This window comes from Kosakonia sp. N21, from assembly GCF_050587465.1.
GTDB lineage: Bacteria > Pseudomonadota > Gammaproteobacteria > Enterobacterales > Enterobacteriaceae.
In genome coordinates this window covers 1-57,671 of record NZ_JBOBHR010000008.1, presented here as the reverse complement: position 1 = coordinate 57,671, position 57,671 = coordinate 1, and the positions used below count along the sequence as shown (strand labels likewise).

Here is a 57,671-nt window from a genome sequence, read left to right as displayed (position 1 = left end):
GAATTGCCCGAATGGACAACCCGGGAAATGCCGGAAAAAGTCAGCCTTCGCGGGCTTTACTGCAACGTCATACCCTTAGCCATCGACCATGCTGAAGACTTGTTTCCTGAGTGGCACAGCATCGAAGATGAACGGGACTGGACCTACCTTGAAGGAGACAGACCAAAAGATAAAGCCGCCTGTTATGCCTGGTTAAGAGAGTTAATTGCACATAAAGAAAGATATTATTTTTCGGTACAGGATAAAATTGACGATCAAGTAAAAGGTATTTTTTATATCGGGAAAGTGGATCCGGACAACGGCTCTTTCGATATATCCGAAATTAACTGGACACCGTTAATGAAACGCACGCGTTTCAGCACCGAATCGCTTTATCTTATCCTTGCTTACTTTTTCGATAAACTGAAGTACCGCAGATGCGAATGGCGCACCAGTATCTATAACACTGAGGGTACCCGCTCGGCGGAAAGGATCGGCTTTGTCAAAGAAGGCGTATTGCGGGATAAAAAAGTCCGCAAAGGGCATTCGACAGATATCGTCGTTTTTTCCATCACCCGGAAAGAGTGGCCGGGGATCTCTTCAATGATCACCGCCTGGTTGCGGGAAGAGAACTTTGACGGTCTCGGCCACCAGTTGCAGAAATTAAGCTCCTTACGTCGCTATTAATCGTCATCGCCGCCATGCGTTGAGTCAGGTCCACCATCAACGCATGGCATATTATGGCTATTGCGGTCGTTGCTGCGTGCGGAAATCGTCCATAAATTGCGTCAGTGTCTCTACCGCTTCCAGCGTTAACCCGTTGTAAATTGACGCGCGGACCCCGCCCAGTGCGCGATGCCCACCGAGACCAGAAAAACCGGCCTCAGCGGCCTGATCAAGGAACGCCGTTTCCAACGCTTTGGTCGGCAACGTGAAAGCCACGTTCATGTCTGAACGGAAAGCCGTATCGCCCCAGTTGCGATAAAAATCGTCGCTGCCATCAATCATGCGGTAAAGCAGTTGTGATTTTTGCCGGTTAATCTGCGCCATATTCTCCAGTCCTCCGATATCGCGCAGCAGCCAGCGCGTGACCAGCAGTACCACGTAGATAGCAAAAACCGGCGGCGTATTGAGATTAGAGTGCGTCTCAACCTGGCGACGATAATCCAGAAATGCTGGCAGGTTGCGCGGCGCGTTCTGCACCACTTCATCGCGGATAAGCACAATAGTGACCCCGGCGGGGCCGATATTCTTCTGGGCGTGGGCGTAGATCAACGAGAATTTCCCGGCATCGCAAGGTCTGGATAAAAAATCCGACGACATATCGCACACGCGCGGTACGTCATCGCGCCCCGGAATACGATCAAACTGCAAACCTTCCACCGTCTCATTCGAAACATAGTGGATGTAGGGCGCATGCGGTGAAAAGTCTAACTCCTCGTCGGTCGGCAGGCGGCGGTAACCCGCTTTCTCACCACTCCAGATCACGCGCACCGGCCCTTCACGCATCGCTTCGGTGATGACTTTACGGCTCCAGTAACCGGTATCAAAATACTCTGCCGGGTGTTTTTTCCCGCGCAGCATCGTCATCGGCACCATGGAGAACTGCTGCGTAGCGCCGCCCTGCAAAAACAGAACGTGGTAATCCGCAGGTAAGCCAAGCAAGGTACGGATGTTGTTTTCGGTTTCCCGCACCACGTTCTCAAACCACGCGGAACGATGGCTGATGCCAAGAATGGAGAGTCCCACCTCCGGGACATTGATGATGGCCTGCTGCACCTGGTTTAAAACGACGTCCGGAAGCGCACCCGGCCCGCCCGAAAAATTGAGTGTGTTTTTTGGATTTGTAGACATTTTTTTCCCTGCGTCACTTAGAGTGGTTTTACGCGCTTTTACCCGCACGCTGTAACAACATTTCCCGCATCGCCTGCTTCACTTTGTGCATGTGAACCTGCTTATTGGGGAACATGATTTCATCGTCCATCGCATGAACGACCATTGCCGGGTCGATTTCAAAAACCAGCAACCTGCCATCCCGGGTTTCGGCGCAATCGATGCCGATATATTCAAGGCCCGTACGCCGGGAAATCGCAGCCAGCGCGTCATGATGCCGTGCGGCGAACTCAGGGAACGTATTGAGGAAATGCGCTTCCTGCGCACGTTTGCCGGCGTCTTCGTACATACCGGCATTGACATAGTGGATCATCCAGTGTGCGGAGACGCCCATATGGCAGGCAAAGGGTTTGCCGTCGATCAGTACCAGCCGCATTTTGCGAAACAAACCGTCTTCGCCGCGATAATCCACAAAGCGCGAGAGGAAGAATTCCGACGCTGTGCTTTGCGTCAGGTAAACCGCCAGATCCGCTGTGCTATCCATTTTTTGCAGCCCGTGGCCACCGTGACTGCCCACCGGGCGCACAATCACCGGAAAGTCGCGTTCGTCGCAAATATCCGCCAGCGTTTTCTGCCCGCTGGCCACCGCCTGTAACGCGTCGCGCGGGGCATGCAGTGCAGGGCAAATCACCAGACCTGGCACGTTTTGTAACAGCAGACTGGCGTTATGGCGCTCGGAAGTCGGAACATGTTTAGGGGGATTGAGCACCGGTTTTGGCCAGCCGCGCAGCGCATATTCCAGACGCAGCAGCACGCTCTCCTGCTCATCACTGGCACCAATCGCCACCATCACCACATCATGTGCAGGAACAGGCTCGGTTAACGGGTTGTCGTGTTCGGGATCGACATAGTAGTAAATAAGCTCGATGTCGCTCTCTTCCAGCAGGCAATCGAGGGGGATATTGGCAGACAGATTCCCCGGCACCATCAACATCAACAACCGCAGCGTTGGCGGCTGCCGGGAAGGCCAGTGATAAACGCGTTGCATCGCCAGCGCCTGCTGCTGAATTTGCAGCCCCAAGGCTTCGTGCTTCAGGCTCATCATGGCGGTGGCGAGGTTCATCCACAGAACGGCGTCATGGGGAGCATTTTCCGCCTGCACGATCATGCCCTGCGTCTCTGCGGAGAAATCAATGCCGGCGATACTCATGCGCAAAAAAGGCGCCATCCCAAGAAATGACGCAGACGAAACATCTGCTTCGTGCGTGATTAACATAGTTATTCTTCCTGTTTGTGCTGTGCATATGACTTATGATGCGACAAACAACTAACAGGCAATGAGGGGAATAACGGCATTAATTATCAGGATAACTAAACGTAACTTACTGAAATTAATAGAGCTGTTAACGAAGATGCGTCAACAGGCAGCTCACGCGCACAAGGAGTATGAGCGCAAAATATAGAGAAATTATGGAGGAAAATTCCGCAGCGAAAAAAACGGGGAATAGCCATGTCTATGAAAGTCACGCTACGCTCTGAGAACGTCATACGCGGGACAGTTAGCGGATAAAGGGTCAATAGAGATGAAAGTGGTGCTTGTACGACACGCAGAAACAGAATGGAACCAACGCGGCATTATTCAGGGGCACAGGGATAGTCCACTGACGGCGCGCGGCGCGCTGGAAACATCGGCACTACTGGCAGCGTTAACTGATTATCCCATCGCGTGTGTCTATGCATCCCCCCTGGGCCGTGCATGGCAGATGGGACAAGCACTGGCGGGACATTTTCACTGTCCACTGGTGGCGAACACTGCGTTGAAAGAGCAGGCATTCGGTCGTTACGAAGGGATGCCATCAGCGCAATTGCGCGACCAACATCCCTATGAGGCAGCGGCGTTATTTGCACAAGACGCCGCGTTTTGCCCGCCCGGCGGCGAGTCTCTGGCGCAGGCTTCTCAACGAATTATCGATTTTTTACAGCAGCAACAAAAGACGGCAGCGCACCAGACACTCTGTATTGTCACGCACGGGCAGGTCAGCCAGGGCGTTCTTGCTCTGCTTAAGGAAGGGAAAATCGATAATTTTTCCCGCTATGCTCAGCCAAACGCGAGCTATTCCGTGCTCGACATGATGGAAGGTAAATGTATTACGCTCCGCTGGGGGATCGCCACGCATTTACGTCATCTTGCGTCCATAAATAAGTAAATGTATTTCCTCGCAAACCATCCCGCAGAAAACACTTTGAGATTTTCCTGATGAGGGCCAAACCCGTTACAAAGCGTAAAATATGTAACGGGGTATGAACTGATGTATCAGATCGCTTTTTTATCAACAGCATTCTTACAATTTCATGCTGAGGATTGTCCGAATAGAGAACACCGTCCCGGACGTAAGCGATATATCCACAGAGACCGTTACTCACCTGAAATGTTTGCCGCTAAGCGATTCAAACATGCCTTTTCAGGAACGTTATATCTGCCAGAACGATGCCAATAAATACGCCGTCGCGGTCATGGCGCGACGTCATTATTTGCTGAGAAGACCCTATTAATGGGCAACCAGAACGGCAGTGATGCGCAGATCCCCCTTACATAAGGGGGATGTATTTCTTTTATGGCCACACTTCGCAGGCTTTCGAGCCTGTTATCCAGAGAAAACATACATTAACAGCCTCTATTCGCGCGGCATATCTGCCTGAATACGGGGAAATAAAACAATAAAAACGCAGGCGTGATGAGGTACTCCATCACGTCATTTGGAATGGTGTAATACAACATGAGGTGCCCTTGATGAAAGGCGGAACCATTGAACAACATGTGAGAGATCATCTCAAATCACTGAAACGAACAATGACCAACCTGCATAAGAAATGGAAATATCGAAATAGTTTTAGTTCGGAAGTAAGTTGGATCTCATTGGGTGAAAATTGTCTTCCTGACGATATTCTCCGGCGACATAACAGAAAATCATTCAGCTCTGTTTTTTCCTCCGGACGTTCAAATATAGAATATATTATTCAGATGGAAAAAGATAATTACCGGAATCTGCTGAAGAAAGAATGTCTTCAACATTTTCCGGATGGTCAGCATTCTGTTGTGCGCTCGACGTTTTACAAAAATTGTGCAGACCAATACAGCGAAAGGCATATGTTGGGTTTTGAATTCACGCATCATGACCCGCTCAGAATTAAAGAAGATAACCGCGCTTTCCAACGACGAATCAGCCGTCAGTTACAATACCGGGGAAATAAAAACTTTGTTTTTCTTTATCATCACCGAATAACAGAGAACTCAGATCTTGCCCTTTTACGGGCGCATTTAAATGAATTCCTTACCTTCTACAATACGCCAGGCCGCGACTGTAAAATGGTGCTTTTTTATCAACATATCATCGCGGAGAACGAGACCAGGCGTATCGATTTCACGCCGCACGACACGGGGTTACTTGAATTTACCTGTCATACCCATGAGATATGGGGAGGGGATGATCTGGAAACGTTCTGGGCGAAAAAAGATGATGGCCTGTTCGCAGAAATGTTCGACACAGTTGATAAATACAATCTGAGTGCGGATAAACCTTACCCTGGCAGGCCCCTGGTCCCGGCAGGCACAGTATAAGTCACCTGCGCTGTCGCCTGGCTCTTCTCTGAGAGTTTCTAACACGCTCAGAGAAGAGCATGCTTTTTTATCCTTCCACAGCCGCCAGTGCCTGTGCGCATGCGGCGGCGCTGGACCACGCCCACTGGAAGTTATAGCCTCCCAGCCAGCCGGTGACGTCCATCACTTCGCCAATAAAATAGAGACCCGGTACATTGCGGGCTTCCATGGTGCGTGACGACAATTCGTTGGTGTCCACCCCGCCGAGCGTCACTTCCGCCGTGCGGTAACCTTCGGTGCCGTTTGGCTGTACGTGCCAGCCGGTAAGCGTATCAACCAGCGTTGTCTGCTCACGGGCATTGAGCTGCTTTAACGTCACATCCGGGATCTGCCCAAGCTGTTGCAGGCACTCCACCAACCGTTTCGGCAACTGCATGGCAAGGGTATTTTTCAGGCTTTGATTCGGGTGCGCATCACGTTGCTGATCGAGGAAGCTTGCCAGATCGCACTCCGGCAGCAGATTAATGCTGACGAACTCACCCGGCTGCCAGTAGCTGGAAATTTGCAGGATCGCCGGGCCCGACAGACCGCGATGCGTAAACAGCAGGTTTTCGCGAAAAACCGTCCCGTCTTCGGCGGTGATCACCGATGGCACCGATACGCCGGAGAGCGTCTGCATCTGCTCAAGGAGCGGTTTGTGCAGGGTAAACGGCACCAGACCCGCACGGGTGGGTAACACCGTTAAACCGAACTGTTCGGCGATTTTATAACCAAACGGTGACGCACCCAGTCCCGGCATCGACAAACCACCGGACGCGATCACCAGTTTCGCCGCCTGCACGCTTGCGCCATTCAGTTGCAGCGTATAGCCATTATCGTTGCGCTCCACGCTTAGCACTTCGCTGCGCAGGCGCTGCGTGACGTTGCCTTTCTCACACTCGGCCACCAGCATATCGACGATCTGCTGCGCAGAGTCGTCGCAGAACAGCTGCCCGAGCGTCTTCTCATGCCAGGCAATACCGTGTTTGCCCACCAGGTCGATAAAATCCCACTGGGTATAGCGCGCCAGCGCAGATTTGCAAAAATGCGGGTTCTGGCTCAAATAGGCTGCGGGTTCCACATAAAGGTTGGTAAAGTTGCAGCGCCCGCCGCCGGACATCAGGATTTTACGGCCCGGTTTTTTGCCGTTATCCAGTAGCAACACGCGGCAGCCCGCCTGCCCTGCCAGAGCCGCACAGAACATTCCCGCCGCACCGGCGCCGATAACAATGGCATCAAACCTTTCCACACCCGTTTCCTCATTTAAAGATCGTGGCGGATTGTAAAGAGATCGTGCTGGTCGCACCAGCGCGAATACGCACAGCAAGATGATGACATTGAAAAATATAAGATATTTTAAAGATTTAAGGGCTTTGTAAGAAATAATGTCAAAAAAAATACATATTTCACTTTGCCCGCACTGGCAATGTCCCTGATAATGCGCCGCGTTCATGTCCTCAAAATGGCGTAACGGCTTATGTTACATTTGTTTGCCGGCCTGGATCTTCATACCGGGCTGTTACTCTTGCTTGCTCTGGTTTTTGTTCTGTTTTACGAAGCAATTAACGGCTTCCACGACACAGCAAACGCCGTGGCAACAGTGATTTATACACGCGCTATGCGCTCTCAGCTGGCGGTGGTGATGGCAGCGGTGTTTAACTTCTTCGGCGTTTTGCTGGGCGGGTTAAGCGTCGCGTATGCAATTGTGCATATGCTGCCAACCGATCTGCTGCTGAATGTCAGCTCTGCGCACGGCCTGGCGATGGTCTTCTCCATGCTGCTGGCCGCGATTATCTGGAACCTGGGCACCTGGTATTTCGGTCTGCCTGCTTCCAGCTCCCACACCCTGATTGGCGCGATTATCGGTATTGGGTTAACCAATGCATTGATGACCGGCACGTCAGTCGTTGATGCATTAAACATCCCGAAAGTGCTGAATATCTTCGCGTCGCTGATCGTTTCCCCGATCGTCGGCCTGGTGTTCGCCGGTGGGCTGGTATATATACTGCGTCGCTACTGGAGCAGCACCAAAAAACGTGCGCGCATCCATATGACCCCGGCTGAACGTGAGAAAATCGACGGCAAAAGAAAGCCGCCGTTCTGGACGCGTATTGCGCTGATCCTCTCCGCCATTGGCGTGAGTTTCTCCCACGGCGCTAACGACGGTCAGAAAGGCATTGGCCTGATTATGCTGGTGCTGATTGGCGTCGCCCCTGCGGGTTTTGTGGTGAACATGAACGCATCCGGTTATGACATCACCCGTACCCGTGATGCGGTCAACAACGTGGAAACATACTTCCAGCAACACCCGGCGCTGCTGCAAAAAGCGACAGGTGTGGATCCGTTGCTCCCAACGCCGGAAGAGGTGACCACGCAGCCAGGCGAGTTCCATTGCCATCCTGGTCGCGCCATTATCGCGCTGGATCGTGCGAAGTCGATGCTGACGAATGTTGAAAGCTACGACAAACTGCCGGTTGAACAGCGCAGCCAACTGCGTCGCATTATGCTCTGCCTCTCCGATATTACGGATAAAGTGGCGAAGCAGCCGGAAGTCAACGTTGACGACCAGCGCCTGCTGAAGAAACTGAAGAACGACATGCTGAGCACCATTGAATACGCGCCAATCTGGATCATTATGGCGGTAGCGCTGGCGCTGGGTCTGGGCACCATGATTGGCTGGCGTCGTGTGGCAACGACGATCGGTGAAAAAATCGGTAAAAAAGGCATGACCTACGCCCAGGGGATGTCCGCGCAGATGACGGCAGCGGTCTCCATCGGTCTGGCGAGTTATACCGGGATGCCGGTCTCCACCACGCATGTGCTGTCATCGTCCGTCGCCGGGACAATGATTGTCGACGGCGGCGGTCTGCAACGCAAAACCGTCACCAGTATTCTGATGGCCTGGGTCTTTACCCTCCCGGCATCGATTATTCTGTCCGGCGGGTTGTACTGGCTTGCGCTGCATCTGATTTAACAGATTACGCGCAGGACAAAACGGGTCAGGAAACTGACCCGTTTTTTTATGGCTCAATAATGGCAATGCCACGGTCGCTTATCGGGCTTCTGCAACCCGGATAAGGCATAGCCGCCAGCCAGCACGGCCTTCAGTGCCAAATCATCAGCGCAATCAAACTCACCACCACCAGCCCGCATAACGAACTGGTCAGGATGAACTGACGGCGCACGCGTTCGCAGCGGCGAATAAACTCTTCGTCATGATGATCGCGGTAACGCTGAGCGTAGATGTACCACACCAACCGCATCTGCTTGCCCGGCTGACCGTGCGAAGTGAAAAAGCCTCCGCCGTCCACATATTGATAGAGTAAGGGGTCACAACCTCGAAGTACCACTAACAGTGCGCGCAACGATGAGTAATAACGCACCATGTTAACCACACACACGACACACAAGGCCCAAAACAGCGCAACAGTGCTGATCACCATATCCCCTCCCCGGCGATTCGCCCACGAAGACCCGCTTCGCAACGACCGCTCCTGGATACTCAACCAAGTCAGACAATGAAGAGTGTTACCAACGCCGAACGGGGCGACAGCACAGGCGGTGTCCCGCAATTGACCGCGCATCCATGCCGGGACAACTGTGGGACACCGTCTGTTTTCCGTACGGTTTATTAATAGTGTAGGAGAAAGGATTCTTTTTTTGCCACAAGGTTATCATCATCAATGCATATGGTTGTAAATATGGCTTAAGTGAATCGTGATCCAGGTTAATTGACGGTGCAGTAAGAGAGTTATAAGGTAGAAATATCTTCTACAATGAGATCCTTAAGGCCGGGCGCTACCCGCTTATGTGATACGCAGGACGCGGGTGCAGTGCACACACATCAGGGCTTTGTCCCGATGGTCATCGACAACTTATGGAAGGAGTAACACTATGGCTTACAAACACATCCTCATCGCAGTTGATCTCTCCCCTGAAAGCAAATTGCTGGTTGAGAAAGCAGTGTCCATGGCACGTCCTTACAACGCGAAGGTTTCCCTGATTCATGTCGATGTAAATTACTCCGATCTGTACACAGGCCTGATCGACGTTAACCTCGGCGATATGCAAAAACGCATCTCCGACGAAACGCACCAGGCGCTGACCGATCTCTCCACCAATGCAGGCTATCCGATTACCGAAACCCTGAGCGGCAGCGGTGATCTCGGGCAGGTGCTGGTAGACGCGATCAAAAAATACGATATGGACCTGGTGGTCTGTGGTCATCATCAGGACTTCTGGAGCAAGCTGATGTCTTCCGCGCGTCAGTTGATCAACACCGTTCACGTGGATATGCTGATTGTCCCGCTGCGGGACGAAGAAGAGGATTAATGCCTCGCTAACGTACTGTCGTTAGAGCGAATACCGCCCGGCCCGCGCAATGCGGCCGGGCTTTTTTATTCCCCGGAACCGGGGTAGATGTCAAAGCGATGACTTTTGGTCACCACCGCCGATTGCGTCGCGATACCCGCCAGCGGCGGCGCGTAATCCGGGCGTTTCACCACCACCCGCTTAACGGCAAGCTGACGCGCGGGCTCCAGCAAACCGTCGGCATCCAGATCCGGGCCAACCAGTGACTGAAACACGCGCATCTCTTTCTTCACCAGCGCGCTTTTTTGCTTATGCGGGAACATCGGATCGAGATAGACCACCTGCGGGCGCGGAGTGATGTCTGCAAGCCCAGTCAGGCTGGAAGCGTGGATCAACTGCAAACGCTCGCGCAGCCATGGGCCAATTTCCGCATCCGCATAGCCGCGATTGAGGCCATCTTCCAGTAATGCCGCCACCACCGGATTTCGCTCCAGCATGCGCACACGACAGCCGACAGACGCCAGGACAAAGGCATCCCGGCCCAGCCCGGCGGTGGCATCCACCACGTCCGGCAAATAACTGCCTTTGATACCCACGGCTTTGGCAACCGCTTCACCGCGACCGCCGCCGAACTTACGCCGGTGCGCCATACCGCCGCCAACAAAATCGACAAAAATACCGCCAAGCTTAGGCTCATCGCGCTTACGCAGTTCCAGATGCTCAGGCGTCAGCACCAGCGCCATCAGGTTGTCATCGTCCTGTTCCAGCCCAAAGCGGGCCGCAAGAACAGATAAGGCGCCGTCTCCGGCGCCTGTTTCATCCAGCAAACAGATTTTCAATGCATTAGCCTTCGATACCGTAATGCTCAAGCATCGCGTCGATCTGCGGCTCACGACCGCGGAAGCGTTTGAACAGATCCATCGGCTCTTCCGAACCGCCACGGGTAAGGATGTTATCCAGGAAGGATTGCCCGGTCTCGCGGTTGAAAATCCCCTCTTCTTCGAAGCGGGAATACGCGTCCGCCGCCAGCACATCGGCCCACAGGTAGCTGTAGTAACCCGCCGCGTAACCCCCGGCGAAAATGTGGCTGAAGGCATGCGGGAAACGGCCCCACGACGGCCCCGGCACCACAGCGACCTGGCGTTTGATTTCCGCCAGCGTTTCAAGGATTTTCGCCCCTTGTTCCGGGCTGAACTCCGCATGCAGGCGGAAGTCGAACAGACCAAACTCAAGCTGACGCAGAATAAACATCGCCGCCTGGTAGTTTTTCGCCGCCAGCATTTTATCCAGCAATTCCTGCGGTAACGGTTCACCGGTTTCATAATGACCGGAGATAAACGCCAGCGCTTCCGGCTCCCAGCACCAGTTTTCCATAAACTGGCTCGGTAATTCGACCGCATCCCACGGCACGCCGCTGATGCCCGCCACACCGGCGGTTTCAATGCGCGTCAGCATATGGTGCAAACCGTGCCCAAACTCATGGAACAACGTGATCACTTCATCATGGGTGAACAGTGCAGGTTTGCCGTTAACCGGGCGGTTAAAGTTACAGGTGAGATAGGCCACCGGCTTTTGCAGTGAGCCGTCGGCTCTGCGTAACTGACCCACACAGTCATCCATCCACGCGCCGCCGCGTTTGTGTTCACGGGCGTACAGATCGAGATAGAAGCTGCCGCGCAGTTCATTGCTTTCGTCATACAGCTCGAAGAAACGCACATCCGGATGCCAGACATCGATATCTTTGCGCTCTTTGGCGGTGATGCCGTAAATGCGTTTCACCACTTCAAACAGACCATTAACCGCGCGTTCTTCCGGGAAGTACGGACGCAGTTGCTCATCGCTGATGCTGTAGAGGTGTTGTTTCTGTTTTTCGCTGTAGTAGCCAATGTCCCACGGTTGCAGTTCATCGACGCCGAATTCCGCTTTGGCGAACGCGCGCAGTTGCGCCAGCTCTTTTTCCCCCTGCGGACGGGCGCGTTTGGCGAGATCGGTTAAGAACTCCAGCACCTGCGCCGGGTTTTCCGCCATTTTGGTGGCCAGCGATTTAAAGGCATAACTTTCAAAGCCCAGCAGTTGCGCCAGCTCATGACGCAGCGCGAGGATCTCCGCCATGACCGGGCTGTTATCCCACTTACCGGCGTTCGGCCCCTGGTCAGAAGCGCGGGTGCTGTAAGCGCGGTACATCTCTTCACGCAGCGCGCTGTTGTCGCAGTAAGTCATCACCGGCAAATAGCTCGGGATATCCAGCGTCAGCAACCAGCCCTGCTGCTCTTTGGCTTCCGCCTGCGCTTTCGCCGCCGCTAATGCGCTTTCCGGCATGCCCGCCAGTTCGGTTTCGTCCGTAACCAGTTTGCTCCAGCCCATGGTGGCGTCCAGCACGTTGTTGCTGTAGATGTTGCCCAGTTCAGACAAGCGCGCTGCGATTTCGCCATAGCGCTGCTGTTTCTCTTTCGGCAGACCGATGCCCGATAAGGTAAAGTCGCGCAGCGCGTTATCCACGGCCTTTTTCTCTGCGGTGCTCAGGCCGGCGTAATTCTCGCCATCGCGCAGATCGCGATACGCGTTATACAACCCTTCGTGCTGCCCGACCCAGGTGCTGTATTCAGACAGCAGCGGCAGCGTCTGCTCATAGGCTTCACGCAGCTCCGGGCTGTTTTTCACCGAATTCAGATGGCTGACCGGCGAGAAAAGACGCCCCAAGTGGTCGTCCACTTCCGCCAGCGGCTGGCAGAGGTTATCCCAGTTGTAGGGCGCGCCCTGCGCGACAACGCTTTCTACCGCAGCCCGGCACTCTTCCAGCGCCTTCGTGACGGCGGGAACAACATGTTCAGGGAGGATTTGGGAAAAGGGCGGTAATACGAAAGGCGTCAATAATGGATTGGTCATATGCGCAGTCCTTGGAATGAGGTAGTTGTTTAGCATGGGGTTAAGTGTAGGAGATTTCAATGCCAGGCGGTGCGCTTAACGGGGTATTGCTGCAATAAGCAGCAACCATCAAAACGCCCGGCGGCATTGCGCTCACCGGGCGGAATACAACATCACCCTTAACGGGTTTTATGCGCCGTGTCGTAAGCTGCCGACAAATTCAGACGCTGCCAGAAGTTCTGTTCATCGGTCGCGCCGGAAAGCGGGTAACCCGCCGGAAGCGCGGTTTTCACCATCAACGCGCGGCGCTGACTGGCGGAGAGTTTTGGCAAGGCCGCCTCCAGCAACACGTCAGCCCCCTCCGGTACGCTCACTGCCTTCGCCGCCCCTTTCTGCTGCGGCAGGTTGTAGGTCATGGTGAAGCGGTAAACGTCACGCATCGCCGGGTCGCGATAAGGATCGTCTTTGCCTGCGGTCTGCGCGCATTGCGCCAGCGTCGTGCCGCACTCTTTTTCCAGCGCAGCGCGGAGCTGATCGCGCGCTTCGTTGAACATTGCGCGGTACTGCGCATCGTTGAGGTAATGAGCAACATTACGCTCGGCCACCATCCGCGAGCCGATAACATCCAGCGGATAGTGCACGCCCAGTACCACACGGGAATAACCGTAACGCGCACCGCGCGCCAGCAGCGCGTCAAAACGTTCCGGGATCATCTCCGCCATCAGCAAGGCATCGGTATAGCCGGTGTTGGTATGGCCGCTCGGAAAAGAGCCGCCGTCTGCGGTGTAGGGTTTGTTATCTTTGACCACCACGTCGTCCGGCACCAGGTGGATGCTGTTTCCTGGTATCAAAAACGGGCGCTTGTAATCGAAATGTTTTTTCGCCGCGCCAGTACTGACTTCGCTGGCTTTAATCAGCGCCGCAGCTTTGCCTAACTCACCTTTGTCGTAAGCTGCAAGAAAGGCTTTCCCCAGCTTCGGCCCCAGCGCATCGGCCAGAAAATAGAGGTAGCTAATGCCTTCGGCATCCGCCAGCGCCTGACGACGCAGACCTCGCGTGGCATCGCGGTTGATGGCTTCAACGGTTTGCAGGCTGGCATCCAGCACCGGTTTCGGCAGCGCGCTAAACCCCGACAGCAGTTCAATGCCCGCCTGCTGGTTCTCTTTGGTGCGGAAGTCATAACCCCGCGCTTTCAGCCACGCGCTATCGGCTTGTTTTGCCGTTTGGGCAGCGTGCTCAAGCTGTGCACGACTGAGTTGAGACGCATCGCCCTGCAATGACTGGCGCAGCGCTGCCAGCGACTGCGCTTCGAGCGCAACAAAGGGCTGGCTATCCGCTGCCGGTGTCGTGGTGTTGGCGATATCGCGCACCTGCGTCAGCGGAATATCTTTTGCCATCGCCTGATGAGCCAGCAGCAGCGCGGCAGTTAACAGCGTGAGACGGATTTTCATTTTTTATCCTTTTATTCAAACAATTACCTTGCCTGCAGCCGACGCTAGCGCCGCAATTTGACCGTTTTATGACACGGTTATGTTTTGAAACCTTTTCCGACGGCCTGAAACAAGCGCGGCGCGCCTGCGGTAATCCGGGGCAATCTGCGGTAAACTGTGGCAAACCTCGTTTATTTTCCGGAATCCCAGTATCCATGCTCAGTTATCGCCACAGCTTCCACGCTGGCAACCATGCCGACGTCCTTAAACACACCGTTCAGAGCCTGATCATTGAAGCGCTGAAAGAGAAAGAGAAACCGTTTCTCTATCTCGACACGCACGCAGGCGCAGGGCGTTATCTGCTCTCCGGCGAGCATGCGGAACGCACCGGGGAATATCTGGAAGGCATCGCGCGTATCTGGCAGCAGGATGATTTGCCTGCGGAGCTGGAGCCTTACATGAGCGCAGTGCGCCATTTCAACCGTAACGAGCAGTTGCGCTATTACCCGGGTTCGCCGCTGATTGCCCGCCAGTTGCTGCGCGAGCAGGACACTCTGCAACTGACCGAACTGCACCCGAGCGACTTCCCGCTGCTGCGCCAGGAGTTCCAGAAAGACAGCCGCGCCCGTGTTGAACGCGCTGACGGTTACCAGCAACTGAAGGCCAAACTGCCGCCGGTCTCCCGCCGTGGTTTGATCCTTATCGACCCGCCGTATGAGATTAAAACCGATTATCAGGCCGTCGTGAGCGGTATCAGCGAAGGGCACAAACGTTTCGCCACAGGCGTGTTCGCGCTCTGGTATCCGGTGGTGTTGCGCCAGCAGATAAAACGCATGCTGCGCGATCTGGAAGCCACCGGCATCCGCAATATCCTGCAAATCGAGCTGGGCGTACGCCCGGACAGCGACCAGCGCGGGATGACCGCCTCCGGCATGATTGTGATTAACCCGCCGTGGAAACTGGAAGCGCAAATGAACACTGTGCTGCCGTGGCTGCACAGTAAACTGGTGCCAGCGGGCACCGGGCATACGCTGATTCACCAGGTAGTACCGGAGTAATCGCAGCCATTGGTGGAACCTTTCGGGCTGCGCGTTACAATCGCGACACTTTTCGACCTCGTTCAGGATTAAGGAATCAACCATGAGCAAACATTACGACTATATCGCTATTGGCGGCGGCAGCGGCGGTATCGCATCGATTAACCGTGCGGCGATGTACGGTCAGAAATGCGCGCTGATCGAAGCGAAAGCACTTGGCGGCACCTGTGTGAACGTCGGTTGTGTTCCGAAAAAGGTTATGTGGCACGCGGCGCAAATCGCGGAAGCCATTCATCTCTATGGCCCGGATTACGGGTTCGACACCACGGTCAACCACTTCGACTGGGGCAAACTGATCGCCAGCCGTACGGCCTATATCGACCGAATCCACACCTCGTATGACAACGTGCTGGGTAAAAATAATGTCGATGTGATCCGCGGCTTTGCGCGTTTTGTGGATGCAAAAACCCTCGAAGTGAACGGTGAAACCCTCACCGCCGATCATATTCTGATCGCCACCGGCGGCCGTCCGAGCCACCCGAACATTCCGGGAGTGGAGTACGGTATTGATTCCGACGGCTTCTTTGAACTGCCTGCGCTGCCAAAACGCGTGGCGGTGGTGGGTGCGGGTTATATCGCCGTTGAACTGGCGGGAGTGATTAATGGCCTCGGTGCTGAAACGCACCTGTTTGTGCGCAAGCACGCGCCGCTGCGCAATTTTGATCCGCTGATCACCGAAACGCTGGTGGAAGTGATGGCCGCAGAAGGCCCGACGCTGCACACCCATGCAGTGCCGAAAGCGGTGGTGAAAAACGCCGATGGCAGCCTGAACCTGACGCTGGAAGATGGCCGTTCACAGACCGTGGACAGCCTGATTTGGGCGATTGGCCGCGAACCCGCGACCGACAATTTCAACCTTGCAGCCACCGGTGTGAAAACCAACGCCAAAGGCTATATCGAGGTGGATAAATACCAGAACACCAGCGTGCCGGGCATCTATGCGGTGGGCGATAACACCGGTGCGGTGGAACTGACGCCGGTGGCGGTCGCCGCGGGCCGCCGTTTGTCTGAGCGTTTGTTTAACAACAAGCCGGACGAACATCTGGATTACAACAACATCCCGACCGTGGTGTTCAGCCACCCGCCGATCGGCACCGTAGGGTTAACCGAGCCGCAGGCGCGCGAACAGTTCGGCGATGAGTTAGTCAAAGTGTATAAATCGTCGTTTACCGCCATGTATACCGCAGTGACGACCCACCGCCAGCCGTGTCGTATGAAGCTGGTGTGCGTAGGCCCGGAGGAGCGCATTGTCGGTATCCACGGTATCGGTTCCGGTATGGATGAAATGCTGCAAGGTTTTGCCGTCGCGCTGAAAATGGGCGCAACCAAGAAAGACTTCGATAACACCGTGGCCATTCACCCCACCGCGGCGGAAGAGTTTGTGACCATGCGATAACCACGCGCCCGAATCACAACCTCCTGCTGTCCTCCCCTCAAACCGAAGAGAAGCCTGCATTGTGCTTCTCTTCGGTCACTTTCTTTGTCTTAGTTTGCGCCTTGCCGCTTCTTCACTCAGCCGCAAATGCCGTTGTATTCAACGAAGCGACATAACAAACGCCATCACAGGTTATTTTCTGAATTCTTATTCATTATTTTTAATTAATTAACACCTCTATTTATTTAATTTATTTGTCTTAGCTAATTTATTTTTCCGGGTTTTAAAAAATCACCACGAATATTAATTTTAACAAAAATAACAAATAATAAACATTGCAGTGCGTTATCTCGCAATATGCATAAAACGCGACTAATTATTTCTGGGATGATCTGTTTTTATTGATCAGAGTCACACAAAATGGCTTTTTCCTGGATAAAATACCCTCACCTTACATTTACCCAGGAAAGGTGATGAAAATGGAAAATAATAACCGTGCAATGCCACATATAAGGCGAACAACACATATTATGATGTTTGCCAACCGTAATAGCTTCGACTTTCACTTCTTTAATGCCCGATAGTCATTTGACTACGGGCACTCCAGCATACAGGTCTTTCTGACCCTCTGTAATACAGGCTGAACGCCTGTATCTCGCGGTGCTCGCTCCAATAAACCCCTGAATTACTTGTGACCGGACTGGTTAGGGTTTATTGCATCTGAATAAAACCAACTTACTGATTTTTATTTATCAGTGGGAAGCCTTTATTCACTCCGGAGATATCAATTTCCTGTTCAGGAAATTGAGGACCTGCTATTACCTGAAATAAAGAGTTGAAAATGTCTGAATTAAAAATTGCAATCAGTCGTTCTTGCCCTGACTGTTTTTCCACGCATCGCAATCTTGTGAATGTTGATGAAAGTAAATTTATCGACGTCGCTGCTATCGTGTTATCCGTCAATGATATTGAACGAGGCAAACTCGATGAAATCGACGCGACCGGCTACGGAATTCCGGTCTTTGTCGCAACAGAAGAGGAAGAACGCGTTCCGGCTGAACATCTGCCACGCATTTCTGGCGTCTTTGAGTTTAACGAAAACCGCAGCGACTATTATGGTCGCCAGTTGGAAACTGCAGCCCATCACTATGAAACGCAACTGCGTCCACCGTTCTTTCGTGCATTGGTTGACTATGTCGGTCAGGGCAATAGCGCGTTTGACTGCCCCGGGCATCAGGGCGGTGAGTTTTTTCGCCGCCATCCGGCCGGAAATCAGTTTGTTGAATATTTTGGCGAAACGCTCTTTCGTTCCGATTTGTGTAATGCCGATGTCGCCATGGGCGACTTGTTGATTCATGAAGGCGCACCGTGCATTGCGCAGCAACACGCCGCCAAAGTCTTTAACGCCGACAAAACGTACTTTGTGCTCAACGGCACTTCATCGTCCAACAAAGTGGTGCTTAACGCCCTGCTGACGCCGGGAGACCTGGTGCTGTTTGATCGCAACAACCACAAATCAAACCACCACGGTGCGCTCTTGCAGGCTGGCGCGACACCGGTATATCTGGAAACAGCGCGTAACCCGTACGGTTTTATCGGTGGCATCGACGCCCACTGTTTTGAAGAAGCGTACCTGCGCCAGCTTATTGAAGAAGTCGCGCCGCAGCGGGCGAAAGAGACACGCCCCTTCCGCCTGGCGGTGATCCAGTTAGGGACTTACGACGGCACAATCTATAACGCCCGCCAGGTGGTGGATAAGATTGGCCACCTGTGCGACTACATCCTGTTTGACTCCGCCTGGGTGGGTTACGAGCAATTTATTCCGATGATGGCCGATTGCTCGCCCCTGCTGCTGGATCTGAATGAAAACGATCCGGGCATCCTGGTGACACAATCGGTGCACAAACAGCAGGCAGGTTTCTCCCAGACGTCGCAGATCCACAAAAAAGACCGCCATATCAAAGGGCAACCTCGCTATGTACCGCATAAGCGCATGAATAACGCCTTTATGATGCACGCCTCCACCAGCCCCTTCTACCCGCTGTTTGCCGCGCTGGATATCAACGCCAAAATGCATGAAGGTGTGAGCGGCCGCAACATGTGGATGGATTGCGTCGCCAACGGCATTGATGCCCGCAAACTGATCCTCGATAACTGCCGTTATATCCGCCCGTTTGTGCCGGAAACCGTCGATGGTAAGCCATGGCAGTCTTACGACACGGCTGAGATCTCCGGCGATCTGCGCTTTTTCCATTTTGTTCCGGGCGCACAGTGGCATGCGTTCGAAGGCTATGCCGAACACCAGTACTTTGTTGACCCATGCAAACTGCTGCTCACCACACCCGGTATCAATGCCGCGAATGGCGAATATGAAGACTTTGGCGTTCCGGCAACCATCCTCGCCAACTTCCTGCGTGAAAATGGCGTAGTACCGGAAAAATGCGACCTTAACTCGATCCTGTTCCTGCTGACCCCGGCGGAAGATATGGCCAAGCTGCAACAGCTTATCGCCCTGCTGGTGCGTTTCGAAAAACTGCTCGAATCCGACGCGCCACTGGCTGACGTTCTGCCTTCACTCTACCGCCAGCATCAGGCGCGTTACGACGGTTACAGCCTGCGCCAGCTGTGCCAGGAGATGCACGACCTTTACGCCCGCCACAATGTGAAACAGTTGCAGAAAGAGATGTTCCGCAAATCGCACTTCCCACGCGTCAGCCTCTCACCACAAGAAGCCAACTACGCCTACCTGCGCGGTGAGGTGGAACTGGTTCGTCTGCCGAATGCAGAAGGTCGCATTGCGGCGGAAGGCGCGCTGCCTTACCCGCCAGGGGTACTGTGCGTGGTTCCGGGTGAGATTTGGGGCGGCTCGGTACTGCGTTATTTCAGTGCGCTGGAAGAGGGGATCAACCTGCTTCCAGGCTTTGCGCCTGAGTTACAGGGTGTGTACGTCGAAGAACACGACGGTCGCAAACAGGTGTGGTGTTACGTCATCAAACAGCAGGAAAAGCAGCATAGCCTGCTGAAAGGAGAAAAATTATGAGTGCTAAAAAATCCAATAAGATGGGCGTTCTCCAGCTCACCATTCTGACCATGGTCAATATGATGGGCTCCGGGATTATTATGCTGCCCACCAAGCTGGCGGAAGTCGGTACCATCTCGATAATCTCCTGGCTGGTGACCGCCGTAGGTTCGATGGCGCTGGCATGGGCATTCGCCAAGTGCGGTATGTTCAGCCGCAAATCCGGCGGCATGGGCGGCTATGCGGAGTATGCGTTCGGCAAATCCGGCAACTTTATGGCGAACTACACCTATGGCATGTCGCTGCTGATTGCCAACGTGGCCATTGCGATTTCCGCGGTGGGTTACGGTACCGAACTGTTCGGTGCATCGCTGTCGCCGGTACAGATTGGCCTAGCGACGATTGGCGTATTGTGGATTTGCACCGTGGCTAACTTCGGCGGTGCGCGCATTACCGGGCAGATCAGCAGTATCACCGTCTGGGGGGTAATTATTCCGGTGGTAGGCCTGTGCATCATCGGCTGGTTCTGGTTTAGCCCGAGTCTGTATGTCGCCTCATGGAACCCACACAACGTTCCGTTCTTCAGTGCGGTCGGTTCGTCTATCGCCATGACATTGTGGGCATTCCTCGGTCTGGAGTCGGCCTGTGCAAACGCAGAAGTGGTGGAAAACCCGGAACGTAACGTGCCGATTGCAGTACTGGGCGGCACACTGGGCGCAGCGGTGATTTACATCGTCTCCACCAACGTGATTGCCGGGATTGTCCCGAATATGGACCTGGCGAACTCCACCGCGCCGTTTGGGCTGGCTTTCGCGCAAATGTTTACCCCGGAAGTCGGGAAAGTGATCATGGCGCTGATGATCATGTCCTGTTGCGGTTCGCTGCTGGGCTGGCAGTTCACCATTGCACAGGTCTTTAAATCTTCTGCCGACGAAGGTTATTTCCCGAAAATCTTCTCACGCGTGACGAAAGTGGATGCGCCAGTGCAGGGGATGCTGACCATTGTGGTCATCCAGAGTGGATTATCGCTGATGACCATCAGCCCGTCGCTGAACAGCCAGTTTAACGTGCTGGTCAATCTGGCGGTGGTCACTAACATCATCCCGTACATTCTGTCGATGGCTGCGCTGGTTATCATTCAGAAAATGGCCAACGTTAACCCGTCGAAAGCCAAAGTCGCTAACGCTGTCGCCTTTATCGGTGCGCTGTACAGCTTCTACGCGCTTTACTCCTCCGGTGAAGAAGCCATGCTCTACGGCTCGATTGTGACCTTCCTCGGCTGGACGCTGTACGGACTGGTTTCGCCACGCTTTGAACTGACCAACAAACACAGTTGAGTCTGCCCCCCGGAAGCCTGGCTTCCGGGGTTCAAACGCTCTCTGTCAGCACAGTTCGACGCTGTTTGGGCAGGGATAAAACGGGCGTAATTTTTTTCTTATCCGGGCGTGAACTGGCAGCGTGTTTCCCGCCTTTTTCCTGACACAAGGGTGTCACGCTATCCGCACCGTTTTTAACTCATTAATCAGCCACTGGACCGCAGGCTGGTAGTCATACAACCGGTGGGTAAGGAGCAATAAATCGTACGATGGCGCGCCGTCCGGCAGATCCAGAATTCGCAGCGGCAACATTTTCGCCAGCTCCAGCGCGATGCGAAAAGGCACGCACATCAAATAACCAGATGCCACCGCCACACGCCCACCGACGGCATAACTCTGCACCACCGTCGCCAGCGGGCGATAAAGATGCTGCGACAACAGCCAACCGTCAATGTGATCCGCGCCGGAACTGACCGCCGGTAAGTGAATTTGCGGTTCGCTGACCAGGTGTTTCATCGTCAGTTGTTCAGGTAAATCGTGGCGATCGACAGAGGCAATGGCCACAAAATGGTCGGAAATAAGCGGATGTTTATTAAAATAGTGCGGAATATGCTGCACATTATCCACGCCGATAAACGCATCCAGTTGCCCCTTCTCCACCCGTTCAACTTTTATCGTCTCCGAGAGAATATCGACAGACAACCGCACATTGGGCGCGATGGTTTTAAAGCGCGCCGTCAGCACCGGCATAAACATAAATTCGAAGTAATCCACCGCGCCAATATAAAAGGTGTGCGCATCACGCAGCGGATCGAAGTGGCTCGGCCCGCGCGTGGCGGTATCCAGCTTGCTGAGCGCATTCTCAATCACCGGGATCATCATCGCTGCATAGGGCGTGGGCTCCATACCGTTGCGGGTGCGGATAAACATCTCATCGTTTAACTGCTCGCGCAGGCGGTTCAGCGCATGGCTAAACGCTGACTGGGAAAGGTTCGCTTTTTGCGCCGCGCGGGTGACATTTTTCTCTTTCGCCAGAATCGGCACCAGCCGCAGCAAGTTCAGGTCGATAGCCACTATGCATCCTGTTCATGTTTTCATGATAACAATACATTTTATGCATAACGGTTTTCGTTGCTATAGTTTGCAGCAAAATAAGTGCTGATGCTCTGCACTGCCTGAACTGAGAACCACGGGAGATTTTTTATGAGAAATGTCACAGTCGCCGCAACGCAAATGGCCTGTAGCTGGGATCTGGAAAAAAACATTCAGAACGCTGAACGCCTGGTCCGTGAAGCCCACAGCAAAGGCGCGCAGATCATCCTGATTCAGGAGCTGTTCGCGGCGCCCTATTTCTGCATCGACCAAAGCCCGGAACACTACGCGCTGGCGCAGGAAGTCGCCACCAGCCCGCTGATTAAACACTTCTCTGCGCTGGCAAAAGAGCTGGAAGTGGTGCTGCCGCTGAGCCTGTTTGAAAAGAGCAATAACGCCTACTACAACTCGCTGGTGATGATCGACGCCGACGGCAGCGTGCTGGACACCTACCGTAAAACCCATATTCCGAACGGCCCGGCGTACCAGGAAAAACAGTTCTTTATCCCTGGCGATACCGGCTTCAAAGTGTGGAACACCCGCTATGCCAAAGTCGGCGTTGGCATCTGCTGGGATCAGTGGTTCCCGGAAACCGCACGTTGCCTGGCGCTGCAGGGCGCAGAAGTGATCTTCTACCCGACGGCAATCGGCTCGGAACCTGCCTACCCGGACATCGACAGCCAGCCGCACTGGACCCGCGTCCAGCAGGGTCACGCTGCCGCTAACGTCATTCCGGTGATTGCATCTAACCGTATTGGCACCGAAGCCAGCAAATACATTGAAGGCCTGGAAATGACCTTCTACGGCTCCTCTTTCATTGCCGATCAGACCGGTGCACTGGTGGAGCAGGCGAATAAAACCGACGAAGCGGTGCTGGTGCACACTTTCGATCTGGATGCCGTTGCCGCGCAGCGCGCCGCCTGGGGTTTGTTCCGCGATCGTCGCCCGAACATGTATGGCGCCATCGCCACTTCTGATGGCAGCGTAAGGAGCTAACCGATGTCACAGCTGACCACGCCGGTGAAAGATGGGTTCGCCATGCCCGCAGAGTGGGCGCCGCACCAGGCGGTATGGATGATTTGGCCTTACCGCACGGATAACTGGCGCGCAGATGCCGCCCCCGCGCAGCAGGCTTTTGCCGCCGTGGCAAAGGCTATTTCGCGCAGTACCCCGGTTATTATGGGCGTCCCGGCCGTTGAGATGACCAAAGCGCGCGCCACCCTGCCCGCAGAAGTGACGCTGGTGGAGATGGAGAGCGATGACGCCTGGATGCGCGATACCGGACCCACCGTGGTGCTGAATGCGGCGGGCGAACGGCGTGGCATTAGCTGGACGTTTAACGCCTGGGGCGGCTTCAACGGTGGGTTGTACGCGCCGTGGGACCGCGATCAGCAGGTCGCGGCTCAGGTGGCAAACTACCACCAGATGCCTTGTTACCACACAGATTTGATTCTGGAAGGCGGCTCGATCCACGTCGACGGCGAAGGCACATTGCTGACCACGGCCGAATGCCTGCTGAACCCGAACCGCAACCCGGGGTTAAGCAAAGATCAGATTGAGCAGCAGTTGCGCGACTATCTTGGCGTATCGCAGATAATCTGGCTGCCGGACGGTGTGTTTAACGACGAAACCGATGGCCACATCGACAATATGTGCTGCTTCGTGCGTCCTGGCGAAGTGGCGCTGCACTGGACCGACGACCAGAACGATCCGCAGTACGCCCGCTCCGTTGCCGCCCTCAACGTGCTGGAAAACGTGAAGGATGCGCAGGGTCGCACGCTGAAAGTCTGGAAAATGCCCTCTCCGCAACCGCTGTACGCCAGCGCGGAAGAGACCATTGGTGTGGAAAAAGGCACGGCGATTGAGCGCCATGAAGGCAACCGCCTGGCCGGTTCCTACGTCAACTATCTGATCAGCAATCAGCAGATTATTTTCCCGCTGCTGGATGCGGCAACCGATGCCAAAGCGCTGGCGCTGTTTGAAGAGATGTACCCGGGCTTTGTTATTACCGGTGTCCCGGCGCGCGAAATTTTGCTCGGCGGCGGCAACATCCACTGCATTACCCAGCAGATCCCGCGTTAACCCTCCTCCCGGCGGCAGCCATGTCGCCGGGCGTTTTATAACCCGCGTGACATGCGAATGTACTCCACCCCTTTTTTACAGAACGGCGTCCCTTCGGCAATAAAACCAAAGCGGGTATAAAACGATACTGCCGATGTTCTGGCGTCCAGTTGTACCGACGCCATGCCCATTTGCACTAACCGTTCGAGCACCGAGCGCAACAAAAAACCGCCAAACCCACGCTGCTGCTGGTCCTGCACGGTGGCGAATTTGCGGATCTGGCAGTGACGATCGCCGAGCAAAAACACCGATAAACAACTGACGACCTGCTGCTGCACCAGCACGCCATAATGCCAGGCGTGCTCATCGCCTTCCACGCGCGAGGCGTCGCGCTCAAGCTGCGGCCACAGTACCGCATGGCGGATATCGAGACATTGCTCTAACGTAATAGTGGCGAGTTCCAACGGCGCTTCCTCTTTATGACGGGCAATCCCCCTACTCTACCCTGCGTGAATGTGCAGCGGGGGGATTATTCACAAATCGTTGCAAAACGAATGCTCCGAATTTCGCCGCTACGCCAGCCGTTGGGTTACCCGTTTTGTTTATGAATAAACAACAGGTTATGAAAAATCCGCAGACTGTTTCCCGATAAAGAAACGTGATCAAACGCACAGTTTGTCTTTCAGAGACCGAAGCGAATGTCTACGCTTAGTAGAAAACCGGGCAACACCCGTCATCTTTTTTACGACGACATCCGGAGGCCAGAGTCACTATGTTCAACCAGAAACAACAAAGCGCAGAACCTATCGAATTCGTGATTGCCGAAGAAACCGTCTACGAAACCGATCCGTGCGAGTTAAAACTGGATGAAATGATCGAGGCGGAGCCGGAGCCGGAAATGATCGAAGGGCTACCCGCATCCGATGCGCTTACCCCTGCCGATCGTTACCTTGAACTGTTTGAACACGTGCAGTCATCGCGCATCTTCGCCGACAGCAAAACGTTTCCCGATTGTGCGCCGAAAATGGATCCGCTCGATATTCTGATTCGCTATCGTAAAATCAAACGCAAACCGGAATTCGACCTGCGTCAGTTTGTCGCGGCGCATTTCTGGATGCCGGAAAGCTATGCCAAAGAGTATATCTCCGACCCCAGCCGCTCGCTGAAAGAGCATATTGACCACCTGTGGCCGGTACTGACCCGCGAGCCGCAGGATCATATTCCGTGGTCTTCCTTGCTGGCGCTGCCGCAAGCCTATATTGTGCCTGGCGGTCGATTCCGCGAAACCTACTACTGGGACTCCTATTTCACCATGCTTGGGCTGGCGGAAAGCGGCCGTGACGATCTGCTGCGCTGTATGGCGGATAACTTTGCGTGGATGATTGAACGCTACGGCCATATCCCGAACGGCAACCGTACCTACTATCTGAGCCGCTCGCAGCCGCCCGTCTTTGCGCTGATGGTGGAACTGTTCGAAGAGGATGGCGTACGCGGTGCGCGGCGCTACCTTGAACACCTGCTGATGGAGTACGCCTTCTGGATGGATGGCGCAGAGTCGCTGGCGCTCAACCAGGCCTACCGCCACGTGGTGCGCATGCCTGACGGTTCACTGCTTAATCGCTACTGGGATGACCGGGATACGCCACGCGACGAATCCTGGATTGAAGACGTGGAGACGGCGCGTAACTCCGGGCGACCGGCCAACGAAGTCTACCGCGATCTGCGCGCCGGTGCGGCGTCCGGCTGGGATTACTCGTCACGCTGGCTGCGCGACGCCCATCGTCTGGCAAGTATCCGCACCACGCAGTTTATTCCTGTCGATTTGAATGCGTTCCTGTTTAAGCTGGAAAGCGCCATCGCCAACATTTCCGGTCTGAAGGGCGACCGCGAACGGGAAGCACTGTTCCGCCAGAAAGCCAGCGATCGCCGGGCAGCGGTTAACCGTTACATGTGGGATGATGAGCATGGCTGCTATCGCGACTATGACTGGCGTCGTGAAGAGATGGCGCTGTTTTCCGCCGCCAGCATCGTCCCATTATATGTTGGTATGGCGACGCATGAGCAGGCTGACCGGCTGGCGGAAGCTGTCACGGCGCGCCTGCTGACGCCGGGTGGCATTCTGGCAACCGAGTATGAGACCGGTGAACAGTGGGATAAACCCAACGGCTGGGCGCCGCTACAGTGGATGGCCATTCAGGGCTTCAAACTGTATGGCAATGATTCACTGGGCAACGAAATCGCGCACAGTTGGCTACAGACGGTGAATCATTATTACCAGCATCACCATAAGCTGATTGAGAAGTACCACATTGCCAGCAGCACCCCAAGCGAAGGGGGCGGTGGGGAGTACCCGCTACAGGATGGCTTTGGCTGGACAAACGGTGTGGTGCGCAGACTGATTGGTTTATACGGCGAGCCGTAATGACAATGCCCGGCAAGCATCGCGCTACCGGGCAGATTTGATTAATCAATGACATCATAAATGGCGGACTGAATATCCGCCAGTTTGCGGTTCTCGTCGGACGGGTCAGCGTTATAACGCAGTTGCGCCTGTTCCATCTCATAGCGCTGGCGCTCCACCACTGGATCCAGAGTACAGAACGCCCTCAGGTAATTTTTTGCGGTTGAGGTGAGCTTTTTACCCGCCAGCATTTCATGCGATAACGTGGTGATAAACCGCCGACAGGGCCGGTTTTCATCCATTTGCAGCCGGTAGCGGAGCAGCATGTCCAGCACCTCGTGGTAATCCGACTCCATTGCCTGTTCCGTCCATGAGAGCTTCCAGTTCATGCCCGTGCGTAAAAACATCGACACCACTTTGGTGTCATTCCGATCGATCGCCGAACGGAAGTTGTTCTCATCGCGCGGAATACCCATATTGCTCAGTTCTTCCTTCGGCGATGTCCGATGACGATCTTCGGCAATCGGAACGGTAATACCGCTTCCACGGGTATTCGGCACGGAGAGCCCGCTGGTAAACATCCAGAACGCGCCAATCACCATCAACAGCACCATCACGCCCACCGCCCCCCACAACGCGCCGGAGAGCATCACCTCCCGCTCCTCGCGGTTGCGCGCCGCACGTTTTGCGGGCGGTTCGATATTGTCACGTATCGGCATTGCATCACCTCCGGCTGCGCGATCTTTCTTCCGCGCTTGTTCCCAGAAAGCGTCCAACCCCGTTCCCGCTTCTTTCAGTAATGCGGCGGGGTTTGTTTTCGTGCGCCCCTCTTCCCATGCCCGCTGTACCGGCCCGGTGATTTGCGGGTAATAACTCGCCAGCAGACTCAGTTGGTTCGACGTCAGCGGCTGGTTCGCAATCGCCGCCGCACGTATCTGGCGGATATCATCCAGAAACGTCTGTAGCGTTTTACGCGTTTCCAGAAACAGAGTTAATACCGACGAGTCATTGAAGATCCGCGCATAGTGCTGGCTGAACTCCTTCTTATCGATCAGCATCAGCGCCAGTTCGCTAAACCGCATACCGCTTAACACATCGTTACGATCGCCAACGCGTAGCCAGCGCCGCACGCGGTCTGCGCCAAACTGCACTTTCAGATGGTTACGCAGCCGGTCAGGGTCAGACCATGCTTGCGTCACCAGCGAGGTGATCATCATCTCCAGCGCCCGCAACTGCTCCAGGCCGTGCTTCTGCTGCGCATCGCTCACTTTTGTCAACGTGTTGTAGCTCAGCAACGGCTGCTTCGCGCGCAGATTCTCTAACGCCGCCACAAACCGCAACGCAGCAATAAGCTGATTTTCCGTCACGCTTTGCCCGCTCTCATAGTGCGGAACGAGCTGCTGCAAATGGCGAAGTTGTAAAGTGAACTGTGTTAATTCCGCATCGTTGAGTTTAAGTCGTTTAGCCACTGCGCCCCATCCACCCATACTGAGGCGCGCAATATCCAGTTGTTCCAGAAACCAGCGGGGATCTTTTCCCTCATCGAAATGTGCATTGAGCAACAACAGAATTTCGATGGATGCCTCGCGAATAACGGCAATACACTTTTCAAACTGTTCACCCGTACTAGCTGGGGCAGTATGTGTCATTATTTTCCTTTAAGTACAACTGTAGAAATAATTAACTGGCCAACATCAGCGCTTAATTTTTTCTTTATTTATGAGTCATTAAAAGATAGCTCAGATACTGCGTATTATCAGTGACAGCCGTTTGAACCCGTAAAAAAACCGCCGGAGACATTCACGATGTTAATGCTTCGTACCCCAAGACTGGTCTGCTCGCCGATCGTTGAAAGCGACTGGGCATTTTTTCTATCGCTGCAACAGCAACCGGATGTGATGCGCTACGTTGCGGATCCCCGCTCCAGTGAGGAAATCCGCGAGCAATTCGTAGCACGACTGCCGGAATGGTCCCCGGGAAGCCGACACTGGCTCTGCCTGGTCGTCCGCGACAATGCGACGCACATGCCGCTGGGGGTGACGGGATATATTCACCGCGAAGATGACTGTGCCGAAGTGGGCTTCCTGTTCTCCCCCCAGGCGCAGGGCAAAGGCTACGGTCGGGAATCCCTAAAGGCGCTGTGCGATTACGCATTCAACGAGGGCGGTATCCGGCGGTTGGTTGCCACGGTCACGTCAGGGAATCTCGCGTCCCGGCGCTTACTGGAAAAAACCGGTTTTATACTGGAAGGGGAATTGCGTGAAGCCTGGTGGCTGGCGGGGAGCTGGCAAAACGACTGGCTATTTGGTTTATTGCGACATGAATATGGGAATAATGGCTAATTCGCCAGCATACCTTTCCAACCTCTGCCAGGCTTAGGAGTGTGTTCTGGTCCTGTTCAGGAGAAGTGATGAAGAAAATGATGCTGACCGCCTGTCTGGCCGCGCTGTTCTCCATGACAGCATTCGCAGACGATCAACCCGGCCTGAAAGCGGATAAAGCCCCGCCGCCGCCGCATAAAATGGATGACGGCTATCGCGGCATGGAAGATGCCCGCACCATGACAATCCAGCAAGCCAAAGCCCTGCATGACGGCGCATCGGTCTCGCTGCGCGGTAATCTGGTGGAAAGAGAAGGCAAAGATGTCTATCTGTTCCGCGATAAAACCGATCAAATACAGCTTGATATTCCCATGGCGGTTTTTGACGGGAAATCCATCTCGCCCGATGAACTGGTGGGCGTCAGCGGCTCGCTGGATAAAAAGCAACAGCCGGTTCGCGTCAGAGTCACGCACTTTCAGAAGCAATAATCGCCGAACGCCCGGCGGCACTCCACCTGCCGGGCGTCGCGTTTTACAGGAACATGCCCCCGGAAACTTCAATACGTTGCGCATTCATCCAGTGCAACTCATCGCTAAGCAGGGCGGCAATCGCATCGCCAATGTCATCTGGCAGGCCCACACGCCCGAGCGCAGTCTGCGCGGCAATGTGCTGATTAATCTGCTCATTATCACGCACCATGCCGCCGCCGAAGTCGGTCTCGATCGCCCCCGGTGCAATGATATTGACTGAAATGCCGCGTGTACCAAGCTCTTTCGCCTGATAGCGCGTCAGCACTTCCATCGCGCCTTTCATGGCGGCATAAGCGGCGTAACCCGGCTGGCAAAAACGTGCCAGGCCGCTGGAGACATTGAGAATACGCCCGCCGTTTTTCATTAGCGGCAGCAGGCTCTGCGTCAGGAAGAACGGTCCCTTAAAGTGGATGTTCACCAACTGGTCAAACTGCGCTTCCGTGGTGTCGGCAAACGACGCATTAATGCCAATGCCGGCATTGTTCAATAAATAATCAAACGTCTCCCGCTGCCATACCGTTCTCAGTCGTTCCTGCACCTCACGGGTAAAGGCGGGAAAACTCGCGCTATCGCCGACATTCAATTGTAATGCCGTTGCTTTTACGCCTTTTTGCTCAATTTCGCGCACAACCTGTTGCGCATCCTCGGCGTTATTGTTGTAGGTCAGGATAATGCCGATTCCTTTCGCCGCCAGCTTCAGCGCCGCGTTTTTACCTAATCCACGGCTACCGCCAGTCACTACTGCAATATGTTGTGTCATAAGAACCTCGTTTTTGCTGAATCAGGGGAGTGAGAAAAGCTTATTAGCTGACCTGAAAACAATAAAGGTGCTAAATTACGCTTCACTGTTTCACTGAAGATAACAATAGCGTGCCGCGATGGATAAAATTTACGCAATGCAACTGTTCATCCGCGTAGCGGAACTGGAGAGCTTCTCCCGGGCGGCAGACTCAATGGGACTTCCTAAAGGTAGCGTATCGCGGCAGATCCAGGCGCTGGAGACCCACCTCGGTACACAGTTGCTGCACCGCACCACACGACGCGTACAGCTCACGCAAGATGGGATGGTCTATTACGAGCGGGCAAAAGACCTGTTGGCGAACATGGACGAGCTGGATGGTCTTTTTTTGCACGATCCTTCCAGCATCAGCGGTCGTTTACGGGTGGATATGCCCGTTGGCGTCGCGAAAAACCTGGTGATTCCGCGGCTACCTGCGTTTTTGCAACAGTATCCCGGCATTGAACTGGAGCTGAGCAGCAGCGACCGGCTGGTGGACATTATCCGCGAAGGGTTTGACTGCGTGGTGCGCGTGGGAACGCTGAAAGATTCCGGCCTGATTGCCCGCCAACTGGGCCGCCTGTCGATCATCAACTGCGCCAGCCCGGATTACCTGGCGCGTTTTGGCTATCCGGAAACACCTGAGGACTTATCTTCCCATGCGCTGGTGCACTACGCCGTCAATCTCGGCACGCGGCCGCAAGGCTTTGAGCTGTGGCAGGATAATCAGACCCGTTGGGTGAAAACCGGCGGCATTCTGACGGTTAACAGCACCGAAACTTACCAGGCCGCTTGCCTCGCCGGGCTGGGGATTATCCAGGTGCCGCGCATTGGCGTACGCGATGCGTTACGCAGCGGAAAACTGGTGGAGATCCTGCCGCAATACCGCGCAGAGCCGATGCCGGTGTCGCTGATTTACCCCCATCGCCGCAATCTTTCCCGCCGGGTACATCTGTTTATGGAGTGGCTGGCAGGCGCGTTAAGAGATTATGTCGATTAACCCCCCAGGCTATAATTTTCACAATGACCCATTCAGGAGAAGGAAAACGCACCTGATGACGCCGGAAAACCACGAAAAACGCCCGACGCACGATCTCGACTACCACCCCGTCAGGAAGATGGCGGAGCAGTCCCCCGAAAAGAAACGTCCCGCCAGCGGTAAGCTCAACAGTACGCTGAGCACGGTGACCAGCACCGCGAAAAAAATCCAGCGACGCCCGATGATTGCGCACCTGATCCGCGCGACAGAACGCTTTAACGATCGTATGGGAAATCAGTTTGGCGCTGCCATCACCTATTTCTCGTTTCTGTCGATGATCCCGATACTGATGGTCTCTTTCGCCGCCGCCGGTTTTGTTCTCGCCTCGCACCCCACGCTGTTGCAGGATATTTTCGACAAGATCCTGATGAGCGTCAGCGATCCGACAATGGCCATGACCCTGAAGAACACCATCAATATTGCGGTGCAACAACGTACCACCGTCGGCATTGTTGGGCTGGCAATCGCCCTCTATTCCGGCATCAACTGGATGGGCAACCTGCGTGAAGCGATCCGCGCCCAGTCGCGAGATGTCTGGGAGCGCAATGCCCAGGACAAAGAGAAACTCTGGGTGAAATATTTCCGCGATTTCATCTCGCTGATAGGTCTGCTGGTGGCGCTGATTATCACGCTGTCGATCACGTCGATTGCCGGCGCGGCGCAGCAGATGATCATCTCGGCGCTGTACCTTGATTACATTGAGTGGCTGAAACCGGCCTGGCGGCTGATTGGTCTGGCGATATCTATTTTTGCCAACTATCTGCTGTTCTTCTGGATCTTCTGGCGCTTGCCTCGTCATCGCCCGCGCAGAAAAGCGTTGATTCGTGGGACGTTGATTGCCGCCATCGGCTTTGAAGTCATTAAAATCGTCATGACCTGGACACTGCCTTCGCTGGTGAAATCCCCTTCCGGCGCAGCATTTGGCTCCGTGCTCGGGCTGATGGCCTTTTTCTATTTCTTTGCCCGCCTGACCCTGTTCTGCGCCGCCTGGATTGCCACCGCGCACTATAAAGATGACCCGCGCATGCCGGGCAGAACACCCCGCTAAGCGGCTATCGGGCTGAACGTAAACGCAATATATCAGCCCGATCGATGATTTCAGCATGAAAATCCAGACCGTAACTTTTATTTAACCAAAAACCAGTTTTATCCACCAATCTTTAAAAATTGTGAAGCATTTCATAGAAGATAAATCGCGAGCCTGAAAATTATTCGCTTTTTGCTCAATTTTCAGGCTATCCGCGATTTTGTTACAGATTGAAATGTCTCTTTTGCTGTGACTAATATGGCTGTTCGTTCGCCCAAAATAAGAAAATTTTATGCAAGCTACAGCCACAACATTAGACAACGAACAGGAACACGCACCGGTAAACTCCCGTAATAAAGTCGTCATCGCGTCTCTGATCGGCACCGCCATCGAATTCTTCGACTTCTATATTTACGCCACCGCTGCGGTCATTGTTTTTCCACATATCTTCTTCCCGCAGGGTGATCCGACAGCGGCCACGCTGCAATCGCTGGCAACCTTCGCCATTGCCTTTATTGCCCGTCCAATCGGCTCTGCGGTATTTGGTCACTTCGGCGATCGCGTCGGCCGGAAAGTTACGCTCGTCGCCTCGCTGCTGACCATGGGCATTTCCACGGTCGTGATCGGCCTGCTGCCAGGCTACGAAACCATTGGCGTGATGGCGCCCTTGCTGCTGGCGCTGGCGCGTTTTGGTCAGGGTCTGGGCCTGGGCGGTGAATGGGGTGGCGCAGCGCTGCTGGCGACGGAGAACGCACCGCCGCGTAAACGTGCGCTGTATGGCTCCTTCCCGCAGCTTGGCGCGCCGATCGGTTTCTTCTTTGCCAACGGCACCTTCCTGCTGCTCTCCTGGCTGCTGACCGATGAACAGTTTATGAGCTGGGGCTGGCGCGTGCCGTTTATCTTCTCCGCCGTGCTGGTCATTATCGGCCTGTATGTTCGCGTGTCGCTGCATGAAACCCCGGTGTTTGCCAAAGTCGCTGCGGCAAAGAAACAGGTCAAAATCCCGTTGGGAACGCTGCTGACCAAACACGTGCGCGTGACGGTGCTGGGCACGTTTATCATGCTGGCAACCTACACGCTGTTTTACATCATGACGGTCTACTCAATGACCTACAGCACCTCGCCGCAGGGGTTGGGCCTGCCGCGTAACGAAGTGCTGTGGATGCTGATGCTGGCAGTGATCGGTTTTGGCGTGATGGTTCCGGTGGCGGGCTTGCTGGCGGATGCGTTCGGCCGTCGCAAAAGCATGGTGGTGATCACCTCGCTGATTATTCTGTTCGCGCTGTGCATCTTCCCGCCGCTGCTCGGTTCCGGTAACCCGGTGCTGGTGATGGCGTATCTGTTGATTGGTTTGAGCCTGATGGGGCTGACCTTTGGCCCGATGGGCGCGCTGCTGCCGGAGCTGTTCCCGACGGAAGTTCGCTATACCGGCGCGTCGTTCTCCTACAACGTGTCGTCGATTCTGGGCGCATCCGTGGCACCCTATATCGCAACCTGGTTGCAGGCGAACTACGGTCTGTTTTACGTTGGGATTTACCTGGCGGCGATGGCGTCATTGACGTTGATCGCTCTGCTGCTGACGCACGAGACGAAGCACCAGTCACTGTAATATTTACCCTCACCCCGCCCTCTCCCTAAAAGGGAGAGGGAGAACCCCCCTCACCCCTGGGAAGAAAATCCCAACCTTCAGGAACAGGCAGAACATTCACTCGCCGGTGACGGAAGCCAGAAACCCCACTTTCTCCTTTAGCGCTTCATCTGTGACAAAATTGCCTGACACTGATTTTGCTTACCTTCAGAAGGCGAAACCAGCGCCAGTAAGGCCGCCGCTGGCGTGACTAACGTTGCCAGCGCCGCCGCGACCGCACCGCGGGCAATCAATGGCCCGGCTTTGACGCCCGCCTGCGGGTTTTTGAAACTGCCGCGCACGTACAACGGCGAGCGCAGTGTCACAATGCGAATGCCTTTACTTTCCGGATCGATGGTTAAATCTAACTGCTCTGACGCAAAACTGGCGCTGCCCGTGACGTTAATCAACGCGTTCTCCGTATCAAAAGCAAAGATCTGCGGGCGCGCCACGCCATTCACCAGATTGAGATTCGCCGCCGCGCAGTTGACCCGGACTTCATCATCGCCAAAGATCTGCCCGACAAGGTAATTACCGACATTAAGACCGAGGATCTCCATCAGGTTACGGCTTACCAGACCGTCGTTCATCAGCAACTTCAGATCGCCGTTGCTGGTGCCGAGCAGTGCGGCGACGGAATTGCCCACGCCACGAATGTTGGCATCGCCGTTCATCTCCCCGAGCGTCTTCTGCATCAGTTCCACATTGGGCATCAGTTCTTTGAGCTTCAGGCGACGCGCCTGAATATCCGCCTGCCCCTGCATTGGCTTCTTATCGCCTTCGAGGTGGAGCGTTGCCGAAATCGTACCGCCCGCCAGGCCGAACGTCAGCGGTTGCAGATGTAAATCGGCATTATTCAGCAATACGTGGGTCGAGAGGTCGCTGATTGGCAGCGTTGAACCGTGTTCAATCCGGCGACCTTTAAAGCGGACATCGGCATCCATCACGTTCCATTTGCCGGTCTCGAAACGATCGTACGGCAGCACCTTACCGGCCGGTTGCGTTGACGCCTCCTCTTTTTTCCCCACGGTGCCTTTGCCGGAATTGACGCCAATCAGCGGCCCTAAATCCGCCAGACGAAGCTGGCGCGACTCGACGTCGCCTTCCAGTTTGGGGCGTGGTTTGCCGGTGGTGTACTTGAGCGTACCGTGAATATCGCTGTCGCCGATATGACCATTAAAGCCGCGGTAATCATAGGTCTGGCCCTTAGCATCATGGATCTTCGCCACTAAGTGACCATCCGTTTCAAAGGGGGGCGTATCCGGCAACAATACGCCGGTGAGATCGTACAGATCGCCAAGCGAGTCACCGCCGAATTTCAGTTGCAGATCGATGCCGCCCAGATTCAGAGGATCATTAACGGTGCCGACAAACGCCACGCGGGTATTGCCTGAACGGAAATCCGCCTGCACCGGAAAGGGCGTCCCTTCGCTGCGCAGCGCCAGCATGCCACCGATTTTCCCCGTGCCGGAGAGCGGCTGACCGTTGTAGCGCCCTTTCGCCGTCAGGCCAAAAACATAATCACCAGCGTGGGTTTTGTTGTCGTTTTTGCCCGTGACTTCGCTAAACGGCAACGGCTTGCCGAGCGGGTCGACCAGAATGTCGATATCGGCGCGGGTTACGCTGTCGTCAATAGCGATGCGCCCGCGATCGAAAAGGATCGTATCGAGGCGGAAAGACCAGTCGGAGGGTGGCGTATCGGTCTTTTTCGTGCTGTCACTGGCGAGATTGAAGGTCCAGTTATTCAGCGTATCGGAGCGGCGAATCAGCCTGGCATCGGGCTGCTGGAGTTTAATCCACGGCAGATAGACGGTTTTGGTTAGCAGCGCGAGCGGGGCCAGAGTGGCTTCCACGCGGGGCAGATGCACCATGGTGATTTCGGGAATGTCCGGCGGGTTGCCCAGCAGGACGTCATCGGCATGCACATGCGGCCAGGGTACCCAGCTTCGCCAGCCGGTTTCCTCTTTTTGCCGCTCCCAGACCACACCAAGATCGCCGCGAATGGCAAAAGGGCGGTTCAGTTCAGCTGAGACTTTCTCGTTAATCGTCGGTTTGAGGCGGTTCCAGTCGAATGTGGCGACGACAATGATGGCAACCACAATCAGTAACAGCAGCGTCGCAATGACGGCAATAATCGCTTTACTCGTTTTTGTCATTGAACCTTTCCTTTACAGCCTGACTTTCATAAAGATAGTTGAGGCTCAGGGAAAGGGCGGCGATTACAGTTCGAGTATCACGTGTTCAAGCCGGGCTAAAGGAACCGGGCGCGAAAGAAAATAGCCCTGTGCAGCAAACGCCGGCGAGTCCTGCACATCGCGCCACTCTTCCAGGGTTTCGACCCCTTCAACAATCACGCCCTGGCAATAACGGTTCATCAACTGCAGCAGTAGCGTGAACAGATTTTGCCCTTCCGGGGTTTTACGCAACATGATAAACAGGTCGCGCGCGACTTTGATGTAGTCGTAACGCACTTCGCTCAGCGCCGAGAAATTCGCCATGCCGGTGCCAAAATCGTCCAGCCAGAGCGGGCCGATTTCGCTGATTGACGCGAAAGTGGAGTCTTGCGGTAAACGGATATGTTCAACCAGCTCGAAGCGGATCCACGGCAGCGATTGCACCAGTGACATCAGTTCTTCGTTCTGGCGCATCGCCAGCAGCGTTGGACCGTCGACGTTCACCGACGCCAGCACCTCATTCTCCTCGAAGAATGCCTTTTGCTCCGCCAGTAGCGCCACCTGCTCGTACACCACGTCCACACGCTGGCGCACAGCCACTTCAGAAAAGTAGCGATCCGGCGCGATACGCTGATCCGGCTGCAACGGATGGGTCACAATGGTCAATACTTCAATAGCCATCAGGCGGCCATCTGTTCTGTAGATGGGCTGATAAGTATAAGCACGCTCGCATTGCAGCCAGTAACGACGTTCCTGCAAGCTTTCAATGTCTGCCTCAGGAATATTAAGTCGCTGGATGACCTGCTTTAACTTCATTTCTACTGTCCTGTCGATGGGATGACCTGGAGGAACTCGTCAAAGGGTTATCGGCGCTCGGTCTGATAACTTTATGTTCACGCTGGCGGCAAAAATCAAAAAGCGGGACACCGGAATCTGCACAGAACACGCTTTAGCTCAAAAAAATACTGGAACGTTGTTTTAATATAGTTGACCACGAATCACCCACAACGCACACTACCGTTAATTCATCTGATTCAGGTTCACGACTATGTCCAGGAAAATTGCCGTCATTGGCGAATGCATGATCGAGCTGTCACAAAAAGGCGCAGAAGTTAATCGTGGCTTTGGTGGCGATACCCTTAATACGTCAGTTTACATCGCGCGCCAGGTCGATCCTGCGGCGTTGTCCGTGCACTATGTCACCGCGCTGGGCACGGATAACTTCAGCCAGCAGATGCTGGAATCGTGGCAGAGCGAGAGCGTGGATACCCGCCTGACTCAGCGTATGGAAAACCGCCTGCCGGGCTTGTACTACATCGAAACCGATGCGACCGGCGAACGCACCTTCTACTATTGGCGCAACGAAGCCGCAGCCAAATTCTGGCTGGAGAGCGATCAATCCGACGCGATCTGTGAAGAGCTGGCTACGTTCGATTATCTCTATCTGAGCGGCATCAGCCTGGCAATCCTGAGCCCGACCAGCCGTCATAAGCTGCTGTCACTGCTGCAGGAGTGCCGCGCCAACGGCGGTAAAGTCATTTTCGATAACAACTACCGCCCGCGCCTGTGGGCCAGCAAAGAAGAGACGCGCCTGGTCTATCAGCAGATGCTGGCCTGCACCGATATCGCTTTCCTGACGCTGGATGATGAAGACCTGCTGTGGGGCGAAAAGCCGGTAGAAGAGGTGATTGCACGCACCCAGCAAGCCGGTGTGAAAGAAGTGGTCATCAAACGCGGCGCGGACGCATGCCTGGTGGCGATTGCGGGCGAAGCGGTTGTGGAAGTCCCGGCAGTGAAATTGCCGAAAGAGAAAGTGATCGATACCACTGCGGCGGGTGACTCGTTCAGCGCAGGCTACCTGGCCGTACGTCTGACCGGCGGCGATGCGGTTGCGGCAGCAAAACGCGGCCATTTAACCGCCAGCACGGTAATTCAGTATCGCGGCGCGATCATTCCGCGCGACGCCATGCCGAACTGAGTGAATGTTGATGCCTCTCCCGATGGGGAGAGGCGTCGTTTTCATTATTGCCGTGGCGGAATATCCGACACATCGGAACGCACATCATCATTGCTTGCCGGCGCAGTTGCGGCTTCGGCTGGCGCCATCACCTCTTCCCACGTCGCCTGCAAATCCTTCATGTTGTATTCCGGCTCGCCTTTTGGCTGCAGCAGTATCAGCGACATATCCTGCGACAGCTGCTGGTGCAGATCCTGGTTCAGCATTTCCGGCGTAAGGCTGTTAAGGAAGCCCTGACGCAGTTTCTGATACTGCTCCGGGGCAATGTCCACGACCTGGTTTTGCAACGAGCGCATCCGCTGGCTAATCAGAATATCGGTGCCGGTGCGGGCATAGGTCGCAAACAGTTTCTGCAACTCAAGGTTCTTCTGCGCGATCAGCGCTTTGAACTCCTCTTCCGGCAAACCTTTTTGCCGCACTTTCCCCAGTTCACGCGCGATCAGGCCCGCATTGGCATTGAGCTTGTCGTTCGGCGAATCAACATTAATGGCGCATTGTGCACGCTGGAACAGCACCCGGCACTCGAAGCTCAGGCCAATATCTTTGGCGTTGTTGCGGGTCAGATTCTGCTGGATGTGCCAGAACAGCGCTTCGCGCGCCAAATCCGCACGCCAGTACCGCTCCAGCGCCGACGATTCACGGATCGGCTGCCAGGCGGAATCCCACATGATTGACAGGCGATCCTGCGTGACCGCGTCGGTCATCAGGCTTACCGGCTGCGGCGGCAAAGGCGACAGCGTCGGCACAGGGGCCGGCGTATGGCGTTTCCCCTTCAGCTCACCAAAGGTTTTATTGATTTGCTCGGCAATCGCGCGGCTGTCCACATTGCCGACCACAATCAGCGTCATGGCGTCCGGCGTATACCATTTTTCGTAGAACGCTTTGACCTGCGCGGCATCGATCGGCTCTTTTGGCATTACCGAGGGATCGTGAGCCAGCAGCGCGGAACCTTTCAGGCGATAACGCCATGCGTTGTCTGTCGTATCGCCAGGCCAGGTGACGACCATATCGTTGCTGGCAAGCGCATGACTCACCGTCTCGGGCGTAATGGCTAAGTTCCCGGCGGCATCCGCCAGCCAGACCAGCGCCTCTTTCAGCAAGTCGCCACGATTATTCGGCAGACTCAGGCTGTACTGCGTAAAGTCGTACGACACCACCGCTGGCGGCAACGGACGTTTCGGATCGATTCCTTGCTGCCAGAGCGAACGCACCTGCGCAGGATCCAGCGGACCACTATGGGTCAGCGCGATACGAGGAATAAAATGGTTGAAACCGCTCTGTTGCGTGCTTTCGGTGAGCGAACCGGTATTAATAGACAGGCGAATTTCAATGCGATCGCTGGGACGCTGCGGCGTGGCTAAAACCTGCCACTGAAAACCATTTCCCAGTGTCCCTTGTTGCCAGGCCGGGTCGGGCTGGAGCGCATCTGCCTGCACATAACCGACAGCCGCCAGCATCAGCAAACCGCCTGTTAACAACCGAATTTTTGTGCCCTGCATGAGAACCCCTAATCAACATTCCTGGTTAAAAAGTCAGCCCTCCAGGAGGAGGCCGAAAGATACGTAAAAACACTTCGCTTTTAGACCGCAGGAAAAGCAAAACGTCACACCGTGAAGTGAATAATCCCGAAAATTCATCGTGAATTGTGACGGTAATAGGGGGAATTATGCGCAGAAGCCCGCAGTCCGACAAGGGACTGCGGTCATAAGCCATGAAATTATGAGGAAATTTCGCGAGTTTTTCCGCTTTCAGCTCGATTATTGAGCGTGTCGGACAACTGTTTCTGATCCAGTTCCTTAACCCACTTCGCCACCACAATGGTCGCCACGCCGTTACCCACGAGGTTGGTTAACGCACGGGCTTCCGACATAAAGCGGTCAATCCCCAGAATCAGCGCCAGGCCCGCCACCGGCAGATGGCCCACCGCAGAGAGCGTCGCGGCCAGCACAATAAAGCCACTCCCGGTCACCCCGGCAGCACCTTTCGAGGAGAGCAGCAACACCACCAGCAGCGTAATTTGATGGAAGATATCCATATGGCTATTGGTGGCCTGGGCGATAAACACCGCCGCCATCGTCAGGTAGATTGAGGTACCGTCGAGGTTAAAGGAGTACCCCGTCGGAATAACCAGCCCGACCACCGATTTGCGGCAGCCCAGCCGTTCCATCTTCTCCAGCATACGCGGCAGCGCCGACTCCGACGACGATGTCCCCAGCACGATCAGCAGCTCTTCACGGATATAGCGAATAAACTTGAAGATGCTGAACCCGGTCGCCCGGGCAATCGCGCCGAGTACCACCACCACAAACAGAATACAGGTCACATAGAAGCAGATAATCAACTGGCCGAGCTGCACCAGCGTGCCGACGCCGTATTTGCCAATGGTGAACGCCATTGCGCCGAATGCGCCAATCGGCGCAAGACGCATAATGAAGTTGATGATGCCGAAAATCACCTGCGAGAAGCTTTCGATAACGTTGAAAATCAGCTGGCCTTTATGACCGAGACGATGCAACGCAAAGCCAAACAGCACGGCGAACAACAGCACCTGAAGGATATTGCCGCTGGCGAACGCGCCAATGACGCTGGCGGGTATCACATCCAGCAGGAAGGCGATAATCCCCTGTTGTTGCGCCTGTTCGGCATAAACCGCCACCGCTTTCGCGTCCAGCGTCGCGGGGTCGACATTCATTCCCGCACCGGGTTGCACCACGTTAACAATGACCAGGCCGATAATCAGCGCCAGGGTACTGACGACCTCAAAATAGAGCAGTGCAACCGCACCGGTGCGACCGACCGCCTTCATGCTTTCCATACCAGCGATACCGGTGACAACCGTACAGAAAATGACGGGCGCGATGATCATCTTGATAAGCTTAACGAAGCCATCACCAAGCGGCTTCATCTGCGCACCTAATTCAGGGTAGTAATGGCCAAGCAGAATACCGATGGCTATCGCTGTCAGAACCTGAAAGTAGAGACTTTTAAACAGAGAGGTTTTCATAAGGTGTCCTTGGATTAAACCTCAGGCTTTGTGGGGTTTTCAATTAGCCTGCGGTTTAAAAATAACACCCGTCAAACACGACAGAAATAAACTTACATCAAATCTGAAACAACAATGTTAAAAAGTTTGAACTGACTCGCACAACCTCGTAACAATTTACCGATTTTCAGCCCTGTCCGAAGCGGCAAACCAGCGCTGTTCAAACGCCTCTGGTGACGAAGCGTGGGCAAAAAGGAAGCCTTGCGCCACATTTACGCCTGCTTGCGCCAGCCAGGTGCGCTGGTTTTCCCGCTCCACCCCTTCAGCAATAATGTCCAGCTCAAGGCTGCGCGCCATCTGAATAATGGCCGAAACCATGCTGTTGTCATCCGGTAACCCGTCAACAAAGGTCTTGTCGATTTTCAGCACATCCACAGGCAGCGACTTCATATGTTGTAACTGACGTAACCCGGCGTAGCCCATACCGAAGTCATCCAGCGCAATGCGAACCCCGGCCTCGCGCAGCGGGCGCAGAATAGCCACCGCCGCTTGCGGGTCATCAATACGACGGCTTTCCGTGATTTCCAGAATCAGCGTAGCTGGCGCAATACGGTAGCGATGCAGCAGTTCAAGCATATCGGGCACCATATTGTGATGGAGAAGCTGCAAGGCAGAGAGGTTGACCGACAGCGGCAACATAATCCCCCGCGATTGCCATGCCGCCAGTAAGCGACAGGACTCTTCAAGCACCCAGTAACCGACGTTGATCATCAACCCGCTGGATTCAATACGTTCGATCAATCCTTCAGGTAAATCCCAGCGCTCATCCTGCTGTTGCATACGCAACAGCACTTCCGCGCTCTTGAGTTCGCCGCTGGCGAGATCCACCTGCGGTTGCAGCCAAATCGCAAATTTATCCTGCTCGAGCGCGGTGAGAATATCGCTTTCAAGCGCCAGACGCTGCTGCGCCAGCGCCATGTGTTGCGGGTCGAAGAACTGGATCTGATTTTTCCCTTTGTGCCGCGCACTGCTGGCGGCGGATACCGCGCGGCGGTAAAGCTGCTCAGCGGAAAGGTCGCCATAAAACATCGCCACGCCGATGCTGGCAGTCGGGCGTAGCTGGATCCCCTGAAGCGGGATCCGCTCGTTAATCGCAGTGAGCACTTGCTGACCTAAAGTCATGGCCTGCCACGGCGCCTTTACGCCGTGAGCAATAATCGCGAAGTCATTACCGCTGACCTGTGCAAGCGTCATGCGCGGTGACAGCACCGACTTCAGCTTCTCTACCAGCGTCAGCAGCAGCATTTCTCGCTGATTTTCCTGCAACACACCCGCGGTATCACGCAGCGTGTCGCAGGCAATCACCATCAGCGCCGTGGTCTTTTTCCGCGCAACCGTCTGCTCCAGCAACGCCATCAGAAAAGCTTTGTTCGGCAGTTCAGATACCGGGAACTGCGTCGATTGCAGGTTTAACGCATCATATTCGCGCAGCAATTGCTGCTGGTGTCGGTTGTAGCTGCGCACCAGCATGCCTATTTCATCGTCATGGTGATGGGAAGGCAAAACCAACTGGTGCCCAAGGCGATCCTCTGCCGGGAGGTCATTCAACTCGCGGGCGATTTTCCGCAGCGGGTGCACCAGTAACCGGTTCATGCACCAGGAGATCGCCACGGTCAGCATCAGCCAAAGAAGCAAGTAAGCAGTCACTAACGTAGAGAGCGTGCTGATGACGAATTTATAGACGCGGTACGAATCGGCCTGCAATACCAGATACGCCAATGGTTGAGGGTTGGCCGGGCGCTCCAGCGAATAAATCGGCAGCGAGATCTGGATCGGTAATTCAAATATCCGGGTGATCATCACCGGCACCGGGCGCTCCGGAATAAAGCGCATGCGCAGTGCCTGAAATTGATTAGGCAGCACGACATCCGCCCGGCTCACCACCCCGGCAGGTTTAATTTGCTTCAGGATAGATTCCGCTTCCGGAATATCGGCTTTCAGAATCGCCGCCGAGAGCGGTTCACGAACGGAGCGGGCAATGCTTTCCAGTTGCGTAGCCGTGTTATAGCGATTCTGCTGTAAGAAATGAAACAGCAGAATGACGCAAAAAATGAAAATAAACACCATGGACACGGCAGACACCATGGCCATCTGTTTAATGGTTAAAGAACGGCTAACACGCAAAATCACTCTCCAGAGGTACGATAAGCGCAGAGGAAATCAACAGCGACTCTGCCGCCAGATTATACTCGATCGTGACGCTCTTGAGACAAACGACCAGCCAGATTGCAACGCGAAAGAGGATAGCGGCAATCATCATGGGTAACAGATTGAATCACTGGCGTTTAATCACTATACGCCCGCCATGGCGCACAGCGATTCACCGCCAGGAATTGTCCTTTTTTTACCAGTCAGCGTAAGGCGTGAGCGTTTGCGGCGGCATATCCATATCGCCCTGCCACCCGGCGCCGGAATAACGCACATAAATCAACGCATGGCTTGGGGTGTAATCCTTCGCTTGCTGAATATCGACACCCGCGCCAATAAACCAGTGGGACGTCACCCGGCGTTCCACCAGCGCACGTGCGGTATAACCAAAACCGTTCGAACTGCTGCTCGCACTGCCATTGTCCTTATCCGAGTACATCGGGTCGCCATTGGCAAAGAACTGGTTATCCGGGATCAGGTTCTGCAACGGATAGCGTTTGATGCCGTCGGTTTTTGAGTGCGACCACGAGCCAGACGCGCCCAGCTCCCACGACCAGTTTGCCGTGCGTTTCCGCCAGACAACCGGCACCGCGAACGAGATATACTGCTGCGGACTGTAATAGCCGCCCTGTCCCAGCGTGTACTCGCTCAGATCCTTGTCGTAATGCCACAACATATTGTTGAGGCCAACGGTCAGACGCTCATTATCTTTGTTGATCAGCTTGTAGTAATAGCCGGTCATCCAGCGGACACGCCAGTTATCCGCCACGTTCTTACCGGTGATGGAATCCGCATTCAAACTCGACCAGACGCCATTTGCTTCCCCTTTGTCGTAACTCAGGCTAACGCCGCCACCGGTGGCGCGGACGCCGCCCCATGTCACGCCGGTATTCGGATCTTTTTGCCCGCCGAACGCCAGTAATGAGCTGGAAATCGGCCGACGATGGACGTTAACGGTGTACCCCAGCGGCCCCAAATCGCTGCTGTAGCTTAGGCCACCCACCACGTCCACCACATCAAACCCCATCGGCGTGGTGCCGATGTCCCCCGACCAGGTGCCATTTTGCCAGCCGACCGCGAGACTTGCGCCGTTGGCTTTCTGGCTGGTGTTGCCGCTACATGGCGTTGCGGAACAGGTACCCCAATTGGGGTCGTAAACACCATTTGTGGTGGCGAAACTGCCCACATTCATATTCACCACATCGGTGCGGAAGAACATCCGTCCGTCCGCCAGCGGCGCATCTGCCTGCAACATGGTGGTATGGGCTTTCAGATCGGAATAACCGCCGGTACCGCTGGAACCCCAATAATCATGCTGCAGCGTGACATTGATATCCTGCTGCCGGTAGAGATCGGCCGCATCGCTGCGGATGCCGCGCTTCAGCCAGTCATCTTTCGCGTTATTGCGCGTTAAACGCGTAAAGGTGTCGTTATCCGCAGGCGGTGTGGTGGTCACGCCGGACGCCACCATGGCATCTTTCCAGGTTTCCAGTGCCTGCTGCGGCTCGCCCTGCTGCGCCTGAAAACGGGCAGCATCGCGCAACACCAACGCGCTCTCCATCGACGGCGGCTGCGCTTTGGCCTGCGGCGTAATGCGGCTAAAGGTTTGCCGGGCACTGTCGGTATCGCCAAGCGCGGCCTGCACCAGCGCCAGACGCCGCTGGGTATTGATGGATTGCGGCTGCGCCGCCGTCGGAGCGGGCAACTTCGCCAGTTGCGCGCGTGCTGCCATTTTATTGCCATCGGCAGCGTACAACTCCGCCAGACCAAGCCGCGCGTCCTGGTTATTTGTATCCCGCTCCAGCACCCGGTTGAAATAGTGCTGCGCAGACGCGCTATCGCCACCCTGCTGCGCCCAGTCGGCCAGCGTCAAATCAATACGCGTCGACGCAGGCTGCTGCGCCAGTAGCGCCCGCGCCTGCTCTTCATGGCCGCTGTCGCGCAGCCGGTTGGCGTTTTCCAGCAGGCGATTGGTTTGCAGCCGCTCCGCCAGTTCCTGGATATTGCTGTTCCACTGCGCTTTCGGCAGCCCATTAAGATGGTTCAGCGCCGCCATTTCCTGATTATTGCCGGAGAGATACAGGCCATAGGCGTACACCTGCTCCGGATCGCCAGCTTTGAGTGCGGCGAGACGCTGCATTTGTGCATCGGCTTCGTGCTGCTGTCCGGCCTGGCGCAGGTCGCTCGCCAGACGGTAAGTCACCCACACGCTACCAGGATCGAGCGCCAGCCGCTGGCGTTGCAACTCCGCTGCCTGTGCCCACTGACCGCTGTTTTCCAGCGCTTCCGCCTGCTGCGCCAGCCGATCGTTTTTCAACCCGCGCTCAATGTCATCAATGCTGCGACGCTGGCTGGCGGAAAGCGACTGAATAAACGTGTCGGCTTCTTGCGGCGAGCGTGCGCGATAAATATTCGCCAGACCGCGCACCGCATTGCTGTTGCCTCTGTCCATACGCAGCGCCTGACGGTAAAACCCTTCCGCTGCGTTGCTGTCCTTGCGGGCCATCGCCGCATCGCCAAGGCCAAGCACCGCATAGCTGTCGGTGTTATCAATACGCCGCGCCTGCGAATAGAGACGCTCCGCCTCAGCAGGGTTGTTTGCTTTTAACGCCGCATCACCTTGTTGGATCAGCAGCCAGTAGCGGTTGGTTTTTAACAAACTGTCCCACTTACTGCGGTTACCACTGGTGGGATCCATGGCGATGGCTTTTTCGAATTGCGCCACCGCACGGACGCGATCGCCGCTTTGCGAATAGGCTTGCCCGAGCGCGCCAACGGCTTCACTGTCCGTTCGGTTAGCAGTGACGGCCTGGCGCAACTCACCCACCGCTTTTGCCCCCTGTCCGGCATCCACCGCCGCCAGGCCGGTGGCCCGGGCGCGAAACGCAGGATCGGCAAGCTGTTTTTGCTGCGTGGCGAGCTGCGTACGGGCGCTGTCCACGGTATCGCCCGAGCTGAATACGGTCAGGAAACGTTGTAGCGCTTTCACACTGGCGTCACTCACCGGCATGCGTTGGATCTGCTGATACCAGAGCCCTGCCGCCGCGTCACGACCCGCGCTGGATTTCGCCATCTGCTCCAGCACCGCATACCCTTCGGCATCGCGACCGTCGCCAAACAGCAATTGCGCCAGCGAATTTTGCAGCGCCTCGTTACCCGGATTGCGCGCGTTCAGTGCTTTCAGTTGCGTGATTGCCTCACTGCGACGCGCCGGAACTTTCGCGACCAACGCCCAGTACTCCACCGCCAGATCGCCCTCCGGTGGATTGCCTTTAAACAACGCGTCATAGGCAGCAAGCGCTTCCGGAACATGCCCTGTCGTGGCCTGTAAGCGTGCCTGTTGCAATGCCTGGCGTCCCTCTGCGCCAGAGAGCGTCATCGTCGTCACGGAGGATTTATACGCTGAGGAATCCGGCGCCAGTTGCTTCATGCGATCGAGCTGCTTTTGCGCCCCGGCGTTATCGCCCTGACGCAGTAAATAGCGAAAACGTGCGGCAATCACTTCCGGGTTGTCCGGATCGATAAGTTCGAGACGGTACAACGACTGACGCACCAGGTCCTCTCGTTTGGTGGCTTCACCCAGCCGCACCTGCGACAGCAACTGCTGCTGAGCGGTAGGCTCATCCGCCTGCGTGGCTGGCGTCAGCGCAAGCGCGAGTGAGAGACAAAGTAAGCTTACTGTGAACTTGCGCATGCCTGGCCCCAGTCAGGTTGTAACTCACCGCGAGAGGTGAAACGAAAACGGTGCTCATCCCAGCCTTGACCGAACAGGGTAAGAACATAACTGTAATAAGCATCATCGCCCGGGAAATGGTCGGCGACGTTTTGCCGTTGCACGGCCTGCGCATCACGATCCTGTAAGAAGGGCAACAGCGCAGCGGCAAAGCCAACCGGGCCATTACCGCGCGGCTGCGCAGTGGCGACATCCACTTTTTCCGGCACCACGCCATTTTTCGCCGTCACCGCTGCCATCGGTTTTAACCGTTCGAGCAGAGGCGCTTTTTGCGCATCACGGTCGTTCATCATTCCCACCCACAGATAGACGCGGATGGCATCGTAGCCGCTAATCAACGTCTTATCGGGGGCCAGTTGCCAGCCTTTACTTTTTTCATAACGCACCCAGTCCGGCGAAAATCCCTTCGGCGCCGTCTCCAGCAACAACCGGTGATGGGTCTCCTGCAGTGCCGTCCAGGGCTCGCCAAAACGGGTCAAATAACGGGCAAGCTGCGGCGGCAGGTAGCTGGGGTTAAACCGCCAGACCGTCTCCTCGGCAAAGCCGACTTTTCCCGGTAGCAGCATTGGCCCCAGTCCTGGTACGGTCACCACTTCCTCTTTGGCGATGTGGTTTAACAACGCTTTGCCCAGGGTGGTATAGCGCTCTTCTTTCCATAAGCGTCCGGCTTCCAGCAGCGACCAGGCTATCCAGATATCCGCATCCGACGCGGAGTTACTATCCAGCACGGTCCAGTTGCTTTCGTCCTTTTTCCCCCACAACCAGGCCGGAAGGTGTTCGCCGGGATCCCCCTGCGCCAGATTGTCTTTCGTCCATTCCAGCACGTTATCGAACATCGGGCGGTCATTCGCCGCCAGCGCGAAGAACAAGGCATAGCTTTGCCCTTCCGAGGTGGTTATCTTGCGCGCATCGCTGGGGTCAATCACCCGACCGCCATCGCTGATATACGCCTGTTTGAAGTGCTCCCAGGCGGGCCATGTGCAGGCGGCGCGCACATTCACCGCCGCCATCATCAGCGCCATTACAACCCAACGTAACGCCTTCATCGCCGTTACTCGTGATCCGGGTCAAGACGACGGCGGCTGATGATCCGCAACAGACGCCACAGCACCCACGCCAGCAGCACAATACTCACCGCCGCCAGCACCGCCAGCAGCACAGGATGGTTCGCCAGCGCATACCAGACACGCTCAAACCACGGCAAGTGGCCCACATAATAGATGTCGCCAACGCGTAAACCGTTCACCCCGGACTCGCGGATCACCGATACCGAACCGAAAATCGTTGCGCGTTTACCGCTGTCATTGATTGCCTGATTGAGCAAGGTGTAACCGCGCGGGCTATCCGCCAGCAGTGCGACCACGCTACGTTGATCGTTAAACGGTGACTGGAAGCCGACAATGGCTGCCATCGGGCCGTCTGAGGTGATGGCGGTCTGCGTCTCCGCCTGGCGATCGGCTTCATCCGGCAGGTTCGACGCGAACGGGGTCTGGCGCTGCGGTGTTTTCACCCAGCTTTGCGCCGCCTCCACCAGCAGGTCGATTTTCTTATCATCTTTGAGCGCGGGCGGAATCGCGCCGACGATCATGATATCCGCATCTTTGTCCTGGATTTTGCTGGCATCGTCGGTCAACTGCACGTTGATAGCCGGGAAGCCCGTCTGCGCGCCAACGGTGCCCAACGCATCGAGCAGCGTAGTCAGTTGCGCAGGCGCGGGTTTAGGCGGCATCACCACCAGCGTTTGCGACAAATCCGCCATCCGGCTGAACGGGAAGCCCGCATTGGCGAAAGCACGCAGATCCGGCATGGCGATAAAGTGGTAATACTTCGAGAAATCGATGGTGGAATCGTCGCCAATCACCACGCGGTTATCCACCTGCTGGAAGGTCACGCAGTTATCAATGGTGCCGCCCGGCATCGGGTTCATGTACTGGAAATCAAAGCGCAACTGGTTGACCGCACCCAGTTTCAGCGCCGGAATGGAGACATCCGTTTTACCGTCCAGCAACCCCTGAAGCACCGGCAGACGCAGCAGCAACTTATTGCTGTCCTGGTTACTCAACAGGCTGAAATATTGCAGGAACTGGTTGTTCAGGCTGATATCCATGCGCGAATTATCTTTCGTCGGCGGCGCGGTATAACGGTAATTGAGGTTCATATCAATGCCGTTACTGCGCAGCAGATAGAGATCCGGCGGCAGGTTCAGCGCCACGTTGATCGACGCAGGTTGCAACCCGGTTGATTGCAGCTGCTCTTCATAGGTTTTCAGTTCGCCAAAACTGACCGGACGATCGGTACGGATCCAGTTCGGCGCATCGTAGGGCTGACGCGCCAGCAACGGTTTCACGTCATTAACGGTGACGCTATCGCCACGGAACAGCACATTGCCCTGCGCAATCCCTTTCGCCGCCTGCAACAGATCGTTATCGTCACGGCCCATCACCACCAGCAACTTCACATACGGATTATCCGGATGCGCAATCATGCTGATGGTCGGCCCTTTCACCGCCGGGGCATCACGCAGGAAATCCGGGCGCTTACCATTGGTGGCGAACACAATGGCGTTACTGTCCGGCAGGGTGTTGTAACTGACCGGGAATGTCTGCCCGCGCCAGCCGGAGCGGGAACCAAACCAGGACGCGATAACGGCCGCCGCCTGCTGTTGCCCCAGGCCCGGCGCATCGGCAAAGACCATCGGCAGCGTTAAGGCACGGTTATCACGCGCGTCAAAGAACGGAACAGGGAAGTGAGACAGATCGTTTTGCAGCGCCAGCTTCTGGTAGGTCAGATCCAGCGAACTGCTGCGCCCGATATCCAGCCACAGCGTGTTACTGGCCGGGTTTTCGCAGACATCACGGTAGTGCCCGACAAACTCCAGACGCACACGGTTAAAATCGGCGATAAAAAGCGGGTTAATCGGCACCTGAGCCAGCGTTTTTTTGCCCAGTTGCTCTTTGGTGACCGGCAGCACGCCCATCAATTCATCGTTCAGGTAAACCTTCAACTGCGATTGCACGGGCAGCAGCGACGGTGACGGCGTGTACTCAAGGTTCAGCACCGCTTTTGACACCAGCTCATCGCTACGCATGCCAAACTCGACACCGCCATTCGGATTGACGCCGCGCAGCACCATACTGCCCGGCGGCGGCGCAATCTGAGCAAACGTCAGCTTTACATCGCGGGACGGGGCGTTTTCCGCCACCACCGGCGCATTCGCGCCCTGTACACCAGGCATAACCTGACCCACCACCTCCGCACCATTGGCGGCAGGCAGCATCTGCCCGGTGGCCAGCGCAGCGGGGTTCGCAGGCGCCGCAAGGGTCGTCATCGGGGGCAGCGCGCTCATCCCCACTGCCACTGCACAAATCCAGGAGAATTTTCTTTTCATCGCGTTTTCATCATTGTTGAGCCATAACCGGATTCGGTTGCTGTGCCGTCAGGTTCCGTGCTGGCCTGCGAGGGATGAACGACACCCCCCATGAGACCAGGCCGGTGAGCACACGGAAAATCACCTTCACTGACGACGGAGCGAATTCCGCGAGATGGCGATAGCCGCGGAAACCCAATTTCAAAATATCGAACAGGCTTTCCAGTGGTTTATCTTCCGGAAAACTGTCCTGCCACAACGCCCATGTGTCGGCACGGGCAAACGTACACTGCACAAAATCGATATGCTGTTTGGTGGTCAGCGGCATCAGTTGCAGACCGACCTCATTGCCGGAGACGCGCGCCACGGTCGTGGGAAAGACGTACTCTTGCCGACCGCGCTTCAGCAACAGGTTCACGCGTTGCCCTTCAAGCACCTGCGCCTGGCCGTTGATCTTGATGCCCAGACCGCCGTCAGAGAAGTCATGCACGGTACAGGAGAAAAGATGGCCATCTTCGCGGGCAATTGCCGCGGGCATGGACATTTCCACCCTGTGCGCCCGGCGAACCTGCTTGCTCTCCACCGATACCGCCACCGCGCCGCCGAGAATAACCATGTTGTAGAACACCCACGCCATACTGACGAAGACCGTCAGGATTTCGTTTTCCGGCCCGTAGAAGTAGCGCCATACGCCAACCGCCAGACCGAGCACGTTAATCAGCACCAGGTAGATATAGGGACGGGAAATCACCCAATCCACATACTCTTCTTCCACCAGGCCGCCTTTCGCCGTGACGTTAAACTTGCCTTTATGCGGGTTAAAGAGCGCCACCATCGTTGGCGGTGCGATATACCAGGCCAGCACCGTTTCATAAATCTCGCTCCAGAAGGAGTGACGGTATTTGCCCTGAATTTTCGAGTTGGTCAGGCTGGCGTGGATCATATGCGGCAGAACGAACAGCGCGATCATCAGCGCCGGGGCATAAATGATGTAGGCATGCAGCAGCAAAAACGCCAGCGGCGCGGTCAGGAAGATCAGTCGAGGAATGCCGGACAAGAAGTGAAACATAGCATTGACATAGCACAGTCTCTGCCCGAGCTTTAGCCCTTTGCCGAACAGCGGGTTATCGAGGCGGAAGATCTGCACCATGCCGCGCGCCCAGCGAATACGCTGACCAATATGCGCAGACAAACTCTCCGTCGCCAGCCCTGCCGCCTGCGGAATTCGCATATACGCGGAGGTGTAGCCCAGGCGGTGTAAACGCAGGGAGGTGTGCGCATCTTCGGTGACGGTTTCTACCGCAATACCGCCGATTTGATCCAACGCTTCACGACGGATCACCGCACAAGAACCGCAGAAGAAGGTGGCGTCCCACATGTCGTTGCCGTCCTGCACCAGGCCATAGAACAGCGTGCCTTCGTTCGGCGTTTTACGAAAACGCCCAAGGTTACGTTCAAACGGATCCGGCGAGAAAAAATGGTGCGGCGTCTGCATCATCGCCAGTTTTTTCTCTTTCAGGAACCAGCCCATGGTCATTTGCAGAAACGAGCGCGTGGGCACATGGTCGCAGTCGAAAATCGACACAAACTCGCCCTTCGCATACTTCAGGGCATTGTTGATATTCCCGGCTTTGGCGTGTTCGTGAGTGGTGCGCGCGATGTACTCCACCCCAACGGTGTTGGCGAAGACGCGAAACTCGTCGCGGCCGCCATCGTCGAGGATCCAGATTTTGAGTTTATCTTTCGGCCAGTCAATGCCCAATGACGCGTAAATGGTGTTTTTCACCACGCTTAAATCTTCGTTATAGGTGGGCACGAAGATATCCACCGAGGGCCACAGCGCCATCTCTTTCGGCAGCGGCACCGGCTGGCGATTGAGCGGCCACACCACCTGGAAATAACCGAGGATCAGCACAATCCAGGCGTAGGTTTCCGCAAACAGCAGTATCAGACCGCATACCAGACTGACCGGATCGTTCCAGTTCAGCGTCGAGGTATAACGCCACCAGATATAACGACAGGAAACGGTGAGCGACAGAACAATCAACATTAACGCCGAGAAGCGCCCCGGAATGCGCCGCACCAGCAAGGCCACACCCCATAGCAGCATCAGGAACACAAACTGCGAAAGCGGGTTAAAGGGCTGTGTAATACACAAAATTGCCAAAACCAGCGAGAAGACAACCACCACGCCAAGAATGAAACGCCGGACGCGCGGATGAATATGCGCCAGCTCTTTTTTGTGGTCGAGGTGACCGGTACGTTGCGTTACCCGTGCCGGCAGACTATCCAGCCAGTGATACCAGCGCCCACGCAACGCGCGAGCCCGGGCAAAACGCTGACGACGCGCGGATTTCGGCGGTCCCCAGGGCAAGGTGACTAACAGCCAAAGGGTTTGCACCAGATAGCGCGCCGGGTCGAGAGGGCGGGGTTTGTCAGGATCGATATGCGGAAATAACTGATGTTGCTGCGCACGCAACAGCTGCCAGCGCGGATGCTCCAGCGGAATAAACATCCATGCGAGTATCGCCCAGAAGCAGCCGGAGGCCGCGCTGAACCCGGAGGCGCCATGACGGCGATAGTGCTGATAGCGCTCGCTTAAACGCGCGCTAACCGGTGGGATCAGCAACCAGGCGGACAGACGACTCATTGCGGGCTCCTTGCGGGCTCCCCGCTGTCCGCACGCGTTTGCGCACAATGCAGCAGGCACCAGTTCGCCAGCGTTAACACCTCTTCCGCCGCCAGCGCATCGGCACGGTATTCGCCCAGCGGCTGTTTTGACGCCATGCATTCCGCCATCGCTTCATCGCGATGAATATAGATTGGCAGCATTCGTCGCTGGCTTTGTAACCACACCTGCCAGAGGTCATCCTGTAGCTGACTGCCGACGCGCAGATCGTTTATCAGAATATGCGTGCCCACCGGTAAAACCTGCTGGTGCAGACGCACGTGGCAGTTCGTGTCCGGCTTGATAATGGTCAGCGTATGATCGCACTGCTCAATAAACTGGCGAGCCAGTGGCGAATAGCCATGCGGCAGGTCGATTAATACCCACTGATACTGCTGCTGCGTTTGCAGCGCCTGCAGAATAGAGGTGAGCGCGTTAAGCACGTCGGGCAGTCGCTGGCTATTTTCCCATTCGCTTGTCGTAAGGCGGCCAAAAGGCAAGACATCAAGTTGAGAGGTGTAACGCAGCCCCGCATCACGCCAGTCCTGACCATCCAGTAAAGCACGCGCCCAACCGCCGTTATGATCGAAATCGACATTAAATGACAGGCGCAGAAGATTATCGGGGCACGCGTCAATAACGAGCACCGACTCGCCTAATAATTGCAATGACCAGGCCAGAGCCGCAGTGATTGATGTTGTACCCACGCCACCGCGTATCCCCTGTAATCCCAAGATGGCCATTCATGGCTCCCTTATTGTTGACGGGCGAATTCAGCAAGCAGTGGCCAACGCTTAATAGCTGCCGCCAACTGTTCTCGTTGGGAAATATCGGCATAATCTATTTCAGGCAATGAAAATGCTTTGCTCAGCGCCAGAAAATCATTTTGAAATGTGTAGCCCAGCGTGGGATCTGTCTGAGTTTTGAATTCATCGCTATGCATGTTTAACCGATCCCTATGAATAAAAAGCACTTGAGCAAATGAGGCAAGACAATCGCGCCTGAGAAAATTCGTTTACATGCTAAATCTGATGTTCTTTAATTTCAATGTTAGGTTTATTTCTTCGCTTACGCTAGTAAACTGAGATACAGTTAAATTCTCTGTAAGAGGGACATCGTGGACCCCGTATTTTCTATTGGAATCCAGTCGTTATGGGATGAATTACGTCATATGCCCGCAGGCGGCGTCTGGTGGTTAAATGCCGATCGCGAACAGGATGCGATTAATCTTATAAATCAGACCATTGCGACACAAGATAAAGAAGCAAAAGTCGCAATAATTGGCATGGGCCACGATCTGCATAAAATCATCCATCTGGATAACGATCACGGACCAGAAAAAGTCCAGCTATTTTCCATGCCAAATCGGGAAAATGGTCTATACTTTTTCACCCGCGATTTACTGTGTTCAGTGGAGCCTGAAAATTATTTACTGATCCTGCTCTGCGCCAACAATGCCTTTCAGAATATTCCCGTGGCTAATTTGCAAAGATGGCTGGAAAAAACTCACGCATGGGCGAAATACCATAAATGCGCACTGCTGATAATTAACCCCAGCGGCAACAGCGATAAACAGACGTCGATTCTGATGAGCGAATATCGCACATTATTTGGCCTGGCCAGTTTACGCTATCAGAATGATTTACATGTTTATGACGTTGCCTGGTGGTGTAATGAAAAAGGGGTTAGCGCCCGGCAACAGCTTCAGATCCTTAATGTTAAAGGACGCTGGCAATTAGCGGAACGGGAAGAAACATCCGTCCAACCGCGCAGCGATGAAAAGCGAATCTTAAGTAATATTACTGTATTGGAAGGCGCGCCGCCGCTTTCTGAATACTGGTCATTATTTGAAACTAACGAAGCGTTATTTGAAGAAGCCCGTGCCAGCCAGGCGGCAACATTGATATTTGCGCTCACGCAAAATAATCAAATAGACAGCATTGCGCGGCAAATCCACACGCTGCGTCGCCAACGCGGTAGCGGCCTGAAAATCATTGTCCGTGAAAGCCACGCCAGCCTGCGCGCCACGGATGAGCGACTGTTGCTGGGCTGCGGAGCCAATATGGTTATCCCGTGGAATGCCCCGTTGTCGCGCTGTTTAACGTTAATTGAAAGCGTTCAGGGTCAGCTGTTCAACCGTCTCGTGCCGGAAGATATCACCACGCTGCTGTCGATGACCCAACCGCTGAAACTGCGCGGTTTCCAGCCGTGGGGTACGTTCTGCGATGCCGTCAGCAATATGGTCAATAACCCGCTTTTACCCGCAGATGGCAAAGGGGTGATGGTCGCCCTGCGACCGGTGCCGGGAATTCGCGTTGAGCAAGCGCTCACCCTGTGCCGAACAAACCGCACCGGGGATATCGTGAGCATTGGCGATAACCGGCTGGTGCTGTTTTTATCATTCTGCCGGGTCAACGATCTCGATACCGCGCTGAACCATATTTTTCCGCTGCCAACGGCGGACATCTTCTCCAACCGTATGGTGTGGTTCGAAGATAACCAGATTGCCGCCGAGCTGGTGCAAATGCGCACGCTGACGCCGGATCAGTGGGCAAAACCGTTAATCGTCACGAGTGAAACGAAGAAAGTGATCAATGCAGAACACGATGGCACCGCCTGGCGCCGCATCCCGGAACATTACCGGTTACTCAGCGAAAACACGGAGCGTACATCATGATGTCGATTGGCGATATCGTTCAGCTCATTGTGTTGTGCGCGTTGATCTTCTTCCCGTTGGGGTATCTTGCCCGACACTGGTCGCGCCCGATCCGCACCGCGCTTCGTTTAACTTTCTCCAAACCCCGCTATGTGAAACCAATCGGTACTTTGCGCCGGGAATCGCTCGTCAAGGCAGACCGTAAACATGACTAATCATACAACGACCTCTCCAGCGCCTTCGCCGCTGTGGCAATACTGGCGCGGCCTTTCCGGTTGGAACTTCTATTTTCTGGTGAAGTTCGGTCTGCTGTGGGCGGGATACCTTAATTTTCATCCCCTGCTGAACCTGGTGTTTATGGCATTCCTGCTGATGCCGCTGCCCAACCTGCGTCTGCACCGCCTGCGCCACTGGGTTGCCCTTCCTGTCGGCTTCGGGCTGTTCTGGCACGATACCTGGCTGCCGGGGCTGGAAAGCATTATGAGTCAGGGTTCGCAGGTTGCCGGATTCAGCGCCAGTTACCTGGCTGACCTGGCGCTGCGTTTTATTAACTGGCAAATGGTCGGTGCGTTGTTTGTTCTGCTGATTGCCTGGCTCTTTTTGTCGCAGTGGATCCGCGTGACGGTGTTTGTCGTTGCGTTGATGATCTGGCTGAACGTGCTGACCCTCACCGGCCCGGCCTTCTCGTTATGGCCCGGAGGCCAGCCGACCACCACGGTGACTACCACTGGCGGCGCGGCGGCGGCAACCGTCGCAACGGCGGGGGATACACCAGTGGTTGGCGATATTCCGGCGCAAACAGCTCCGCCAACGTCTGAAAATCTCAACGCCTGGCTGGCCAGTTTCTACGCATCGGAAGAGAAACGTCATAGCACCTTCCCGACCGAGCTGGCAGCAGACTCACAGCCTTTCGACCTGCTGATCATCAACATCTGCTCGCTCTCCTGGGCAGATATCGAAGCTGCCGGGCTGATGTCGCATCCGCTGTGGTCACACTTCGATATGGTGTTTAAGCACTTTAACTCCGCCACCGCCTATAGCGGCCCGGCGGCCATTCGCCTGTTACGTGCAAGCTGCGGTCAGTCGTCGCATAAAAACCTCTATCAGCAGGCAGGCGCACAATGCTATCTGTTTGATAATCTGGCGAAACTGGGTTTTACCCAGCAGTTGATGATGGATCACAACGGCGAATTCGGCGGCTTCCTGAAAGAGATCCGCGACAACGGCGGTGTACAAGTGCCGCTGATGAACCAGGCGGGTCTGCCACCAGTCCTGCTCTCCTTTGACGGCTCGCCAGTCTTTGACGATACCGCCGTGCTGAATCGCTGGATGGAGTCAGAGGCCACTAACCAGGGTAAACGCACCGCGACCTTCTACAACCTGCTGCCGCTGCACGATGGCAACCACTATCCGGGCGATCGCAAAAGCGCGGATTACAAGTTGCGGGCGCAGAAGCTGTTCGATGAGCTGGATGCTTTCTTCACTCAACTGGAAAAATCCGGGCACAAAGTGATGGTGGTACTGGTGCCGGAACATGGCGCGGCGTTGCAGGGCGATAAGATGCAGGTTTCCGGCTTGCGCGATATCCCCAGCCCGTCAATCACCAACGTGCCAGCCGCGATTAAGTTCTTTGGCATGAAAGCGCCGCATCAGGGCGCGCCGCTGGAAATTGACCAGCCGAGCAGTTTCCTTGCGATTTCGGAAATTGTCACGCGCGTGCTGGACGGGAAGATCTTCACCCAGGATAGCGTGAACTGGCAGCAGTTGATCGGCAATCTGCCGCAGACCGCACCGGTATCGGAGAATGCGAACGCGGTGGTTATTCAGTATCAGGATAAGCCTTATGTACGTCTGAACGGCGGTGACTGGGTGCCGTATCCGCAATAACGCCCTTTTCCCCTCACCCTAACCCTCTCCCCAAAGGGGAGAGGGAACAGATCGCTGCGGATTTCCCCTCACAGGTCCTTCAATAACAGGGCGAGTGTACAGAATGGCGCGGGTTTTCCCCTCGCAGGTCCTTCGATAACAGGGCAGGTGTACCGAATGGCGCGGATTTCCCCTCACGGGTCCTTCAATAACAGGGCGAGTGTACAGAATGGTGCGGGTTTTCTCCCTCTCCCTTTCAGG

Annotated in this window: 44 protein-coding genes (1 of these 44 running past the window's edge); 22 read left to right on the top strand and 22 right to left on the bottom strand. The window is 55.3% G+C overall.

Annotation, left to right across the window (positions count from 1 at the left end):
- Positions 1-666 carry the 3' portion of a GNAT family N-acetyltransferase gene (locus ACQ3G7_RS18590; protein WP_430891098.1) on the top strand. It extends 39 nt beyond the left edge of the window, so the window shows 666 of its 705 coding nt (coding positions 40-705); its start codon lies off the left edge, out of view; it ends in the stop codon at positions 664-666.
- Positions 667-723: 57 nt separating this feature from the next.
- Here the strand turns inward: ACQ3G7_RS18590 and ACQ3G7_RS18585 are convergent, their stop codons facing one another.
- Positions 724-1,833, bottom strand: a complete 1,110-nt coding sequence (locus ACQ3G7_RS18585; RefSeq protein ID WP_430891096.1) for a phosphoserine transaminase — start codon at positions 1,831-1,833, stop codon at positions 724-726.
- Positions 1,834-1,861: 28 nt separating this feature from the next.
- A complete protein-coding gene (locus tag ACQ3G7_RS18580; protein WP_430891094.1) occupies positions 1,862-3,088 on the bottom strand; it encodes an ATP-grasp domain-containing protein in 1,227 nt (408 codons plus the stop codon).
- A gap of 307 nt (positions 3,089-3,395) precedes the next feature.
- On the opposite strand from ACQ3G7_RS18580, the gene ACQ3G7_RS18575 reads away from it, so the two are divergent.
- Positions 3,396-4,019, top strand: a complete 624-nt coding sequence (locus ACQ3G7_RS18575; RefSeq protein ID WP_430891092.1) for a histidine phosphatase family protein — start codon at positions 3,396-3,398, stop codon at positions 4,017-4,019.
- Between the two features lie 584 nt (positions 4,020-4,603).
- Positions 4,604-5,431: a DUF1796 family putative cysteine peptidase gene (locus ACQ3G7_RS18570; RefSeq protein WP_430891090.1), complete on the top strand. Its 828-nt coding sequence runs from the start codon at positions 4,604-4,606 to the stop codon at positions 5,429-5,431.
- Positions 5,432-5,498: 67 nt separating this feature from the next.
- Here ACQ3G7_RS18570 and ACQ3G7_RS18565 read toward each other — a convergent pair whose 3' ends face one another.
- A complete protein-coding gene (locus tag ACQ3G7_RS18565; protein ID WP_430891088.1) occupies positions 5,499-6,698 on the bottom strand; it encodes a BaiN/RdsA family NAD(P)/FAD-dependent oxidoreductase in 1,200 nt (399 codons plus the stop codon).
- 228 nt (positions 6,699-6,926) lie between these two features.
- On the opposite strand from ACQ3G7_RS18565, the gene pitA reads away from it, so the two are divergent.
- Positions 6,927-8,423, top strand: coding sequence for an inorganic phosphate transporter PitA (gene pitA / locus ACQ3G7_RS18560; RefSeq protein ID WP_430891086.1), 1,497 nt, complete (start codon positions 6,927-6,929; stop codon positions 8,421-8,423).
- Positions 8,424-8,553: 130 nt separating this feature from the next.
- Here the strand turns inward: pitA and uspB are convergent, their stop codons facing one another.
- Entirely contained in the window at positions 8,554-8,889 is a 336-nt protein-coding gene (uspB, locus tag ACQ3G7_RS18555; protein WP_263100816.1) for a universal stress protein UspB, read from the bottom strand.
- 454 nt (positions 8,890-9,343) lie between these two features.
- Here uspB and uspA point away from each other — a divergent pair, with 454 nt between their 5' ends.
- Positions 9,344-9,781, top strand: coding sequence for a universal stress protein UspA (uspA, locus tag ACQ3G7_RS18550; protein ID WP_263098905.1), 438 nt, complete (start codon positions 9,344-9,346; stop codon positions 9,779-9,781).
- 65 nt (positions 9,782-9,846) lie between these two features.
- Here uspA and rsmJ read toward each other — a convergent pair whose 3' ends face one another.
- From rsmJ to ACQ3G7_RS18535, 3 genes are all read right to left on the bottom strand, one after another.
- The gene (rsmJ, locus tag ACQ3G7_RS18545) at positions 9,847-10,599 is read right to left on the bottom strand and encodes a 16S rRNA (guanine(1516)-N(2))-methyltransferase RsmJ (protein WP_430891084.1); all 753 of its coding nucleotides are present in this window, start codon (positions 10,597-10,599) and stop codon (positions 9,847-9,849) included.
- A gap of 4 nt (positions 10,600-10,603) precedes the next feature.
- Positions 10,604-12,646: an oligopeptidase A gene (prlC, locus tag ACQ3G7_RS18540; RefSeq protein ID WP_430891082.1), complete on the bottom strand. Its 2,043-nt coding sequence runs from the start codon at positions 12,644-12,646 to the stop codon at positions 10,604-10,606.
- 158 nt (positions 12,647-12,804) lie between these two features.
- Complete coding sequence (locus ACQ3G7_RS18535; protein WP_430891080.1) at positions 12,805-14,076, bottom strand: acid phosphatase; 1,272 nt, start codon at positions 14,074-14,076, stop codon at positions 12,805-12,807.
- 194 nt (positions 14,077-14,270) lie between these two features.
- Here ACQ3G7_RS18535 and ACQ3G7_RS18530 point away from each other — a divergent pair, with 194 nt between their 5' ends.
- The 5 genes from ACQ3G7_RS18530 to potE all read left to right on the top strand — a co-directional run bounded on the left by ACQ3G7_RS18530 (position 14,271) and on the right by potE (position 20,883).
- A complete protein-coding gene (locus ACQ3G7_RS18530) occupies positions 14,271-15,113 on the top strand; it encodes a 23S rRNA (adenine(2030)-N(6))-methyltransferase RlmJ (RefSeq protein ID WP_430891078.1) in 843 nt (280 codons plus the stop codon).
- Between the two features lie 82 nt (positions 15,114-15,195).
- Positions 15,196-16,548: a glutathione-disulfide reductase gene (gorA, locus tag ACQ3G7_RS18525; protein ID WP_430891076.1), complete on the top strand. Its 1,353-nt coding sequence runs from the start codon at positions 15,196-15,198 to the stop codon at positions 16,546-16,548.
- Between the two features lie 458 nt (positions 16,549-17,006).
- On the top strand, positions 17,007-17,111 hold the full coding sequence (gene speFL / locus ACQ3G7_RS18520) for a leader peptide SpeFL (protein ID WP_263100815.1): 105 nt from the start codon (positions 17,007-17,009) through the stop codon (positions 17,109-17,111).
- 257 nt (positions 17,112-17,368) lie between these two features.
- Complete coding sequence (gene speF / locus ACQ3G7_RS18515; RefSeq protein WP_430891074.1) at positions 17,369-19,567, top strand: ornithine decarboxylase SpeF; 2,199 nt, start codon at positions 17,369-17,371, stop codon at positions 19,565-19,567.
- A complete protein-coding gene (gene potE, locus ACQ3G7_RS18510) occupies positions 19,564-20,883 on the top strand; it encodes a putrescine-ornithine antiporter (RefSeq protein WP_430891072.1) in 1,320 nt (439 codons plus the stop codon). The genes speF and potE overlap by 4 nt, the downstream gene beginning before the upstream one ends.
- Before the next feature lie 153 nt (positions 20,884-21,036).
- Here potE and ACQ3G7_RS18505 read toward each other — a convergent pair whose 3' ends face one another.
- The gene (locus ACQ3G7_RS18505) at positions 21,037-21,936 is read right to left on the bottom strand and encodes a LysR family transcriptional regulator (RefSeq protein WP_430891070.1); all 900 of its coding nucleotides are present in this window, start codon (positions 21,934-21,936) and stop codon (positions 21,037-21,039) included.
- A gap of 129 nt (positions 21,937-22,065) precedes the next feature.
- Between ACQ3G7_RS18505 and aguB the strand changes: the two genes are divergently transcribed.
- Entirely contained in the window at positions 22,066-22,950 is an 885-nt protein-coding gene (aguB, locus tag ACQ3G7_RS18500) for an N-carbamoylputrescine amidase (RefSeq protein ID WP_061492644.1), read from the top strand.
- 3 nt (positions 22,951-22,953) lie between these two features.
- Positions 22,954-24,036, top strand: a complete 1,083-nt coding sequence (gene aguA, locus ACQ3G7_RS18495; protein WP_430891068.1) for an agmatine deiminase — start codon at positions 22,954-22,956, stop codon at positions 24,034-24,036.
- A 35-nt stretch (positions 24,037-24,071) separates the two neighbouring features.
- On the opposite strand, the gene ACQ3G7_RS18490 is transcribed toward aguA, so the two are convergent.
- Positions 24,072-24,479: a GNAT family N-acetyltransferase gene (locus ACQ3G7_RS18490; RefSeq protein WP_430891066.1), complete on the bottom strand. Its 408-nt coding sequence runs from the start codon at positions 24,477-24,479 to the stop codon at positions 24,072-24,074.
- Positions 24,480-24,787: 308 nt separating this feature from the next.
- Here ACQ3G7_RS18490 and ACQ3G7_RS18485 point away from each other — a divergent pair, with 308 nt between their 5' ends.
- A complete protein-coding gene (locus ACQ3G7_RS18485) occupies positions 24,788-26,437 on the top strand; it encodes an alpha,alpha-trehalase (RefSeq protein ID WP_430891064.1) in 1,650 nt (549 codons plus the stop codon).
- A gap of 41 nt (positions 26,438-26,478) precedes the next feature.
- On the opposite strand, the gene ACQ3G7_RS18480 is transcribed toward ACQ3G7_RS18485, so the two are convergent.
- Entirely contained in the window at positions 26,479-28,065 is a 1,587-nt protein-coding gene (locus ACQ3G7_RS18480) for an STY4199 family HEPN domain-containing protein (protein ID WP_430891062.1), read from the bottom strand.
- 156 nt (positions 28,066-28,221) lie between these two features.
- On the opposite strand from ACQ3G7_RS18480, the gene ACQ3G7_RS18475 reads away from it, so the two are divergent.
- Positions 28,222-28,758: a GNAT family N-acetyltransferase gene (locus ACQ3G7_RS18475; RefSeq protein ID WP_430891060.1), complete on the top strand. Its 537-nt coding sequence runs from the start codon at positions 28,222-28,224 to the stop codon at positions 28,756-28,758.
- A gap of 68 nt (positions 28,759-28,826) precedes the next feature.
- Positions 28,827-29,225: a YdeI family stress tolerance OB fold protein gene (locus ACQ3G7_RS18470; protein WP_430891058.1), complete on the top strand. Its 399-nt coding sequence runs from the start codon at positions 28,827-28,829 to the stop codon at positions 29,223-29,225.
- A 43-nt stretch (positions 29,226-29,268) separates the two neighbouring features.
- On the opposite strand, the gene ACQ3G7_RS18465 is transcribed toward ACQ3G7_RS18470, so the two are convergent.
- Positions 29,269-30,027: an SDR family NAD(P)-dependent oxidoreductase gene (locus ACQ3G7_RS18465; RefSeq protein WP_430891056.1), complete on the bottom strand. Its 759-nt coding sequence runs from the start codon at positions 30,025-30,027 to the stop codon at positions 29,269-29,271.
- 118 nt (positions 30,028-30,145) lie between these two features.
- On the opposite strand from ACQ3G7_RS18465, the gene ACQ3G7_RS18460 reads away from it, so the two are divergent.
- The 3 genes from ACQ3G7_RS18460 (at position 30,146) to ACQ3G7_RS18450 (ending at position 33,720) form a co-directional block, all read left to right on the top strand.
- Positions 30,146-31,045 (top strand): LysR family transcriptional regulator, encoded by a 900-nt coding sequence (locus ACQ3G7_RS18460; RefSeq protein WP_430891054.1) that lies wholly within the window; start codon positions 30,146-30,148, stop codon positions 31,043-31,045.
- A 118-nt stretch (positions 31,046-31,163) separates the two neighbouring features.
- A complete protein-coding gene (gene yhjD, locus ACQ3G7_RS18455; RefSeq protein ID WP_430891375.1) occupies positions 31,164-32,132 on the top strand; it encodes an inner membrane protein YhjD in 969 nt (322 codons plus the stop codon).
- A 271-nt stretch (positions 32,133-32,403) separates the two neighbouring features.
- On the top strand, positions 32,404-33,720 hold the full coding sequence (locus ACQ3G7_RS18450; RefSeq protein ID WP_263098886.1) for an MFS transporter: 1,317 nt from the start codon (positions 32,404-32,406) through the stop codon (positions 33,718-33,720).
- A gap of 137 nt (positions 33,721-33,857) precedes the next feature.
- On the opposite strand, the gene ACQ3G7_RS18445 is transcribed toward ACQ3G7_RS18450, so the two are convergent.
- Together ACQ3G7_RS18445 and pdeH are read right to left on the bottom strand one after the other, a co-directional pair.
- On the bottom strand, positions 33,858-35,894 hold the full coding sequence (locus tag ACQ3G7_RS18445; protein ID WP_430891052.1) for an AsmA family protein: 2,037 nt from the start codon (positions 35,892-35,894) through the stop codon (positions 33,858-33,860).
- Between the two features lie 63 nt (positions 35,895-35,957).
- On the bottom strand, positions 35,958-36,728 hold the full coding sequence (gene pdeH, locus ACQ3G7_RS18440) for a cyclic-guanylate-specific phosphodiesterase (protein WP_430891050.1): 771 nt from the start codon (positions 36,726-36,728) through the stop codon (positions 35,958-35,960).
- A 232-nt stretch (positions 36,729-36,960) separates the two neighbouring features.
- On the opposite strand from pdeH, the gene kdgK reads away from it, so the two are divergent.
- Positions 36,961-37,890, top strand: coding sequence for a 2-dehydro-3-deoxygluconokinase (gene kdgK / locus ACQ3G7_RS18435; protein ID WP_430891048.1), 930 nt, complete (start codon positions 36,961-36,963; stop codon positions 37,888-37,890).
- 44 nt (positions 37,891-37,934) lie between these two features.
- On the opposite strand, the gene ACQ3G7_RS18430 is transcribed toward kdgK, so the two are convergent.
- The 9 genes from ACQ3G7_RS18430 to bcsR all read right to left on the bottom strand — a co-directional run bounded on the left by ACQ3G7_RS18430 (position 37,935) and on the right by bcsR (position 53,831).
- The gene (locus tag ACQ3G7_RS18430; protein ID WP_430891046.1) at positions 37,935-39,428 is read right to left on the bottom strand and encodes a M16 family metallopeptidase; all 1,494 of its coding nucleotides are present in this window, start codon (positions 39,426-39,428) and stop codon (positions 37,935-37,937) included.
- 218 nt (positions 39,429-39,646) lie between these two features.
- The gene (locus ACQ3G7_RS18425) at positions 39,647-40,933 is read right to left on the bottom strand and encodes a dicarboxylate/amino acid:cation symporter (protein WP_430891044.1); all 1,287 of its coding nucleotides are present in this window, start codon (positions 40,931-40,933) and stop codon (positions 39,647-39,649) included.
- Positions 40,934-41,089: 156 nt separating this feature from the next.
- Positions 41,090-43,096: a biofilm formation regulator HmsP gene (hmsP, locus tag ACQ3G7_RS18420; protein ID WP_430891042.1), complete on the bottom strand. Its 2,007-nt coding sequence runs from the start codon at positions 43,094-43,096 to the stop codon at positions 41,090-41,092.
- 220 nt (positions 43,097-43,316) lie between these two features.
- On the bottom strand, positions 43,317-46,814 hold the full coding sequence (gene bcsC, locus ACQ3G7_RS18415) for a cellulose synthase complex outer membrane protein BcsC (RefSeq protein WP_430891040.1): 3,498 nt from the start codon (positions 46,812-46,814) through the stop codon (positions 43,317-43,319).
- Positions 46,796-47,899 (bottom strand): cellulose synthase complex periplasmic endoglucanase BcsZ, encoded by a 1,104-nt coding sequence (gene bcsZ / locus ACQ3G7_RS18410; protein ID WP_430891038.1) that lies wholly within the window; start codon positions 47,897-47,899, stop codon positions 46,796-46,798. The genes bcsC and bcsZ overlap by 19 nt, the downstream gene beginning before the upstream one ends.
- Positions 47,900-47,904: 5 nt before the next feature.
- The gene (gene bcsB / locus ACQ3G7_RS18405; protein WP_430891036.1) at positions 47,905-50,241 is read right to left on the bottom strand and encodes a cellulose biosynthesis cyclic di-GMP-binding regulatory protein BcsB; all 2,337 of its coding nucleotides are present in this window, start codon (positions 50,239-50,241) and stop codon (positions 47,905-47,907) included.
- Positions 50,242-50,251: 10 nt separating this feature from the next.
- On the bottom strand, positions 50,252-52,870 hold the full coding sequence (gene bcsA / locus ACQ3G7_RS18400) for a UDP-forming cellulose synthase catalytic subunit (RefSeq protein WP_430891034.1): 2,619 nt from the start codon (positions 52,868-52,870) through the stop codon (positions 50,252-50,254).
- Complete coding sequence (gene bcsQ / locus ACQ3G7_RS18395) at positions 52,867-53,631, bottom strand: cellulose biosynthesis protein BcsQ (protein ID WP_430891032.1); 765 nt, start codon at positions 53,629-53,631, stop codon at positions 52,867-52,869. Before bcsQ ends, bcsA begins: the two co-directional genes overlap by 4 nt.
- 11 nt (positions 53,632-53,642) lie before the next feature.
- On the bottom strand, positions 53,643-53,831 hold the full coding sequence (gene bcsR / locus ACQ3G7_RS18390) for a cellulose biosynthesis protein BcsR (protein WP_430891030.1): 189 nt from the start codon (positions 53,829-53,831) through the stop codon (positions 53,643-53,645).
- 174 nt (positions 53,832-54,005) lie between these two features.
- On the opposite strand from bcsR, the gene bcsE reads away from it, so the two are divergent.
- Genes bcsE through bcsG form a run of 3 tightly spaced genes read left to right on the top strand, consistent with a single transcriptional unit; the run spans position 54,006 to position 57,431 of the window.
- Positions 54,006-55,565: a cellulose biosynthesis c-di-GMP-binding protein BcsE gene (gene bcsE / locus ACQ3G7_RS18385; RefSeq protein ID WP_430891028.1), complete on the top strand. Its 1,560-nt coding sequence runs from the start codon at positions 54,006-54,008 to the stop codon at positions 55,563-55,565.
- Positions 55,562-55,759: a cellulose biosynthesis protein BcsF gene (bcsF, locus tag ACQ3G7_RS18380; RefSeq protein ID WP_263098870.1), complete on the top strand. Its 198-nt coding sequence runs from the start codon at positions 55,562-55,564 to the stop codon at positions 55,757-55,759. The genes bcsE and bcsF overlap by 4 nt, the downstream gene beginning before the upstream one ends.
- Positions 55,752-57,431 carry a cellulose biosynthesis protein BcsG gene (gene bcsG, locus ACQ3G7_RS18375; protein WP_430891025.1) on the top strand — a complete coding sequence of 560 codons (1,680 nt, stop codon included), beginning with the start codon at positions 55,752-55,754 and terminating at the stop codon, positions 57,429-57,431. Before bcsF ends, bcsG begins: the two co-directional genes overlap by 8 nt.
- Positions 57,432-57,671: the final 240 nt, after the last annotated feature.

What these genes read in the sequence shown, in the direction of transcription:
- speF (WP_430891074.1), top strand. Translation starts at nt 17,369, where the DNA reads ATGTCTGAATTAAAAATTGCAATCAGTCGTTCTTGCCCTGACTGTTTT.
- bcsF (WP_263098870.1), top strand. Translation starts at nt 55,562, where the DNA reads ATGATGTCGATTGGCGATATCGTTCAGCTCATTGTGTTGTGCGCGTTG.
- bcsR (WP_430891030.1), bottom strand. Translation starts at nt 53,831, where the DNA reads ATGCATAGCGATGAATTCAAAACTCAGACAGATCCCACGCTGGGCTAC.
- bcsG (WP_430891025.1), top strand. Translation starts at nt 55,752, where the DNA reads ATGACTAATCATACAACGACCTCTCCAGCGCCTTCGCCGCTGTGGCAA.
- aguB (WP_061492644.1), top strand. Translation starts at nt 22,066, where the DNA reads ATGAGAAATGTCACAGTCGCCGCAACGCAAATGGCCTGTAGCTGGGAT.
- ACQ3G7_RS18480 (WP_430891062.1), bottom strand. Translation starts at nt 28,065, where the DNA reads ATGACACATACTGCCCCAGCTAGTACGGGTGAACAGTTTGAAAAGTGT.
- ACQ3G7_RS18470 (WP_430891058.1), top strand. Translation starts at nt 28,827, where the DNA reads ATGAAGAAAATGATGCTGACCGCCTGTCTGGCCGCGCTGTTCTCCATG.
- ACQ3G7_RS18585 (WP_430891096.1), bottom strand. Translation starts at nt 1,833, where the DNA reads ATGTCTACAAATCCAAAAAACACACTCAATTTTTCGGGCGGGCCGGGT.
- ACQ3G7_RS18460 (WP_430891054.1), top strand. Translation starts at nt 30,146, where the DNA reads ATGGATAAAATTTACGCAATGCAACTGTTCATCCGCGTAGCGGAACTG.
- gorA (WP_430891076.1), top strand. Translation starts at nt 15,196, where the DNA reads ATGAGCAAACATTACGACTATATCGCTATTGGCGGCGGCAGCGGCGGT.
- ACQ3G7_RS18570 (WP_430891090.1), top strand. Translation starts at nt 4,604, where the DNA reads ATGAAAGGCGGAACCATTGAACAACATGTGAGAGATCATCTCAAATCA.
- uspA (WP_263098905.1), top strand. Translation starts at nt 9,344, where the DNA reads ATGGCTTACAAACACATCCTCATCGCAGTTGATCTCTCCCCTGAAAGC.
- ACQ3G7_RS18580 (WP_430891094.1), bottom strand. Translation starts at nt 3,088, where the DNA reads ATGTTAATCACGCACGAAGCAGATGTTTCGTCTGCGTCATTTCTTGGG.
- bcsC (WP_430891040.1), bottom strand. Translation starts at nt 46,814, where the DNA reads ATGCGCAAGTTCACAGTAAGCTTACTTTGTCTCTCACTCGCGCTTGCG.
- bcsQ (WP_430891032.1), bottom strand. Translation starts at nt 53,631, where the DNA reads ATGGCCATCTTGGGATTACAGGGGATACGCGGTGGCGTGGGTACAACA.
- bcsA (WP_430891034.1), bottom strand. Translation starts at nt 52,870, where the DNA reads ATGAGTCGTCTGTCCGCCTGGTTGCTGATCCCACCGGTTAGCGCGCGT.
- kdgK (WP_430891048.1), top strand. Translation starts at nt 36,961, where the DNA reads ATGTCCAGGAAAATTGCCGTCATTGGCGAATGCATGATCGAGCTGTCA.
- aguA (WP_430891068.1), top strand. Translation starts at nt 22,954, where the DNA reads ATGTCACAGCTGACCACGCCGGTGAAAGATGGGTTCGCCATGCCCGCA.
- ACQ3G7_RS18530 (WP_430891078.1), top strand. Translation starts at nt 14,271, where the DNA reads ATGCTCAGTTATCGCCACAGCTTCCACGCTGGCAACCATGCCGACGTC.
- ACQ3G7_RS18475 (WP_430891060.1), top strand. Translation starts at nt 28,222, where the DNA reads ATGTTAATGCTTCGTACCCCAAGACTGGTCTGCTCGCCGATCGTTGAA.
- ACQ3G7_RS18430 (WP_430891046.1), bottom strand. Translation starts at nt 39,428, where the DNA reads ATGCAGGGCACAAAAATTCGGTTGTTAACAGGCGGTTTGCTGATGCTG.
- potE (WP_430891072.1), top strand. Translation starts at nt 19,564, where the DNA reads ATGAGTGCTAAAAAATCCAATAAGATGGGCGTTCTCCAGCTCACCATT.
- bcsB (WP_430891036.1), bottom strand. Translation starts at nt 50,241, where the DNA reads ATGAAAAGAAAATTCTCCTGGATTTGTGCAGTGGCAGTGGGGATGAGC.
- bcsZ (WP_430891038.1), bottom strand. Translation starts at nt 47,899, where the DNA reads ATGAAGGCGTTACGTTGGGTTGTAATGGCGCTGATGATGGCGGCGGTG.
- pdeH (WP_430891050.1), bottom strand. Translation starts at nt 36,728, where the DNA reads ATGAAGTTAAAGCAGGTCATCCAGCGACTTAATATTCCTGAGGCAGAC.
- ACQ3G7_RS18575 (WP_430891092.1), top strand. Translation starts at nt 3,396, where the DNA reads ATGAAAGTGGTGCTTGTACGACACGCAGAAACAGAATGGAACCAACGC.
- ACQ3G7_RS18535 (WP_430891080.1), bottom strand. Translation starts at nt 14,076, where the DNA reads ATGAAAATCCGTCTCACGCTGTTAACTGCCGCGCTGCTGCTGGCTCAT.
- ACQ3G7_RS18485 (WP_430891064.1), top strand. Translation starts at nt 24,788, where the DNA reads ATGTTCAACCAGAAACAACAAAGCGCAGAACCTATCGAATTCGTGATT.
- yhjD (WP_430891375.1), top strand. Translation starts at nt 31,164, where the DNA reads ATGGCGGAGCAGTCCCCCGAAAAGAAACGTCCCGCCAGCGGTAAGCTC.
- ACQ3G7_RS18450 (WP_263098886.1), top strand. Translation starts at nt 32,404, where the DNA reads ATGCAAGCTACAGCCACAACATTAGACAACGAACAGGAACACGCACCG.
- ACQ3G7_RS18465 (WP_430891056.1), bottom strand. Translation starts at nt 30,027, where the DNA reads ATGACACAACATATTGCAGTAGTGACTGGCGGTAGCCGTGGATTAGGT.
- speFL (WP_263100815.1), top strand. Translation starts at nt 17,007, where the DNA reads ATGGAAAATAATAACCGTGCAATGCCACATATAAGGCGAACAACACAT.
- ACQ3G7_RS18445 (WP_430891052.1), bottom strand. Translation starts at nt 35,894, where the DNA reads ATGACAAAAACGAGTAAAGCGATTATTGCCGTCATTGCGACGCTGCTG.
- ACQ3G7_RS18425 (WP_430891044.1), bottom strand. Translation starts at nt 40,933, where the DNA reads ATGAAAACCTCTCTGTTTAAAAGTCTCTACTTTCAGGTTCTGACAGCG.
- prlC (WP_430891082.1), bottom strand. Translation starts at nt 12,646, where the DNA reads ATGACCAATCCATTATTGACGCCTTTCGTATTACCGCCCTTTTCCCAA.
- pitA (WP_430891086.1), top strand. Translation starts at nt 6,927, where the DNA reads ATGTTACATTTGTTTGCCGGCCTGGATCTTCATACCGGGCTGTTACTC.